Annotated in this window: 42 protein-coding genes and 1 tRNA gene (1 of these 43 running past the window's edge); 23 read left to right on the top strand and 20 right to left on the bottom strand. The window is 52.3% G+C overall.

The annotated features are described in order from the left end of the window. The first annotated feature begins 52 nt into the window (after positions 1-52). The 3 genes from CEE36_05970 (at position 53) to CEE36_05960 (ending at position 2566) form a co-directional block, all read left to right on the top strand. Positions 53-124, top strand: a tRNA-Gly gene (locus CEE36_05970). A 455-nt stretch (positions 125-579) separates the two neighbouring features. Beyond that, entirely contained in the window at positions 580-1056 is a 477-nt protein-coding gene (locus CEE36_05965) for a hypothetical protein (GenBank protein ID TKJ43029.1), read from the top strand. Next, on the top strand, positions 1037-2566 hold the full coding sequence (locus CEE36_05960) for a hypothetical protein (GenBank protein TKJ43028.1): 1530 nt from the start codon (positions 1037-1039) through the stop codon (positions 2564-2566). The genes CEE36_05965 and CEE36_05960 overlap by 20 nt, the downstream gene beginning before the upstream one ends. A 309-nt stretch (positions 2567-2875) precedes the next feature. On the opposite strand, the gene CEE36_05955 is transcribed toward CEE36_05960, so the two are convergent. Genes CEE36_05955 through CEE36_05945 form a run of 3 tightly spaced genes read right to left on the bottom strand, consistent with a single transcriptional unit; the run spans position 2876 to position 4037 of the window. Next, positions 2876-3208: a transcriptional regulator gene (locus CEE36_05955; protein ID TKJ43027.1), complete on the bottom strand. Its 333-nt coding sequence runs from the start codon at positions 3206-3208 to the stop codon at positions 2876-2878. Between the two features lie 59 nt (positions 3209-3267). Further along, positions 3268-3684 carry a hypothetical protein gene (locus CEE36_05950; GenBank protein TKJ43026.1) on the bottom strand — a complete coding sequence of 139 codons (417 nt, stop codon included), beginning with the start codon at positions 3682-3684 and terminating at the stop codon, positions 3268-3270. Next, a complete protein-coding gene (locus CEE36_05945; GenBank protein ID TKJ43025.1) occupies positions 3684-4037 on the bottom strand; it encodes a hypothetical protein in 354 nt (117 codons plus the stop codon). The genes CEE36_05950 and CEE36_05945 overlap by 1 nt, the downstream gene beginning before the upstream one ends. 149 nt (positions 4038-4186) lie before the next feature. On the opposite strand from CEE36_05945, the gene CEE36_05940 reads away from it, so the two are divergent. Then, on the top strand, positions 4187-4573 hold the full coding sequence (locus CEE36_05940; protein TKJ43024.1) for a hypothetical protein: 387 nt from the start codon (positions 4187-4189) through the stop codon (positions 4571-4573). Between the two features lie 155 nt (positions 4574-4728). Next, positions 4729-5490, top strand: a complete 762-nt coding sequence (locus tag CEE36_05935) for a hypothetical protein (protein TKJ43023.1) — start codon at positions 4729-4731, stop codon at positions 5488-5490. A gap of 151 nt (positions 5491-5641) precedes the next feature. On the opposite strand, the gene CEE36_05930 is transcribed toward CEE36_05935, so the two are convergent. From CEE36_05930 to CEE36_05890, 9 genes are all read right to left on the bottom strand, one after another. Continuing rightward, entirely contained in the window at positions 5642-6193 is a 552-nt protein-coding gene (locus tag CEE36_05930; protein ID TKJ43022.1) for a hypothetical protein, read from the bottom strand. Beyond that, entirely contained in the window at positions 6190-7044 is an 855-nt protein-coding gene (locus tag CEE36_05925; GenBank protein ID TKJ43021.1) for a hypothetical protein, read from the bottom strand. The genes CEE36_05930 and CEE36_05925 overlap by 4 nt, the downstream gene beginning before the upstream one ends. 264 nt (positions 7045-7308) lie before the next feature. Next, entirely contained in the window at positions 7309-7902 is a 594-nt protein-coding gene (locus CEE36_05920; GenBank protein TKJ43020.1) for a hypothetical protein, read from the bottom strand. Next, entirely contained in the window at positions 7899-10514 is a 2616-nt protein-coding gene (locus CEE36_05915; GenBank protein TKJ43019.1) for a valine--tRNA ligase, read from the bottom strand. Before CEE36_05915 ends, CEE36_05920 begins: the two co-directional genes overlap by 4 nt. Before the next feature lie 199 nt (positions 10515-10713). Then, on the bottom strand, positions 10714-11430 hold the full coding sequence (locus CEE36_05910; protein ID TKJ43018.1) for a hypothetical protein: 717 nt from the start codon (positions 11428-11430) through the stop codon (positions 10714-10716). Positions 11431-11562: 132 nt separating this feature from the next. Beyond that, entirely contained in the window at positions 11563-12288 is a 726-nt protein-coding gene (locus CEE36_05905; GenBank protein TKJ43017.1) for a hypothetical protein, read from the bottom strand. A gap of 492 nt (positions 12289-12780) precedes the next feature. Then, positions 12781-13233: a hypothetical protein gene (locus CEE36_05900; GenBank protein TKJ43016.1), complete on the bottom strand. Its 453-nt coding sequence runs from the start codon at positions 13231-13233 to the stop codon at positions 12781-12783. 186 nt (positions 13234-13419) lie between these two features. Beyond that, positions 13420-14088 (bottom strand): hypothetical protein, encoded by a 669-nt coding sequence (locus tag CEE36_05895; GenBank protein ID TKJ43015.1) that lies wholly within the window; start codon positions 14086-14088, stop codon positions 13420-13422. A gap of 288 nt (positions 14089-14376) precedes the next feature. Further along, a complete protein-coding gene (locus CEE36_05890; protein TKJ43014.1) occupies positions 14377-14985 on the bottom strand; it encodes a hypothetical protein in 609 nt (202 codons plus the stop codon). 101 nt (positions 14986-15086) lie between these two features. On the opposite strand from CEE36_05890, the gene CEE36_05885 reads away from it, so the two are divergent. The 3 genes from CEE36_05885 (at position 15087) to CEE36_05875 (ending at position 17444) form a co-directional block, all read left to right on the top strand. Then, positions 15087-15962: a hypothetical protein gene (locus CEE36_05885; GenBank protein TKJ43013.1), complete on the top strand. Its 876-nt coding sequence runs from the start codon at positions 15087-15089 to the stop codon at positions 15960-15962. A 49-nt stretch (positions 15963-16011) separates the two neighbouring features. Beyond that, positions 16012-16452, top strand: coding sequence for a tRNA (N6-threonylcarbamoyladenosine(37)-N6)-methyltransferase TrmO (gene tsaA, locus CEE36_05880; protein ID TKJ43035.1), 441 nt, complete (start codon positions 16012-16014; stop codon positions 16450-16452). A gap of 209 nt (positions 16453-16661) precedes the next feature. Next, positions 16662-17444: a hypothetical protein gene (locus tag CEE36_05875; GenBank protein TKJ43012.1), complete on the top strand. Its 783-nt coding sequence runs from the start codon at positions 16662-16664 to the stop codon at positions 17442-17444. Positions 17445-17730: 286 nt separating this feature from the next. Here the strand turns inward: CEE36_05875 and CEE36_05870 are convergent, their stop codons facing one another. Beyond that, positions 17731-17961 carry a hypothetical protein gene (locus CEE36_05870; GenBank protein ID TKJ43011.1) on the bottom strand — a complete coding sequence of 77 codons (231 nt, stop codon included), beginning with the start codon at positions 17959-17961 and terminating at the stop codon, positions 17731-17733. Between the two features lie 336 nt (positions 17962-18297). On the opposite strand from CEE36_05870, the gene CEE36_05865 reads away from it, so the two are divergent. Then, positions 18298-18519 carry a hypothetical protein gene (locus CEE36_05865; protein TKJ43034.1) on the top strand — a complete coding sequence of 74 codons (222 nt, stop codon included), beginning with the start codon at positions 18298-18300 and terminating at the stop codon, positions 18517-18519. A 581-nt stretch (positions 18520-19100) separates the two neighbouring features. Here CEE36_05865 and CEE36_05860 read toward each other — a convergent pair. Both CEE36_05860 and CEE36_05855 read right to left on the bottom strand, forming a co-directional pair. Then, positions 19101-20342, bottom strand: coding sequence for a hypothetical protein (locus CEE36_05860; GenBank protein TKJ43010.1), 1242 nt, complete (start codon positions 20340-20342; stop codon positions 19101-19103). Positions 20343-20921: 579 nt separating this feature from the next. Continuing rightward, positions 20922-21590: a hypothetical protein gene (locus tag CEE36_05855; GenBank protein TKJ43009.1), complete on the bottom strand. Its 669-nt coding sequence runs from the start codon at positions 21588-21590 to the stop codon at positions 20922-20924. 336 nt (positions 21591-21926) lie between these two features. Between CEE36_05855 and CEE36_05850 the strand changes: the two genes are divergently transcribed. Further along, entirely contained in the window at positions 21927-22859 is a 933-nt protein-coding gene (locus CEE36_05850) for a hypothetical protein (GenBank protein ID TKJ43008.1), read from the top strand. A 2-nt stretch (positions 22860-22861) separates the two neighbouring features. Further along, positions 22862-23725: a hypothetical protein gene (locus tag CEE36_05845; GenBank protein ID TKJ43007.1), complete on the top strand. Its 864-nt coding sequence runs from the start codon at positions 22862-22864 to the stop codon at positions 23723-23725. A gap of 228 nt (positions 23726-23953) precedes the next feature. Here CEE36_05845 and CEE36_05840 read toward each other — a convergent pair whose 3' ends face one another. Further along, positions 23954-25432, bottom strand: a complete 1479-nt coding sequence (locus CEE36_05840) for a glycosyl transferase family 2 (GenBank protein ID TKJ43006.1) — start codon at positions 25430-25432, stop codon at positions 23954-23956. After that, positions 25150-25785, bottom strand: a complete 636-nt coding sequence (locus CEE36_05835) for a hypothetical protein (protein ID TKJ43005.1) — start codon at positions 25783-25785, stop codon at positions 25150-25152. Before CEE36_05835 ends, CEE36_05840 begins: the two co-directional genes overlap by 283 nt. A 392-nt stretch (positions 25786-26177) precedes the next feature. Between CEE36_05835 and CEE36_05830 the strand changes: the two genes are divergently transcribed. From CEE36_05830 to CEE36_05805, 6 genes are all read left to right on the top strand, one after another. Beyond that, positions 26178-27416 (top strand): hypothetical protein, encoded by a 1239-nt coding sequence (locus CEE36_05830; GenBank protein TKJ43004.1) that lies wholly within the window; start codon positions 26178-26180, stop codon positions 27414-27416. Between the two features lie 50 nt (positions 27417-27466). Further along, positions 27467-27661 carry a hypothetical protein gene (locus CEE36_05825; protein TKJ43003.1) on the top strand — a complete coding sequence of 65 codons (195 nt, stop codon included), beginning with the start codon at positions 27467-27469 and terminating at the stop codon, positions 27659-27661. 190 nt (positions 27662-27851) lie between these two features. Further along, positions 27852-28127, top strand: a complete 276-nt coding sequence (locus CEE36_05820) for a hypothetical protein (GenBank protein ID TKJ43002.1) — start codon at positions 27852-27854, stop codon at positions 28125-28127. 203 nt (positions 28128-28330) lie between these two features. Continuing rightward, a complete protein-coding gene (locus CEE36_05815; protein ID TKJ43001.1) occupies positions 28331-28627 on the top strand; it encodes a hypothetical protein in 297 nt (98 codons plus the stop codon). A gap of 141 nt (positions 28628-28768) precedes the next feature. After that, positions 28769-29908, top strand: coding sequence for a hypothetical protein (locus tag CEE36_05810; protein TKJ43000.1), 1140 nt, complete (start codon positions 28769-28771; stop codon positions 29906-29908). A gap of 11 nt (positions 29909-29919) precedes the next feature. Beyond that, positions 29920-30519, top strand: a complete 600-nt coding sequence (locus tag CEE36_05805) for a hypothetical protein (GenBank protein TKJ42999.1) — start codon at positions 29920-29922, stop codon at positions 30517-30519. A gap of 69 nt (positions 30520-30588) precedes the next feature. Here CEE36_05805 and CEE36_05800 read toward each other — a convergent pair whose 3' ends face one another. After that, entirely contained in the window at positions 30589-31452 is an 864-nt protein-coding gene (locus CEE36_05800; protein TKJ42998.1) for a hypothetical protein, read from the bottom strand. Between the two features lie 485 nt (positions 31453-31937). Continuing rightward, the gene (locus CEE36_05795) at positions 31938-33218 is read right to left on the bottom strand and encodes a hypothetical protein (GenBank protein TKJ42997.1); all 1281 of its coding nucleotides are present in this window, start codon (positions 33216-33218) and stop codon (positions 31938-31940) included. A 230-nt stretch (positions 33219-33448) separates the two neighbouring features. Between CEE36_05795 and CEE36_05790 the strand changes: the two genes are divergently transcribed. From CEE36_05790 to CEE36_05765, 6 genes are all read left to right on the top strand, one after another. Continuing rightward, a complete protein-coding gene (locus tag CEE36_05790; GenBank protein ID TKJ42996.1) occupies positions 33449-35299 on the top strand; it encodes a hypothetical protein in 1851 nt (616 codons plus the stop codon). A gap of 617 nt (positions 35300-35916) precedes the next feature. Continuing rightward, positions 35917-38748 (top strand): hypothetical protein, encoded by a 2832-nt coding sequence (locus tag CEE36_05785; GenBank protein TKJ42995.1) that lies wholly within the window; start codon positions 35917-35919, stop codon positions 38746-38748. Next, positions 38745-41738 carry a hypothetical protein gene (locus tag CEE36_05780; protein TKJ42994.1) on the top strand — a complete coding sequence of 998 codons (2994 nt, stop codon included), beginning with the start codon at positions 38745-38747 and terminating at the stop codon, positions 41736-41738. The genes CEE36_05785 and CEE36_05780 overlap by 4 nt, the downstream gene beginning before the upstream one ends. A gap of 71 nt (positions 41739-41809) precedes the next feature. Continuing rightward, entirely contained in the window at positions 41810-44830 is a 3021-nt protein-coding gene (locus tag CEE36_05775) for a hypothetical protein (protein ID TKJ42993.1), read from the top strand. Between the two features lie 339 nt (positions 44831-45169). Further along, positions 45170-46537, top strand: coding sequence for a hypothetical protein (locus tag CEE36_05770; protein ID TKJ42992.1), 1368 nt, complete (start codon positions 45170-45172; stop codon positions 46535-46537). A gap of 95 nt (positions 46538-46632) precedes the next feature. Then, positions 46633-46839, top strand: coding sequence for a hypothetical protein (locus tag CEE36_05765; protein ID TKJ42991.1), 207 nt, complete (start codon positions 46633-46635; stop codon positions 46837-46839). Between the two features lie 10 nt (positions 46840-46849). Here the strand turns inward: CEE36_05765 and CEE36_05760 are convergent, their stop codons facing one another. Further along, positions 46850-47395, bottom strand: partial view of a radical SAM protein gene (locus tag CEE36_05760; GenBank protein TKJ42990.1) — the 3' portion only. It continues 438 nt past the right edge of the window; the window shows 546 of its 984 coding nt (coding positions 439-984); the start codon falls outside the window, past its right edge; the stop codon is at positions 46850-46852.

Below are 47395 nucleotides of genomic sequence, written 5' to 3'. Positions count from 1 at the left end.
ATCGGTTGAGGCAATCTTGACATCTGTGGGGTGCTTGCTATACTTTACCCAGGCGGTGGTAACTCAATGGTAGAGTAACGGCCTTCCAAGCCGTTGGTTGCGGGTTCAAGTCCCGTCCGCCGCTTTTTTTTGCCCCGCACGAGCGCGCCTGCACCCCGGTTGGGTGAAGCAGATTCGTGGGGTAAAAAAAGCTGGTCAAAAGGTGGACAAAAGCTGGTCAGAAGGTGGTCAAAAGGTGGTCAAAATCGGGGTAATTGGGGGTATTTGTGGGGCGGGCTAAGAGCACGCGCTCCAATCCTCTTCCTTGACGGGGCGAAGTGCCCTGTGGGTAGAGGATGGAGAAGGGGGTGATCTGTTTCACCCTCCCCCTACCCCCTCCCATCAAGGGAGGGGAGATTTTCTTCTCGTCGAGTGGAGGGGCTAGGGTTTCTTCCGGGGTCCCCGCTTGTGCCCGTCCTTTGGGTGCGCGAGCGCGAAGCGATCGCGTGGGGTGAATTCACTTGACATTTACACCCCCCCAGCCTATCATCCCTCATGAGCAACGGAAGAAGAATATCTTGGTGGGGTTGGACACTAATTGTGGTGGGTGTCGCATGTGCAGTTGGTGCGTTCGTTCTCTTCAAACTTTGGATTCCTATTTGGAAGGTTTTGAACGTTGCAATCCTGTGGTTGACTACCCCAACAGAAGTGAACGACCAAAGGTATCACTACCTATTAAGCGCTGCCGCTCAAGCACTGGCAGCTCTATTCGCAATCGTCTTTGCGCTTGCCCCTTTAATTATCCAACGTCTAAGCAGGTATACCGCTGTCCCTATGAGAATAATCTTTAACAGGAGGGTCTTAGTGTATATTGTAGGTTTTGCTCTGGCCGTCGCCTTTCCTCTTTGGTTACTTCGAAGCCCTGCAAGTAATGGTGCACTCGTCGTTGCGATTATAGCCACTATCTCCGCGCTCTCTATTGCTTGGTTTTTCTGGTACATCATAAGGTGGACCAATTTACCAAGGATTATTGACAGGTTACAAAGTGAGGTTCTTGATGCAATCACAAGAAGGTAAAGTCGTTAATAGGAAAGCCGAAAAAGCAATATTAGAATTGAATAACATTGTACTGGGTTCTCTACATACCCAAGATTATGGAACGTACGATTACGCTGTTAAAGCGCTAGTCGAATTAACATTTGCTATTGAGGAAAAATGCGGTTATTTAAAACCAGGAATGGATGAAACGCGACTTCATAATATGGTCTTTCAGAAGTTACACGACGTGGCAATAGAAGCAATAAATAATGTAAGGGCAATCAGACAAATATTACATGAGCTAGAAAGAACAGGTTTCAATACTGTGAAAAAATATCAGCCTTCAACCCTTAGAAATATTACAGATTTCATAAGAACGATTGATACGTTGGAAAAACGGAATTCGGATGCTGAATTGATTATCTCGACAAGGTGCGATGAAGTATCGTTTAATTTAATCAATGCAATTTCAATGCAAGACCTCAGAAACGTCACACCTGTCGATAGGAGAAATAGATTCCAGAACAATTTCAATGCTTTAATCAAACAAACAATGGAGTTGTACGAGAACCGACTTGATAATGAATGGGAAAACTGGAAAATCCACATTAACATTAATCGGATGCGTACGGATAAATTAATGGAGAAGTTCGTTGGAGAAGATACGTACATCTATTCCTACTTTATCCTTCCTCATTACTGTAAATATATACCTATATTGATAGAGCATGAAGACCCCGTTGGGAGTCAAATCTTTAGAGCAACAATTCAGAAATTAACCCCAAGTAAGATTAAAGACGACAAAGATGGTTTAATCGTCAGTCGAACCCTAAAGGAACTTAAGCCATATTCAGAAGAGTATCTTGCTAACCAAGAATGGAATCATTTTTGGAATTGGTTTCTATCCTTAGGTGTAAAGGCAGGTTCATATGCAATAGGAAAAGGCGATCTTGAACTCTTCCATACCGCTTTAGATGGATACGAACACGCTATTTATTCAGACAATATTAATATAGACACATTTACCATTCTGGTTGGTGGTTTGATTAATCAAACAAGCTCTTTGGCCGACGAAGACGCTTGGACCCAAGAATTGGCATTAAAAGCTTCAAGAACCCTGGATGTTACGGCGAAACATACCTTGGCACTTCAGAAATACCCATCAGGGATTCTTGTATCTCTCTGGCAGAACATCAAAACCCTTGTCGAAATATTTATTAAGCTCTGTTACAAAAAAAATTGGACTGTAACAATATTGAATCAGCTTGACAACTTCTTTGCTTATATAATGACTGCCTATGCTGAAGGACGTCTAAGAGACCTCCCACCATTGGAAGATGCCTTAAAATATCGTTGGTTGACTGTCGCAATAACTAGAAGTTGGACTTATGACCCTCCAGCTCAAAATCTCTTTCAGTTCTTCTCTAATTATAATAAAAAAAATAAATTCTTAGAACAATATGAAGAAGCTTGTAATTTAGCTACTCGACTCGAGATTCCGCAAAACATTCTCGATGAACTAAAAAAACCTATTGAGTCTGATTCTTGAGAATAGGAGCACATAAGCCCTTGACATCGTAGTCATCGTCAATATTCTTTTGTCCCAAGCCAAAGGCTCGTAGGGGCCGACTTTGGCGATTAGACGCCGCTACGCGTAAGTCGGCCCGCACCCTGCGTCATCTCTTCGAGGTTCGCAATGACACCCTCACCTCTGCCCCTCTACCCTCAGGGGGCACACGTCCCAGGGGGAGAGGGAATTATGCCCCTTCCCCCGGTGTCTCTTCGAGCCACCGACCCCTCCCACCAGAGGAGGGGAATATCTTTTCCTGGGGCGTCGGTTAGGTTAGTGGGGGCGGGGCTACTTTGCGTGGCGGGCGGCCTCGTCGGCGAGGCGTCTGATGAACTCCATCTGAAGCTTGGGGTGTCCCTTGAGCAGCTCAAACAACTTTTCTGAAAGAATCCTGGGGTCGTGCATGTTTTCAGCCGATGCGCCAAAGCCTAAAAGATCGTTCGGCGTAACCTTCAGTGCCGTTGCAATCCGCGCCAGTATGATTACGCTGGGAGCGGAAAGACCGCGCTCTATCTCGCTTACGTGCTTGAGCGTGGTACCGACCTCGTCGGCCAACTTCTCCTGAGACAAGCGTAGCGCCTTTCGTCTACTCCGTATCTCTATTCCCAACTTCCTAAGCATCTCATCGTCTTTAATTTTCACAAGTAAAGCATAAGCCAGTCAGTTAAACATTTCGTATACTACTTGATCAGCCTGGCAGCCTCCTCAGCAAGACGCTTGATAAGCTCCACCTGAAGTTTCGGCTTTCCCTTCAGCAATTCAAGCAGCTTCTCAAAAAGAATTCTAGGATCGGGTGTGCGTTCACCGGGAAGTCTGAAATCCAAGAGATCGTTCGGGGAGGTCTTAAGTGCAACCGCAATCCGGTTCAGTATAGTAACGCTGGGATTAGAAAAACCAAGTTCAATCTTGCTCACGTACTTGAAACTAATCCCGGCTTTCTCGGCCAACTTCTCCTGAGACCACCCCAGTGCTCTCCGCCTGCGGCGTATTTCTTCTCCCACTTTCCTGCGCAATGCAACGTCATCTGCTTTCATGATTTTGGAGTGCGACAACCGCGTTGTCGCCGCAATGACACGGTCATTGCACTCCATATCCACTACTTGAGCAACCTGGCAGTCTCGTCGAACAAACGTTTGAGAAACTCCATCTGGAGCCTTGGCTGTCCCTTCAATGAGTCAAGCAGCTTTTCAAAAAGAATCCTGGGGTCATGGGAAGTTTCACCGGAAGGGCTGAGACCCAGCAAATCGTTCGGAGTGACCTTAAGGGCGGCTGCAATCCGGTAAAGCGTAGTAAGGCTGGGATTGGAAAGGGCGCGTTCTATCTTGCTTACGTGTTTGAAGGTAATGCCTGCCTCATCGGCCAGCTTCTCCTGAGACCAGCTCAGTGCCTTCCGCCTGCGGCGTATTTCTTGTCCCACTTTCCTGCGCAATGCAACGTCATCTACTTTCATTTTTGAAGAATAAACAAAACTGCTTCACATTCTACCTGCTGCAGACCAAAAAATGAGCCTTGACAATTCCTTCTGTAGGTTTAAAATACAAAATGCGTTATGCTGACCGTTTTTTGACAACAATTCGAGCTTGAAACAAGGGGAAAATGATGCCTATCAACCTCGGTGGCTGCCGGTTCAGCGAGCCGGTTAAGCTGGTGAAGTGGAAGCCTCCTCACTCATCAGGGATTTATGCACTTCTGATAGCTGGCGCTTCCACGCTTACCAGATTCGGCTATCAAGTGATTTATTTCGGCGAAGCGCAAGACCTTTCCGCGCTGAGGGTTGACGAGCGCCATCCCGCCTACCCGTGCTGGCTGGTGATTGCCGGTTCGGTGCAAGACCTTTACGTTTCGGCCTTCCCGACCCGGGGCCTGACGGCAGCCGGGCGCAAGGCCCTGATGAGCGAACTCGTGGCCGCGGCAAGGCCGTTCTGCAACTACGAAACCCGGCGCAGCCCTCATCAGCGACCTCCTCAGAATCCTCAGCGAGGCTAAAGCCTCGCGCTACATGGGATGTGTTATGTCCTTAGATTTCTGGAGCGTAAGCTCCAAACAGTAATGAGAATACCCTGAAGGGTACGGGATGTGTTACGGGTTGACATCCCCCTCATCGTCAATATTCTTTTGTTCCAAGCCAAAGGAGGCGGTTAGTGCGCAAGCGTTGGGGTATTGCGGCGCTGTTCATCGGGATGGCGGCGCTCGGCATCGTGTGGTGGCTCTCGTTAAACAACTGGAGCTTTAAAGGCATGGTGCTGAGCAAAGAAAGCCTTTACTTCTCACGCCGCGCAGACTCGGTGGACTTCTCCGGCGTCTACGCGATCCGCGGCCCTGGCTATACCGGCACCCTGACCGTCCGCCGCGCAGGCGACGGATACAACCTGTGCTGGCAGCTTGCAGACAGCAGTGTCTACTACGGCAACGGACTGGCGATGGGCGACGTGCTGGGAGCGGTGTGCGCGGTGCAAGGACACAAACATACCCGGGTGCTTGCCTACAAGAAAGCGGCAGACGGCCTCAGCGGACTTGCGGCCCGGATGGACGGCGACAAGCTGCGCTGCGAGAAGACCGCGAACGCCGAGCGCATCAGGGCCTCCAACCATCCCCTGACCGGAACCTACACGGTGCAAGGCTCCCACCCCAACCAGATGTCCTACAAGGGCAAGATGATGCTTGAACGCACCGGCGCTACCTACACCGTAAGGTGCCGGGCATCTGACAGCTCGCAGTACTGCGGCACGGGTTTTGCAGTGGACGAGGTGTTCGTAACCGGCTACTCGAACGCGATGGGCGTGGGCATCGCGGTATACGAGATCAAGTCCTCAAGCCTGGAAGGGCGCTGGCTCTATACAGACTACAGTCGTCTTGCCACCACCTCGCAGATCCGCGCGGGCATGGAGCGGGCAGGCAAATAGAATTGCCCCGGAACAAAATCTTCAAAGCAATGTAGCGCAGGCTCTCCAGCCTGCGGCTTTTAGATATTTATAGCCAGGAGTGTCCGTTCTACAAGTTACCGATATTTATAGAACAGACAAGAGTGTCTTATCTTGATTTGCCGATAAAGGGTTAGAATCGGTAACGGAGAGCCAGGCCGATCCCCTGCTCTGCGGGAACGAGCGAGAGCCGCTGCTGCTCCTTGAATCTGAACATGTGGGCATCCACGTATGCGTCTGAGACCGCGAAGGCGATCACCGCGCCGGTAAAGAACGCAAAAACGTTGCGCCGGTCTTGATGAAGGTTACGAAGAGAATCTATCCTCGGGCCTTTGACGGAGCTAGGCACGTCGTCAGACCACATCTCGTCCACGCCGATCATCAACAGATGTTCGCGGACGGTGAAACAGGCGAGTGCGATCTCGGCAGCCGCGATCAGCCCGCCCTTTGCGTAGCTTTCGTTGTATAACTGCCCTGCGCCCGGGATGAAGGCCGAAAGCAGCATCGCAGTCCTTACTTGGTTTTTGCGCTCCATTTCGCCTTTCGGCGAGGTGATCGCGGTATCGGCCGGGGTCTTTAAGGAATCCTGCGCATTGGACTCTGGAGGACTTGATGTAGTCTCTTCGGCAGCCAGAGTGAGCAAGAAACCCGAAAAAAGAACAGCAAGGAGCGCAAGACCCCTCATGGCACAACGAAGGTAAGCGCCCTGGGCAAGACAGATATTTGGAGCTCTTTGAATGGCTCACTCGAGACCTCGCCGTCCACGTGATAGTAGACCTGGCCGGAGAAGGCAAGCTTCATGCGGCGGAAGCGGTGCATCGAAACCACGTCCGTGACCTCAACGTGCTTGCCCTTGAAGCTCGAGGGTATGAGGCTGATGAAACGCAGTTTGGAGATCTTGCGCACGAGACACAGGTCAAGCTCACCGTCGGCAAGATCGGCGTCGGGTGTGAGCATGAACATCCCGCCGTGATAGCGGCCGTTGCCCACCGAGATGCTCATAGTTTCAAGTTCAAGCCGCTCACGGTCGGTCTGGACGGTGACGGTTGGGGAACGAAAGGTCCCCAGGGTTCGCAGCACCGCCACCAGGTAGCCAAGATCGCCCTTAATACCGGAAAGCTGCATTCTGCGTGCGGTATCGGCATCGAAGCCTGAGCCGAAGATGTTTATGAAGAGCCGATCATTCACCTTGCCCAGATCGATGCGGCGCAGATTGCAGGGTTCAAGGTAGCGTTCAGGCTCAAAGAACTTCACGCCCGCGGTGCGAGCGAAGTCGTTGCCCGACCCTGTGGGAATCGTCCCTAGTTCGATGTCGGCTCCTGAAAGCGCGTTCAAAGCGGTATTCAGCGAGCCGTCGCCGCCGACCACGACAAGCCGTTCGACCCCTTCTTTAAACGCTTCCCTTGTGAAACGCTCGATCATCCCCGGCTCTTCGCAAACCCTGTAGTCAAGCTTTTTGCCGGCAAAAAACTCGGGCCAGCGCTTGCGTGTCTTGCCCTTGCCAGCAGACGGGTTAACGAGAAACCTAACCTTCATACCCACCCCAGTGATTTGCACCGCAAATCCCCCCGGACCCCGAAAATGATACCCGAAAGTTCCTTCATCATGTATTCACTTTCTTTAATAATGAATAATAAGCAAGAATCACCTTAATGCAAGCCCCTTTTACACCCCACACGCCCGCTGAGCGTTCGTGCACCCAAAGGGCGGGCACAAGCGGGGACCCCGGTGTTGAACCACTGAATTCCCTCATGGAAGTAACCAGAAGGCTACGAAACCATGCACCGGGCATGGAGCAACTCAGCGCAGGTAGATCTCCACCCTTCGGTTCTTAGCCCTTCCTTCAGGCGTGGAGTTGGAGGCTATGGGCCGAGCGGCGGAGATGCCGCAAGGGACCAATCTATTATAGTCTATCCCCCGCGCAAGCAGGTAACGGGCTATGACGGCCGCACGTCGCGCTGTAAGCTCCCAGTTGGTGGGATAGACATCGCGCAACGAGGAGCCAACGCGCACGTTGTCGGTATGGACCATGATGACCACGTCGCCCTGGGTGGTCTTAAGTGTGGGAAGGAGCTTATCCAGCTCGCCCTTGCCCTTGGCCGACAGTTCGCCTGGCTTGGTCGAGGAAAAGAGGTTGTCTGAAGGGATGGTTGCAAGCAGGTTGCCGTAGTCGAATTCGGCCCCGCGGGTTGAGGGGGTTTCAGAGGTTGCGGTATCGGGTGCAGGCATTGTATCGATCGGCTTCCCCTGCAGAACCGCCACCTTATCTGTCCACATCTTTATCTCCTCGGCCTGCTCGGCGTAGCCGCGCTCCAAGGGCGCGTAGAAGATGAAGTAGCCGGCCACCCCGGCGGCAGCGAAGAGCAGCGCTAAAATCCAACCTAAATATCTCACGTAAGACCCTCCTTGAGCTCGCGCAGACGCGCGATCTTTGCGGTAAACGTCTCCAGACGTTCGCGTTCCCCGGATACGATCTCATCGGGCGCGTTGGATAAAAACCCATCATCTGTCAGTCGCGAGTTGATCTTTTTGACCTCACCTTCCAGCTTGGCTAACTCCTTGGAGATTCGGGCACGTTCGGCCTCAAGATTAAGTCTGCCGGAAGAGACAAGCTCTGCAAGCGGTAGATACACGGCTCCCCACCCGAACACCGAACCGGTCGAAGGATGCGGTTTCTCCTGAACACGAGCCACAGATTCGATCCTGGCAAGACCGGCAAGAAAGATCATATTCTCCTTAAGCGAGGCAAAGAGTTCCTCGTCTTTCGTGACGACCGCAACCGGAACCGGCGTATCCTTTCCGACTCCAAGCTCAGCCCTCATGGTACGGACAGCGGTCACGAGATCAACCATCGCGTCTACGGATGCATCTGTTTCCCTGAACTCCGGGGGGACCTCGGGCCAGCGGTCAGAAAAAAGCCGATGATCTGCAAGGCTGAACCGCTCCCAGAGCTCCTCGGTGATGAACGGCATGTATGGATGAAGCATGGCCAAGGAGGAGCGGAATACGTATAACGCTGCGGAGATGGGCCGACCCTCCCGCTTTGCGATCTTTGCAAACTCAAGCCCCCAGTCGCAGAAGGAGTGCCAGTAAAAGTTGTAAAGATACTTAGCCGCATTGTAAAGATCGTGTTTTTTGATAAGTGTTGCGGCTTCATCAGCCGCCTTTGCCAGTCTTGCAAGCATCCAGCGCTCGGTGGGTGCAGGGTCGAGTGGAATCTCTGCCTCCTCTCCATTCCGCAGTGAGTCAAGCAGTCTTGCCGAGTTCCAGAGCTTGTTGGCAAAGTTGCGCCCCACCTTGATTCGCTCCTCGGAGTAGCACACATCCTGCTCGCGCGGGGTGATGAGCATGAGGCCGAAGCGCAGCGCGTCCGCGCCGTATTTATCTATAAGATCGAACGGATCGGGCGAGTTCCCAAGGCTCTTACTCATCTTTCTGCCGCGCTCGTCCCGGATCATCACGTGGAAGAATACGGCGTCGAACGGCGGCTTAGAAGTGAACTCAAGCCCTGCCATGATCATACGCGCGACCCATAAGTAGATGATGTCCCAGCCCGAGACCAGGGTGTTGGTCGGGTAGTAGCGCTTGAGGTCTTCAGTCTCTTCGGGCCAGCCCATCACCGAGAACGGCCATAACCAGGAAGAAAACCAGGTATCTAAAACGTCCGGGTCCTGGGTAAGGTCGGAAGCCGCGCACCTGGGGCAGACCGAAGGCTCATCCACGGACGCAAAGACGTGTCCGCATTTTGGGCAGGTGTAGACCGGTATGCGGTGGCCCCACCACAGCTGCCGCGAGATGCACCAGTCCTGGATCGAACGCATCCAGTGGAAATATAAATTCTTCCATCGTTCCGGATAGAATCTTATGACCCCGTCCTGGACCGCCTTGATTGCAGGCTCGGCCAAGGGCTTCATCTGCAAGAACCACTGCTCTGACAGGATGGGTTCGATAACCGTATCACAACGAGAGCAGGTAGCGATCGAGAGCCGGTAGGGTTCGGTCTTTTCCAGGAGTCCCTGAGATGCCAGGTCTCGAACGATCTCTTTTCGTGCCGCGTAGCGGTCTTTCCCGGCGTAGGCGCCCGCCTCTTCGGTCATCACGCCTGCCTCATTGATCACCCGCACCTTTGCGAGATCATGGCGCTTGCCTATCTCGTAGTCCGCGGCGTCGTGAGCAGGGGTAACCTTTACCGCACCGGTGCCGAAATCGGGTTGGACCGACCCCTCGGCGATCACGGGTATGCGCCGGCCCATGAGAGGCAGGATGACGTTCTTACCGATGAGTTTCTTGTAGCGCTCGTCTCGAGGATGAACGGCAACGGCCGTATCCCCGAGCATGGTCTCAGGCCGGGTGGTTGCAACGGTGACGTGGCCGGAACCGTCTTCAAGCGGATAGCGGATGTACCACAGCGAACCCTGGCGCTCTTCGTAGGAGGTCTCCTCGTTCGAGATAGCCGTATGGCAGCGCGGGCACCAGTTCACTATGCGCAAGCCGCGGTATATGAGCCCCTTATCGTAAAGATGCACGAATGCCTTGCGCACCGCGCGGGAAAGCCCCTCATCCAGGGTAAAACGCTCGCGCGAGAAGTCCAAAGCGCAGCCCATTCGTTCAAGCTGACGCCGGATGATATCCCGGTGCTCCTCGGCCCAGCGCCACACCTCCTTAATAAACCCCTCGCGCCCCAAATCTTCCTTAGATTTTCCTTCCTCGGCAAGCTTGCGCTCCACCACCACCTGGGTGGCGATGCCCGCGTGATCTTCTCCAGGAACCCACAGCGCCTCGTTGCCCGCAAGCGAGGCAAACCGCACCAGGATGTCCTGAAGCTCGTTATCCAGAACGTGACCTAAGGTCAGCTTACCGGTAACGTTGGGCGGGGGTATAACTATGACGAACTTTTCCTTTTCCTCATCAGGCTTGGGCGTGAACAAACCCTCCTGCGCCCAGGCCTTATACAGCCGCTCCTCTATACCTTTTGGGTCGTATGTCTTCGGGAACCCCGCTTGCATCAGGTATTATAGAAGATGACTAGGGAAAAGTCAAGTGTAGGAATGCTCCTTTTTGCCTGCGGACACCTGTGCGCCGGAGGGGTAAAAAGATCGCAGTTATATGCAGTCTACTTTAGCCTCGCTTGTTCCTTAATCAGCAAGCGAACCTGACACCCGAAGGGGGTGCGCTGAGGTTCGCGCTACTACTATGATCTTCTCCCTACCTCAACACGATTAGCTTCAGACTGCGCGACTCGCCTGCTGCCTTTAGCCTTACGAAGTATATCCCTCGAGGAACGGGCTGACCTGATTCCTCGCGTGTATCCCAGATAACAAGGTGCTCGCCTTCCTCCTGGCTGCCAATGTTCAATTCGCGCACCCGGGTGCCGATTACATCATATATTTCTAGTGTAACGTCAGCTTGGGCAGGCAGATGGTAGCGAATCCCTACCGATTTATGGGCCGGGCTTGAGGAAACATTCTCAAGCTCCAATCCTCTGGCAGGTGAGGATTCCTCGGTAACCCCCGGCTCCATGTGACAATCGCTCATCTGAGTCGAGACATCTGTTGGACCGATCAGGGCGAGAATCGTAAAGGTGGTTCTGCCGGCCAGGAAGTAATCCCCACCAGGGGAAGTAGACTCCCACACACGGGCAACGTAGGTTCCGGGCGCAAGCCCCTTAAAGGTGTGGGCGAAGTTGAAATAGCACATGCAATCGCATTGTGGAAAAGTATCCTGCTCGAAGATGTCTATGGTGTAGCCACCCTTTCGGATCTCAAAGACCATCTCCGGGCAGCAGTTGAACCATGCGTCGTCGTGGTGGACATAGGCGACGTTATCGGCAACCTCTGACCACACCTTGCCTGACAGGGCGTATGCCGGAACCGCGGCGGCCACCAGCATCAAAGCCACCACTACCAGGTAGTTTCTTTTCACAAACCACCTCCTCGGTTGGTTATCAATATTAATGTAGGCCAAAAATGGGGCTTGTCAACCACACCCCACTCGTTCGCTGCACGACCGAGCGGGGACCCCAGAGGGCGAGGGTATTCGCGTGTGGGCGCGTTATCACCTCAACACGATCAAGGGCAGGCTGCGTGCCTGGCCTGCGGCCTGGAGCCTTACGAAGTATATCCCTCGAGGTATGGGCTGACCTGATTCCTCGCGGGTATCCCAGATAACAAGGTGCTCGCCTTGCTCCTGGCTGCCCAGATCCAACGTACGCACCCTGGTCCCGGTCACGTCATAGATCTGAATCAACACCTCGGTCTGGGTTGGAAGAAAGTAGCGAATCTGCGCAGATTGCTGGGTTGGGCTTGAGGAAGCGTTGGTAAGCTCCAGACCTGTATGGGGAGAACTGGGAGGCTCCTCGGCCCCCTCGGCGTCGTAACAATCGCTCATCAGGGTAGTAGTGCTGAACGAGCCTAGCTGGGCTTTTATTGTGAAGATCGTGGTGCCGGCCAGTGTATACTCTTCGTCGTAGGAGGCTTCCCAAACGCGGGCAAGATAGGTTCCAGGCTCAAGGCCTTCCAGGATATGGGTGAAGTCGAAGTAACACATGCAATAGCATGGGTGGGTCCCCAGATCGCGCTCGTAGATATCTATGATGCCTGCGGTATCCGGATTGGGCTTAATCTCAAATGACATATCCGCGCAGCAGTTAAACCAGGCACTGTCATGGTGGACGATGGCGGTATTGTCGGCAACCTCCGACCAAACCCTGCCTGAGGCGTAAGCGGGAATCGCCCCCACCAGGCAAACCACAACCGCAAGAAAGACCATTCCTTTTTTCACAAACCACCTCCTCGGTTGGTTAGTAATATAACCCTAGGCCAAAAATAGAGCTTGTCAACCACACCCCACTCGTCTACTGCGTAGCCGAGCGGGGACCCCGAATATCAATGAATCGGGCCGACCTGACGCGAAGCGCGCGGCAAAGCCGTGAACGTCGGCCACTACGAACCCTTTAATCAAGTTGTAGGGGCGACGCAGGGCCTGCCCCTTGAGATGTTGTACATCTCATAGGGTATGCGTCGCCCATACATATTCTTACATGAGGCAACAGGGGTGGTCAAGTTAGTGCGCCAAAAGTTAGCTACCAGGGTGGCAGGTGGAGAGTGAGGCTTTTTAAGTGGACCGGTCTCCACAGCAAGGGGTCTCAAAAAAGAGCCTGGCCAATCAGCCCTCAGCCTGATCAGCCAGGACATTTAGGTGTCTGCCCTCCTAATCCATAGACAACCTTATCAAAAGCCTCCTGCTATTGTATGCCCCAGAGGGGCTATTACCTCAAAGCCTGCACTGGTACTCGGCGATAAAGTCTCCACCGCTTGTCCCGTCGCGATCTCCATCTATCGGGTGACCGTTCTTCTCGGCTACCCACTCCTGGAACCGTGAACGACCCACAACCCTAACCTTTAGCATCCCCCCTCCTTCAGGAAGAAGTTCGCTTGCCGGCTGCAGGGACTCAAACTTCAAGGTTTGTTCATCTGGAAATGTAATCTTACCGTTCACCAACTCGACAAGATCGGTGCTAACGATAAACGTCCCGCCGTTTGTAACAGAGCTGGGGTCAACTGGTCGGGTGAACTTATAGGTGAGTACGAGTCTCTCATTCTCAATCTTGAGAACTTCTGTGGTCTCACCACCTGCTATGATCTGCAGCGGCTTCGCCGCACAGACCAACCCTCCAACCACAACCCCTAAGAAGGCTACAGCAATAATTGCTCTTTGCCAATGCATTACGCCTCCTTGCCTATACTGTTACTCCCGCATCTCTAGGTCGCGAGGCATCTCCTCGGACCTAACCGTCCTCTATAATTACTTTAGTCCAAATTTCTTACTTGTCAAGGCCTACTCTAGGAATTAACGAGTAAATTACAGGGTGATTGGGGTGCAATCTTATCTCAATACGATCAAGGGCACCGGCTACTCCTTTGGTCTGAAGGTCTGCTCCACCGCCCGCTCAAGCTCGCGGATGCGGTCGGGGCCTGTCTTTTCGTAGGTCCAATCTTCAGGTACAGCGTCCTCGTAGCCTACTCCTTCCGGCCAGTAGTGGGGATCGCGTTCATAGAATTGGGTCAAACAGGTTATCCGGAAGTCAAGCTTCTCCGTAGGTATAAGATAGGTGGTGAATGAGCCTACGGCCTGATAAATATCATCGCACTGCGTATCCCACCACCATCCGCGTAGACGTAAGGCCTTCCTGCCTCCTATAGTAATCTTCTGCATCCCCTTTTTCTCATGGGCGATATAATTGAACTGTTCCCCAAAGGGCAACATATTTACGACCACCACTTCCTCATGTGGGTACCAGCGGATGAAAACCGCGCCTTTGTCACCAACAGAGAGTGAGGTACAACTAGTATCGGCGCAGTAATTGAGCTCTCCAAAAAGGGAATCAACCTCGCCCCAGAAGTGGTTAAGTCCTATGAGTTTGGTTGTGTAAGGCGGCTGGAAGGTATCTACTACATCCTGGAGCTCGCAGTCGTATTCGTGAAAGTGTGGGGAGTTTTCCAGAGCTGAATATTCGCAATATTCATACCATTGGATGTAGTTTGAGGGAAGTTTGGTGGCTTGGGAGGAAGCACCAAGCACAAGATAATGACAGTTAAGAAATTCATAAAGGAGTATATGTTTTTAAGAATGATTTGTCAAGGGGGGAATTAACTTAGACTCCTAGTGGCTTGTGGAGGCTCGGAAGGAGGCTATCTTAGGCGGCCTTTAACAATTAAGTTCCTTGCGTCAAGTAATTCCCACGTCTCCGGGCCGCATATCCACTTATTTTCACCCCACGATTTCGCTACGCGAACTCGCGGGGACCCCCCAAATAATGCTCCTTTTTGGCTTCACCAAAAAGATCGCAGTTCCTATCTGATAGAATCATTAAAAGCTCCACCTATAACTCAGACAGAGGTGCAGCCCTTTTGTGTCAAGGCGGGGGCCCAGGCTCAGCCCGCGGTAAACCAAGGAGGCAAAAATGAAGGGAACGACACGGGCTTGCAGGGTGTCGCCGAGAAGCCTCACCCCCGAGCCGACCCCTACCTCGAACCTGGGCCCCGATCTTTTCGTGCGCACGTGAAATCCCTCACCCTTTGTGCGAATCGCAAACCGCTCGCCCACCTTGTAGCTGTAATCCTTGATGATCCCTTCCCTGGCCCCCTGGGAATCCGGGACAGGCAAAAGGCTCGTGAAGCTGAGCTTCCCCCTTGAGTAATCGAGCGAGATGATCGCCTCTGGCCAGCGACCCCAGATGGTGTCCGGCCTGATGGTGTCGGCATACACAACCACCGTCTCAGGCTCGGCCTCCTTCCACACTATCCTCTCATACCACCGTAGCACGGTATCTCGAACGATCTGGCTGATGCGCAGTGTATCGTGGACCCGTAACACCACCGTTTGCGATTCTCCGCCTCGGCAGCGCATACCCAGGATGAATGCACCAGCGATCAGAACGATCGCCGCACCGAGCGTTATCCAATCCCTCAGCTTCATGCATAATTGTCATCGGTTCCGTGAAGAACACCATAGAAACCTGAAGAATTCTCGTGTACTAACCTGCTTGACGGCTACAAAGGTGGGATTATAATATCAAAATGCGAAAGGGAAATAGTCTGGAACAAGTTCAACCTTCTGAAGAAATCAAACCGAAGAAAAGAAGAAAATTCCGTATGCATAAAAAAGTGATCTTCAGCTGGACCGCCATTCTCTCGTGGGTACTTACGGTAACTTCATTAGCAGTCGCCATATATTTCGGAATTGACAGCCAAAAAAGCCAAAAGGAGCTCAAAGTAGTCCAAGAGAACCTTATAGATGCCCAAGAGGAAGCTAAGTCAGCTTCAGATAGTTTGCGGCTAATACAAGAAGAAGGAAAAAGACAAATGCTGGAATTCTATAAAATGGTTGACCAAATCCTAGATACTACAACTTCATATAAGACAAGACGAGCACTAAATGAAATGAAAAAGAGTATACCAAAAAGCTACATTGGTTTAGTAAGTGATATAGAACTTGCTGCCGATTCGATGGCGAAACTTAAAGAACAAGAGGCACGTGCAGAGGAAAGAATGATTGAGGCTTTAACTTACACATATCCCTCATTAGATACGCCAATCAGCCTAGGTAAGACTTGTTTTAACAAAATGGATCATTGGTTACTTGAAGTTTTGGCACCTAAATCCTGTACGCTTTTTTATTCCCAACGTGAAGGAGCAGAGCTAACTGTAAAAAATCTCGCTGGTATAGATAAAACTGGGTCTATGGAAGTTTGTATCATTACTAAAGATGGTAAGTATTACTACGGGTTATACCGTTATCCTGTAAAAGACACCTACTGTAAACTGAAATTGCCCCCTCTTTCAATATCTGATACCTGCTATGTTTTGGTAGGGCTATATCTTAAGTCTGATTTAATGAAAAAAAATAATTATACTTTTTACTGTAAAGTGGTCGTAGCTATACCTCTCAAATAAAATTTTTTGCGAAGGTTCAAACTTGGCTAGTCTTTTTGAAAAAGTTTCTATTCCCATTAGCCCCATCGGAGTAATCCACTCGCCATACACCGATCCCGCAGACATCCATCCCTTGCGCTCCCGGTTTATCAAGGGAAGCATCGAGATATTCCCAGAATACGCGAAAGGTCTCAAGGACATCGATGGCTTCTCGCACATCTACGTGTTGTGGTGGTTTCACCTATCGAAAGGACGAGAGTTGCTTGTTTCGCCTCTGATGCGGCCTTGCCCCAAAAGAGGTGTATTCGCTACCCGCCACCCATGTCGGCCTAATCCTTTGGGATTAACGGTTGTTCGCTTACTCAAGCGTGATAAAAACATCCTTCACATCAAGGGCGTGGATATGACCGACGGCACGCCTGTGCTAGATATCAAGCCATACACCCGGCGCGACCGACGCTCACACATTCGCCTCGGCTGGCTCGACGAGGTGGAGCGAAGAGAGCGCTAAACTCTCCTGCGATCTTTTTGCGTCAGAAAAAAGGAGCATTAAGGGAAAGGCATGCCTTGCCCCTACATTTTTTGAAGTGTAGAACGGACTCTCCAGTCCGTTCATAATATAAAAGCATAGGCTGGAGCAGTCGACACCAGACCGCGGTGCAGGCTGGGGCACGCTGAGCCTGTGCTTGACAACCGTAATAATCGCGGTAGAGTGCGCTGATGGCAAATAGTAGAATCCTTATACCCATCTTGATTATCCCAATGGTGTGTTACGGGTGTTACGGGGGGTGGCAGCGGGAGGCCTTTGACTGGGGGCTGATCCTGGGTATGGCTACCGGAGGTTTCATTTCCAGTAAGGCTGAGCCGTTCTTTGAGAAGCCTTTGATCAACGGGCCGGGCGACAAGGAGTATCGAGAGGAACAGGTGCCTGACCCCTGGGTATGGGGGGCTAGTATCGCTACGGTGGGACTGGTCGCGCTTCTGCCCAATCAGGAGGGCTGGCTTAATGACCGCAGCTACCGCCATCTTAAAGGAGCGGAGCAGGCGGCCGCAGCAGGGTTCTTTATCAAGGAGTTTACAAAGGACCTGGTGGGACGTCCCCGGCCCGACTATTACGACCGCCTTGAGCTTGGGATCGAACTGGATGAAGCGCGCAAGAGCTGGCCCTCGGGCCACACGACCCATGCGTTCAATGTTGCCACCTATCTTAGTCTTTTCACCTGGGACGAGTGGCGCGCAGACGAGCCTCTTGCGATAGCCGCGAAATCGGGGATTACTGCTCTCCTTGCCGCTGGTGCGGGCTGGGTCTGTTGGACGCGTGTTGCCGACAACCGCCATTATCCGGGCGACGTTGCAGCCGGCGCCGTCCTCGGTGCAGGCACCGCGCTCTTCTTCTACTCCTGGCAGAACTGGTGGGGAAAGCCACAGGGGGATGAAAATCCCAGCCAATCCTCAATCATCGAGGCTACCCCCTTCTCAATCGGCGTGCGGTTTACGTTCTAGATTCTACAAAAGAAAAAGCCCGCTCTCAAACGCGAGCTTTAGAATATCAGGATTATGTAGGTTTACCTAGACCTACGTTTTTAATGTAAGCGACCCCTTCGTGGTTTTCGATAATCTTATAAGCTGGTGTTTCACTTAGAGTAAGGACACAGGCGTGGTGCACGGATTATATTGCGCCCTGAAGTTTTATGTAATTGTTTAAGATATTTCCGTCTAACAGCGTCGAAAGGACTTGTGGGCGGGGGGTAAGTCTTTATTTCCTCAAGGAGATCTTTCCAATTTGGCATTATTGTCTTTTGAAGACATCCAGGTTAGATGAATCTGACAAGCTGGTTACCCAGCATTTCTTAGAAGGCTCTTCAGGTTCGCACACATACCCCTTTGATGACATCTCCCTCCGTTTCTCCTCCGTATCAAGCTCCATCTTGCGGAATACTTCCTCAATCTCACGCATCCGCTCAGGGCTTGGGTAATGCTCAGATCCCCTCTCGGGTTTTGGTTTGCTTCGACTCTCCATGCATAGCCTCCTTTAGCTTGTTAAGTATAGTTTATTGCTAAGACTTGTCAAGGGGGTGTGGTGCGTGCGCCAAGAGATGGTTACCAGGTTGGTAAGAGGGTGGGGAGAATATTAGAAAAGGCGGGGATCTCCTTTAGACTTACAAAAAGAGAACTAAGAAAGGAGATCCACCGCTTATGCAAGTATCTTACCAGAGGTTACACAAAATGAACCCCATCCAGGCAAGACGTATGATTATAGAGACTTACCCGCGATGTGCAAGCATCTCGGCAACGGCAAGAGAGATAGGGACATCCAGACAGGTAGTACGTAAGTGCCCCGTAGGGGTATAAGTGGATTCGCAGATACGAGGAGGAGGGAGAGAAAGGACTACGGGATCGTTCCCGCCGTCCTCACATCTCGCCTCTCAAAACGTCCTATCACCCCAAGCGGTTGCGAAGCAACCGCTTGGGGACCCCGATCTTTTCTCCAAAGGAGAAAAGGAGGGGGCAAACGCTTCTACCCTGCCCACTGGGCATGGGAAGTAAAGGAGCCGTTCTTTCACCCCACACGAACTGAAGTTCGTGCGGGGACCCCGATCTTTTGTCCCGAAGGGGCAAAAGGAGGGTTAAAGACGGACTCAGGCGAGGAGCAGCGTGCCCCTTGGGGCAAGAAGTTGCCCCATAGGGTATTTGGTGGAAAGAGCCCAAGGACGCTGGAGAGACTCCAAGAGACTCTCTACAGTCCCTGGAACGCTGTGCTGGCAAGAATACCTTTGGGACGTAAGGGGTATAACGGTCGTGTAGAAAGAAGTCATCTTACCGATGATCAGGAGTTCTATCTGCCCTGTATACTCAGCTGGAAGGATACTGACGATCTGTTACGATCAGCTCAGGCATGGCAGTATGTCTATAACATCAAAAGGCCACACTTCGGTAAAGGTATGGGTGGGCTGTCGCCCCTTGTACCCTTGAGGGGCATAAACCAAACTTCAATCTCTTGGTTACAATCACCTCGATGATAACTTCTCTCTCTTCCCAGTGGCCCTCCTCGATGACCTCAACCCCCTCCTACCTGGTAACGATGTATTGACCATGGACAAGGTATTTCTAAACCCAAGCTTCCAGCCAGAATTTTCTGTCGGATTATCTTTAATCAGATCAGGGGTTATCCGGGACTGCGATCACAAAGTACATGGGGCCCATCTGCTTGATCTCAACCTTTTTGAACCCTGCCTTCGAAAGTAGCTCGTGGATTCTGCGCCTTGTGTAGAAGTAAACAGGGCATCGATTTAATCCCAGCCTGATCTTGCGGGGTAACGTCCTCCAACTCCAAAGTACAGGGAAGCTAAGAAAGGCTTTCTCCCTGGTCAACTCACTTATTTTAATCAGCGTCGGCAAGGGATCCTTAATATAATCCAGTAGACCCATCCCGATACAGATGTCAAAGGCCTCGTCCGGACCGTATTCCATTATGTCTGTCTGGATAAACCGGGCTTTCTCTTCCAGAGCCTCTTTTTGAGCGCGCTTTTTTGAAACCTCGATCATCCTCCCTGAAACATCTATACCTACTACACTTATAGCTCCTCTTCGGGCGAGCTCCAACGAGTAGCGACCTGCCCCGCAGCCGACATCAAGAAAGGTTCGCTTTTGGATCGGTTCTGAAAGCTTTAGGGTTAGCCTGAGCGTATTGATTGGCCCCAGCTTGACCCTTGGTTGGGCTGGGTCAAGCTCCCACGGGTGCAGGTAGAAGACAGCAGGACGCCCCTGGCGGTTGCATCGCTTAAGAATCGCCTTTGTCAGGCCGTAGGGATAGAGCCTGAAATAACCCCCTCCGCAAGGTATCCTTTTGCCCAGGATCTCCACGCAGCTTAAGGGGACCTCTATTAATGAGTTATCCAGCTTGTGGATTGCCAGCGGCGCATTGCCGATGCCGTAATCAGGATGAAGGCTTAAGGGGAAGATGGAGGAGTCGTATCGGATGCCGTTGTCTTTAAGTATCTGTAACGCCCACAAGGTCGCGCTCGTGATGGTAAAAGAGGGCGCACGAAACCCCAATATCTCCTGTTTTACGCATCTTCTTGTGACGTCAATGGCCTTCTTTAGATCCTGCTCGAAGGATCGAGGTGTCATCTCGGTAAGCGAGGTATGTGAATATCCGTGGGTGGCTATCTCATGACCGTGATCGGCTATCTCCTTGATCAGCTCGGGCGAGCGCTCTGCGATCCAGCCCAACACAAAGAAGGTCGCTTCCGTATCATGTCTGGAAAAAAGCTTCAGCATACGCCTCGTATCTTCAACGACCCGGAGTTCCTGGTTGTTCCACTCGTTCTTCTTAACGGCTTTGTTCAGGATGTGTCCACAGAACCATTCCTCCAGGTCAACTGAGAAGGCGTTTATCATACTCGGAATATAACCGAAATCCTGATCCGGTCAAGTGAATTGGCCGTGCGGCTTGAGGTTTTTTTCACCCCGAAGAATTTTATCCCCCCGTTGAAAGGCGGGGTTTTTGGTATCAGATTATGGCAACGTTCGTCAGATTTGAATGCAATTCGGGATGTTTTTTGGGGTATTTTTGTGCTTTTTTGGGGTAGAAATTTGCCCATCCCTGGGAGTGCGATTCAGCAACTTTTTTTACCCGAAATTTCAAAGATTGCCAATGAAACAATCTAGTCACCTTAGAAAACGTAGCCAGATACATAAAGAATTGACAAAATATCGAGATTTAATCTCTATATCGAAACTAGCATTTTCCCTTCCTATTGCCTTACATAAAAATCTACTCGACCGAAGGGCGACGTCAAAGAAGGAAATTGGCTGAATGTCTGATCAAATCTCGGCCTGGGGTTCTTTCCAGGAGATCGTTTGCCCATCCGCGAGCGAAGCGTTGTGGCTGCGTTGGATCTACTCCGGCGCAATTTGCAAAAGGGGCACGGCATGCCTTGCCCCTACCAAATCGGTGAAATTTGTGTAATCTGTGGTTTATTCGACCTTTACGATTTTTACTATCGTGTGCTCGCCGTCCCGTGCAAAGTAGGTGCCGGTGGGTAGGTTGGAGATGAAGACCTTGTTATCTAAGATCGCTCCCTCAATCACTCGTCCCGTTGCGTCCACAAGCTCGCTTGCCCCGGCCACGTTCACGTATGGTCTTGAACTTATCAGGCTTGGGGTATTGCCCGTCGGCTCGGCATCGCTGGTGGGCTGCTCCGCAATAGCAGTTGCGGTATCCGGCAGGAAGATAAGGGCTTGAAGGTAGGCATCTCTGCAAGTAGCAGTATAATCGCGGGCGATATAGTGATGAGCAAGTCGCAGAGAGACGGCGTGCTCCCCAGAATCAAGCAGATAGGTGTAGATAAGAGTAAACGATACTGTTCCACCTCTGCCGTCCGTGATCACGAGCGCCACAGGCGGCAAGCTGTTCCCATCCAACTCCAGCCCTAGCTTTGCATTCTTTGCCTGTCCTCCTGCGGCGAACTGAGCGTAACAAGCAGAGTCAACGGAAAACGATACCTCAACTACACTTAGAGTATCTTCTTTATCCATGGGTATAGAAACCGTACCTTCTTGGTAGGCTTCAAACAGAACAGGCGCAGCAACCACCACGCTCACCCCGAGAAGCAATCCTAACGTCATTAACACCGATCTTTTCATCTGCAACCTCCTTGATGTTATTTAGTGATTTAGTATAGAGGGATGTTTGGGAGATGTCAACGGTTTCGCATACGGCTCACCGCTCACAGCCGACAGCGGTCAGCTGACAGCGATCAGCCGTGAGCCGTCAGCTTAGTCCACTTTGGCCGTGCGACTTGGGGTTCTTTTCACCCCATGTCGTTGCTGCCGTTTCTGCGAAGCGTACACAACGCCGCAGGGACCCCGAGGAGCTTGGTGCCTTCGCTTACGCGGGGGTGTTTCTTTATTGTAGAGATATTTCATGGGGTGAGGGTTTTGGGTTGACACGCGCAGTCTCGTGGTTAGAATTCAGACACCATGTCTCAAACCAAGGATAAGATTCAGGGAATCTTTATCTCTGAGATAGAGATCTCAAAGGGTCTTCTGGTAAAAATCTTTACCAAGTTCCTTGACCGTATCTCCCCCCGAAAAGAGGAAGTGAACGACATGAACTACTTCCCGGTCAGGGACTGCGATACCGGGGACAACCTGGTGGTTACCCTGAAGAGTATCCTTAGAGGGATAAAACAAACCGACCGTTGTCCCAAGCGAGAGCTGATCGAGAGCCTTCAGGAGGAGATACTGCTGGAAGCGGCCAGGGGTAACGCGGGGATGATCTTTACCGGATGGTTCGCAGGTTTCCTTAACTATCTACAGGAGGAGCTGGTCCTTAACTCAATGAGCCTGGCCCACGCCATGGAAAGGGGAAGGGATTGTGGGTATCGAGTATTTGCCGAGCCGCGAGAGGGAACCATCCTGGATCCTATCCAGGTTTCTGCTCAGACCGCCCTGGGTGTTTATGAACAAGAAAAGAACCTCGTCTCTCTGTTTGGAGAGATTATCTCTCAGGCCAGGATTGCCGTTGAGGGGACCACCGACAGGTTAGGCGATCTACTTAAGGGGAAGAATACACCCGAGGAGATCCAGGCGCTGCAAGCCAATCATGTGGTTGATGCCGGTGCGCTGGGCTTTTTGATCTTCCTGGAGGGCTTGCAGGAGGCGATAGCTGAAGCGATCCAGGAAAGGGCAGGGGTGGTGGTAGTAATAAAAGGGGAAGAGGATCTCAACGAAGATGCACTTAGAGAAGCATTCTCGCCCTTAGGGGATAGTCTGGATATCAACGTCTCACCGTCCCAAAAAAGGGTTGCTTTACACATCCATACCGATTCTCCCGAGAAGGTAGCCGAGGTTGCAGGTAGGTTCAGCGATATACATGATTTCAGGATAGAAGATTTAACCGAGGAGGGATAATTATGGACACCTCAGCCCGAAGAAAAATAGGTATAGTAACCGACGAGGCGTCCAATCTATCAGAAGATTTCGCTCTAAAGCACGATATAGAGGTAGCTAAATACCCGGTCTGGTTCCCGGATGAAGACGAGGAGATCAAAGATACAAAAGCTCTTTATCAGAGGATGAGAGAGCTCAAAAAGACAGCCAAGACCTCTGCTCCCCCGCCTTTAAGGTTTAAGAAAGCCTACAAGAGGTCTCTTGAGAAATTCGATAAGGTGCTAGTGATTCTACTATTCAAAGGATGGTCAGGTACGTTTGATTCGGCAACCCAGGCGAGAGACCAGATGGCTCCTGAGGATAAGGAGCGGATCGAACTCTTCGATACCCACCTGGCTTCGGTAGCCGAAGGGTTGGTGGTCTGGAAGGCGCAGGAGTTAGCTAATCAGGGCAAAGAGCTTCCCGAGATCCTAAAGATATTGGAAGAATTCAAAGAGGGTGTAAAACTACTTGCTTTTATGGAGGATCTTGTCTGGCTGGTACGCGGCGGCAGACTTCATGAACCGTGGGCCACGCCGGCCCTGGCTCTGCAAAAGGCAGGGGTTCGTCCGGCTATAGGGATTGTGAACGGCCAGGTAAAGATGACCGGTCTCAAATTGTTTAGTAAAGATATAATTACAGCAATAATAAATGAATTAAAGAGGGTTTCCCGGAAAGGAAAAGTCAGGCTAGCCGTTGCCCATGCCGATATCTCCGAAGAGTCTCTATCCAGGTTGAAACAAGGGATCGAGGAGCTGGGGGCGGAAACTCTGTTTGTCTCGCAGTTGACTCCTCTGATAGGCTCACACACCGGCCCGGGAACCATAATGGTTGCTTATCACTACTAGCTTCGGATTAATAGGGGTCGGGATTTATGAACAGACAGGAGTGTTCTACATCATTTCCCTCACCCTCTGTTCCTCTGCTGCTATGGAGTGCGATGACCGCGTCATTTTTACCCCACAAAGCCGCTACACATCAACATCTATCGTGTGGCACAGGCTCTCTAGCCTGTGCAAACAGACGGTTTTAGATTCTGTATCGTCAATTACTTGTATCCCAGTAAGGAATTCAGTTTAGGCGGGACGGTCCCGGACATCCTCAAGATCCTCGGATTCTTCCACAGGTTTCTCTTTGATATTGAGTGTGCGGCCCTTCCATGTGTTCTTACCGGCAATGGTCATGACCATTGAGCGGACGGCCATGAGAACCCATAAGAAAACGATAACCGGATAGAGAAGCGTTAGATATAAAGGGTAGTGGAAACGCAAGTGTGTTATTCCCCACAGGATAATTGAACATCCTACGGTGACGAGGGCAAGCACCACCGAGGTTTCAGAGACGCCAACTCCGGTTATGGCTAATCCAAGCACGAGCACCGGCAAGATGAATACCGTAGTAAGCCACAGCCAGACCGGTATGTATACGAGTAGATTGTTGCCGAAGGTGGCGAACAGGTTCTTGCTGAAGCCCTCGGAGACCTCCTGCAGATTTGTATACATCCGGCAACTGATATAGTGAGTTGCGTCCACTATTCTCCAACGTAACCCTTGTGCCTTGATCCTTCGTCCGAACCAGACATCATCCAGCACTTTTTGCTTTGCGGTTTCGTAACCCCCGATCTTTTCATAAGCCTTGCGGCGAAAGAGCATGAACTGACCAACTGCGAGGCAAAAGGCAGATAAGCGAGTTCTATGCGCAAAACCGACAGGCAAAAAGGAGTTGATGCCGAAGGACATAACGGGTATGGTCAACTTTTCGCCCAAAGATTTAGCTTCTTCCCTGGGCAGGGCGGTAAGAAAATCGGCCTCTTCCGCCTCAAAAGCTGCCGCCGCTTCTCGCAGGGTGTTTGGATGATGACGGGTATCGGCATCGGTAAACAGAAACAGTTCTCCATCTGCAACCCCTACCAGCTGATGACATGCCCAGTGCTTGCCTATCCAACCCTCAGGTAAAGGCTCGCCCTTACGGATTTTCAAGCTTTTGTTCTCTTTTGTTAATCCCTCAAGCACCTCCCAGGTCCTGTCAGTAGACTCGTCATCAAGGACGATCACCTCGAAGTCAGGGTAGTCCTGAGCCAGAAGCGAACGCACGCATGCAGCGATGTTTTTTTCTTCATTACGTGCAGGCACCAGAATCGAGACACGCAGGAAGCGAGAGGGCGCAGGATAGTCTCCTAACCTGCGGAAGCTCCTTGTGTTGCTGAGGGCAATCAGCAATAATAGCAGGAGGAAAACGATAGTAATAACCTGAATGTTTATCCAGATATTACTCAAGAGGCCCTCCTGAGGAGCCTTAGGATGTAAGGCCTGGGTTTGATAGCTTTCTTCAGATCGATCCGGTGCTTGTACAGGAATATTGCCATGTTGCCTGCCCAGATGGCGAGCAGCGGTATCTCCAATCCTCGAACAAACAGGCCGAGGAGGAGAAGGTAGCCTAGGAATGCGAGCATACCGAAGATGACCGACCAGGAGGGATGATCGATAAGGAGATAGAAGAGCCCTATGAGGAGTCCAAGGACCACCAGTCCCTCCCAGATAGTGATAGCAGTCCATACGCCGAATGTTACCGCTATCGCCTTTCCACCTTTGAACTTCAGGAACGGTGAGAACGCGTGTCCCAAGATGGGAGCCAGAGCAACCGGCACCAGCATCCATCCATTGATACCGAATACCCAATGAGCCAGCCCTACCGGGACAGCGCCTTTGCAGAGCTCAAGAATTCCTGCAGGAAGACCTATCTTCCAGCCGCCCGCCTTCCACGCATTCATGGCACCGGGGTTGGCATCGCCGTACTCCCTGACGTCTTTTTTTAGTAGCAATTTCCCCAGCCATACCGAAAACATCATTGAGCCGGCAGCAAATCCAACGCCGGTCCAGAGCAGAACGTGCAAAGGGTTGCTGTTCATCTAGCTACATCCTTTGAACAATGCCAACCATCTCTGAAAGATGCATCCGCGTATAAATAAAGCGACCACAGATCTGCGCCCCACCATGAACCTACCATATCCATAATGCAGATTTTGTCAACCTGAAGTGATGCTATTCTTTCAATCGGTGAATTTTCGGTGTCGTTTACTTTTGTTTGAGATCCCTCCTTTCCAGATGGCACGGCCTGAAATGGTGAGGCAATGCGAGGACTTGACAAGGATTCTCATTTGTTTATAATAAACGTACCATAGTTCTCTACCTTTGTAGGGAACCCATAGAGGTTTTGGCCGCTGAACCAGATATAATCAGCGGTCATTTTTACCCACGGTTAAATATCGTTTGCTTTACATCAATATAAACCGAGGAGGAGATGGAAAACAAAACAAGAATCACAGGACTGGCGGTTGGGATGGCGCTTTTGGTGTCGTCCGCGGTCCCGCTATCCGCCGGTGATGTTCAGAACTATACCGATACGACCGAGCTCACCGAGCATCTCAAAGGAAAACTTAAGTCCATTTCGGCGTTAACGAAAAGCGACAGCCTTCCCGTATTCTACCTTTTTCTGGATACGTTTTACAACCCGGCCGAGGGCGTGAAATGCGTGCTCGAAACCAGAAGGGGCAGAGAAGAAAAGTACTCCGATAAGAACGGCGAGGTGCTGTTCTGGGTGCCGCGCAGCCAGCGCTCGAAGGTCAAATTTAACGCATATTGCAGCCAACCGGTGAATCACTATTCTTCCGCAATGGGATGTGTGCCAATTGGCGATTCCACGGAAGTCGTTAACCTAGGTTTCTTTGGATCTATCAGATTAATCCTCAAGCTCATGCGGGAAACAAGACAAGCACCTTTAAAAATGAGTTACGGCATGCCTGAGATAGAGGGGGAGGGGATAAGGGTTCTTTACCCGGAAAAGTACAAAAGCGAAGCGGAAGTAATCCTCGAGCACGAAAAAAAGTGCAAGGCGGTAATTGACAGCATTCTTAGGATGCGGCTTATGCCCTTAAAGGTCGTCATTGAAGAAGAACAAGCTCCATTTGGGCTTCACTTCGACGGCGGCTGGTGGACAACCGCCAGGATGCAAAGCGGATTTGTTTTAGGAACGCTTCCACACGAATGGGTGGAGACCTCGCTCGGCGTAATCTATCTCGACGTTACCTCTGATTACAGCACCCGCTGGATTGGCGATGGGCTTGCCAACTACACCATGTTCGAGATAGAAAAGCGCTACCATCCCATAGGTCTTTCCTATCTGCATAACGAAGAGTGGTCGGGATACGATCCTGAGAAAACCTACGACCTTAAAACCTGGAAAGGGGGCGATGTTACAGATCTTGGAGGCGGCAGGTCGGTTGGCATGTTCGGTTACCTTATCGCCCCGTACTTCTGGGCAAAGGTGGTCGAAAAGTCAGGCAACCCCCAGCTTATCCCGCAGTTCCTTGAGGAGTTACGCGCATCCGAAAACAAGAGCTCGGATACAGCAATCGCAATCCTCTCGCGGCTCTCGGGTCTCGACATCGCCTCAGAACTCGTCATCACAGGCTCCGAGCTCCGCGAGAACTTTGGTCGCTACTGGCCGAGCCCGGATACGGCGACTGGCAGCGACGAATGAGCATGCCGGACTCGCCTTGACATCGTTGAAAAAGTATTTATCATCTTACGATGACTAAAAAGAACGGAGATGTAATAACTATCCCGATTTCAGTGTGGGAGAGCGCCGAGACCAAAGAAGACCTGGAGGACTGGCTCCTTGCGCATAACCCTAGGTTTGTTAAACGCATGCTCAAAGCAAGGGAAGAGGACCTTAAAGGAGAAGTTGTGTCTCTAGAAGAGGTTGAGAAAAAACTCTCCCAATAATCTTTTATTCCGGTAGGAAAAACTGAGTCGTCTTCCCCAAGAGTCTTATGGAATACAAAAAATTTTCAACATTCGATAGAATTTCAATTGTTTCATCAAAGCGATAACTATCCGAATTGTCTCAAGTTGCATGAAAAATCCACCCAGTCGTCTTGACAATTATAACAACCCAAGTAAGATTCAACCGAGAATGTTTAATCTGGTGTTTACTAAGAAGGCTCTTAAGGAGATTGAGAATTTGGACAGGAATGTTTCCTTGAGGGTGCTAGATAAGCTTAAGTGGCTTGCGGGACATGGAGATGAGGTGGTGCATCATCAACTTACTTCTTTACCGGAAAGCCTTAAGGGACTTTGTCGCTTGCGGATAGGTGAGTGGCGGGTCTTATATTGGGTATACCACGAGGAGAAACGTATTGTTGTTTACGGTGTTGCACCTCGAAGCGAGGCCTACCGAAGCCTTCCTTAATCGTTAGGATGTTTCCGGGGTCCCAACCGAATGCTCTGCGTTCGGTTGGGGTAAAGATACCTTGACATCCCGGTGAGTATGACAATAATTAAGTGTCAAATCTAATACAGAGAACCAAAAGGAGGTCGTTATTGAGAAACGTGCATGTAATCGGTCAACCTGGAACCGAAACCTCAAATAATCCCTGAACTGGAGAGGAAAAAATGTATTCAGAAGAGCTTTCAAAGGCTTTGATGGGTTTCTTTTTCGGGACTACCGTCTCCTCCGCCATAATAGAGACCCTTGCCGAGAGCCAGACACCGTTGGGGATAGCAGAGATCCTGGCAAGTGTCCGGGATATCCGGCGTATACAGCTGCCGCAGAGTGCGGTGGAGAGCTCGCTCACGTTGATCGAGGAGGCGGGTCTTGTAGCAGGATCGCGAGACACATTTAAGCTTACCGAGTTGGGCGCAGAGCTTTCAGCCAGACTTTCAGAGCTCCGCACGCCTCCCGGCAAGTAAGGCACAGCGCACCAACGCATAGGGTCCTGCCAGGGTTACTCTTTTCGGGGTGCCCGTGGCGTTGCCAAGCAACGATGTGGGGTAATAGTCCTTGACTAAGGCCCTATTTCCCGCATAATACCCCCTACCCAAGGAGGCTTGATGTCAGTTGAGATTCGTGAGGTTCGCACGAGGAGGGAGAGGAAACTTTTCATCTACTTCCCGGAGAAGCTTTACGAGGATCGCTATCCGCAGTGGGTGCATCCCATCTATCAAAACGAGAAAAGTTTCTTTGACCCTGCTAAGAACGACGCGTGGAGTTTCTCCGACGGGGAGCTTTACCTTGCATGCCGTGACGGCAAACCGGTGGGCCGCGTCATGGTGCTTATCAACCACAAGCTGAATAAGTTTCAAGACAAACGCGAGGCGCGTTTTGGGTTCTTCGATTCCGTAGACGATCAGGGAGTGGCATCTGCGCTCCTTGGTGCGGCGGAGGAGTGGGCGCGTTCAAAAGGGTGCGATCGCATCGTTGGACCGCTGGGCTTTACCGACATGGATCCGGAGGGGATGCTTGTCGAGGGATTCGAGGAACGCGCCTCTATAGCCACCTGGTGGCACCCCCCATATACCCCAGCGCTTGTTGAACGGGCAGGATACGCGAAGGAGACCGACTGGGTTACCTATCTTGTGGAGCTTAGCAACCCCTTGCCGCCGGTCTATGCCAAGATCGCAAAAAGGCTCTCTTCCCGCACGAGCTACAGGTTAAAGGAGTTTGCCAAACGCAAGGAGTTCAAGCCCTCTATCGAACCGATCTTTGCTCTGATCAACGAGGCCTACAGCCATCTCTACGGGTTCTCTCCGCTGAACGAGGAGGAGATTCAAAAGGTTGCCGCCACCTACATCCCAATTCTGGACCCTCGTTTCGTAAAGGCCGTTACCCTGGACGATCAGGTGGTTGGCTTCGCCATAGGAATCCCGGATATGACCGAGGGTATACGCGCGGCTCGCGGCAGGCTTTTCCCCTTTGGGATATTCAAGATCCTTGCGGCACGCCGCCGCTCCAAGCGGCTGGATATGCTTTTGGGAGCAATCAAAGAGGGGCATCGCGGAAAGGGACTGGATGTGCTCATGGCCAACGCCTTGTATGTCAGTGCTCGCAAGGCGAAGATGACGCACTCGGATAGTCACCACGAGCTTGAAGACAATACCAGGGTGCGTGCGGAGATGGATAAGCTGGGCGGCAAGATTTACAAGCGCCACCGAGTATTTTACAAAGAACTTTACCCAAAGGGCACGCTGTAAAGGAGCTATCTATGGGAAGCTTTGTTTCGCTAATGTTGCTTGCGAGCTTTAGTGTGTGTGCTGTCCCGCGGGTTGATACTGGAGCTCTAATTGAGCAGGCTGTGATCGGCCTTATGGGTGCGGCGGCAGCAGGATTCCTAACCGGGGAGCTGGCATGGATTGCGGCTCCAGAGATCTCGGATACAACCGAGGAGTACCCGCTTCGCACCAAGCAACGCGCGGCGGTAGCTGCAGCCTACAGCGTAGGCGTGCCATTCGGATCGGCCCTTGGTGTGCACGTCTCAGGGCTTGCCATGGGGAGAAAGACCCCATTCTGGCCCAAGTGGGTTGGGGCGGAACTGGGGGCATTGGCCGCAGGCGGGATATCGTTATTGATACTTTCCCAGACCAAGGCCGACACCGCTGAGTACAACCCCCACCTGGTGGATCGCCCTGTGGAGGTTCTAGCGGCAGCGCTTCCGGTTGCGGCCGGGGTCAGTGGAGCCTTCCTCGGCTCCTGGCTTGCGCATAAACTCGGCTGGGCCGAGGGGGGAGTCCCGCCTGTTCGCATAGGTCTGTATCCGGCAGGTGACGGGTTTGCGGTCTCCTGCAAGCTCTGCCTAAGCTTCTAGACCCTTTCGCTATCTCTTTAGATATTAGCCGGTTAGTGGGTAGTGGGGGATGTGCTGTCCGGGGAGGGATCAGGCCCGTTCCAGAGAATCGTTTAGCGCTCCAACGAGCTGGTTCAGGCGATGCTCTATTGAGGACAAAGGGAGGGCGGTTCGATCAAGAGAGACCACGAGGAGGTAGCCCCGGCCTAGCGCTGAGACAAAGCATAGGTCATCTTCTGTTTCAAAGCGCAGCCCCTTCAACTCCGATGCGTCGGCCTTTCCGATGAGCCGTGCTGAGGATCTGCACAACTCATCTACAGCATCAATGTCGAGTTCTTGCTCAGCCCCTTCGGCTGATACCTCCATGATCCTGGTACCGTCATTCCGCACTATGTGAGCCGACCGGAAGCCTGGGGTCTTCTCGCCCCAGTCCTTCATCCAGGCCTCCTCCTGGAGGCCTCGATCCGGCGGTTGAGGCGGCGACCACTCGGCAACCTCGAGTTCTTTCTTCGGGACGGGCTTGACCTCTTCTCTTGCTCTACTGGTGGTTTTCTTGCCTTCCCTGCTGGGTTCCTCGGCACCTTCTTCCGTGATTGCAAGCTCTGGCTGGATGGATTCTTGTTTTTCCGCTACACGCGCCTCGCACTCAGCGATCAAATCTCGTGCGTCGCGCTCGATGCTTACCACATCTGCGGCAAGGCCCCGGATCGTTTCGTAATCCCCGTCGCGTCTCGTCAGGATCTCAGAGAACGCCTCTTCACCGGTTTTATCTCGGAACTCGGCGTGCACCAGTTTGCCTTTCTCAAAGAAGATCGTCCCTGCCGCATCCTGTCTGGGAAACCTTACCTTCAGGGCAAACGGTTGCCTGGAGCGTCGTATGGATCTAAAAAGATCCATCATGTGCAGCACGAACGGGCCACGGAACCTCTTTAAGCCTGCACCGCGTTTAGCCATCGAGCCTCCTTCGGGGCATTTAAGCCTAAGTCTACTCCAACCCGTCCCAAAGTCAAGACCTTTTATTGCTCCTTTTGTTACTGCGGATACGTGTGCCACGAAGGGGTACTTAGGGTAAAAGATCGCAGGTAAAACCTGCCCGTCGTCGCGAGGACGACAGAATGCCGGACGAAGCGATCTCACCCCAACCCTTATCCTCCGGGACTTCGTCCCGTCAAGGGGGAGGAGTATTGCTTTCAGCGTATCACTACCACTCTCTTCGTCGCTTGGCTTCACGATTTAATTCCCCCTCCCTTGACGGGAGGGGGTAGGGGGAGGGTGGAAACAAATTACCCACATCTACCTTTTAGGGGGATGGGTATTTGAACTTAACGCACCACCACTGTTTTTTGCGTCAGATGTGAATACCCCGTCTCCAACCGCACGAAGTAGACGCCTTTCTTTTTACCCCACACGGCTGCTTCGCACCCGTGCGGGGACCCCGGCTAGCGAAGTAAGACAGCTTTTCTTGTGATCGTTAAGTCAGCACTTTCCAGCCGCACGAAGTAGACACCGGAGGGAAGAGAAGCAGAGAAGCTCTTTTCTCCGGATTCCCTCACCGTCATACGCTCAATCCGGCGGCCCGTGGCGTCGTAGAGGGTTAGGGTGCCGGATTCGCCGAAGGGCAGGGAGTAGGAGACCCGTAACACACCATCTGAGCAGAAGCCCTTGACTTCAAGGTTGAAATCATTGACAACCGGCTTCTCCGCGATAGCGGAATAAAAAAGTGTCCGTGACACCTCGTCGTCTTCATCGCACTCGTCAGGCTCCATCACGGTGCGGATGGTAAGGGTGTACTGTGGAACCAGAGGAGGCTCAAGGATAAGTTCTTTGAAACTTACTATGTCTTCGGTATCTGAGTCTAAAGACCACGGCAGTGAGTCGTAGTAGATGCGAGTTTCCTCTTCCCAAACCTCAGCAATTACGTAGAACTCCGGAGCATTCTCACGCCCAAAGTTCTTTATTCTTGCTTCAGGTATGTATATCATACTGGGCTGAATGGAGTCACCTGATAATATCTCCTTCACCCCAACGTCGTAGTCCGCGTAGCCGGTCAACCGTACGCCGTCAAAAAACGCCTTCTGGCCGCGCCAAGCGCCTGAGATAAGCCAGCTAGCCCCAAAAAGCAGGAAGGTGTCCAGCTCAATGTCCTCTGACAGCTTCTTTAGTCCAATCAGGTCGGCTTTAAGATCGCGCTTGAGGTCGTACCATGTCCCTTCATTAGCTATGGTGTCGGGGAAATGTTTATAAGAGGGGTTGTCAGGGGTAGGTGTGAGATCAGGCGCTCCCCAGTCATAAACAACCTCAATAAGGACGCCATCGGACGGCTTGGTGAAGTAAAGACTTGTACCATAATCCCAGGCAGAATACTTGGAGCCTTCATTGCGAAAGAGAGTCATATGGAAAAACCCAAGGCTGTCCAAGTCCTTCAATTTCTTAGAATAAGGGAGTACCTGATAGAACTGTCCTTCAATTCCATAATTAAAAGGGAGATTTTGAGCGGGTCTTTTCCGGCCGTCTATTGAACCGCAGTAGTTACCTATATAGACACTGTCAGGATCGTGACGGTTATAAACGGTGGAGTCAAAGCCACCAGGCCCGTGTATTTCCGAACGCTCGAGCCACACCTCGCTGTCCTTTTCGAACCCTGCGTCCTTGATGAGATTTACCGGCTCAAGGGCAAACAAAACCACCGGTAAAAATGCCAATATAAACATTGGTCTCATGAATTCCTCCTTTTTAAATATCTCGTATATTACCTCTTTTTGACCTCATGTCAAGGAAAGGGGGAGCTAACGCTCCCCTCCTTTTCACCCCACGCCGCAGATTCGCGGCGCCGCGGGGACGCCGAAAAATAATGCCTGACCGGATAATGGAGATATCAGATAGCCCGCTTCAGGTGTTGGAGAGAGGAATATACACCTTGACAAAGCCGTTCTCTGCGGCATAGTAATACATGGGTCGAAGGTTATCAGGCATGCGAGTTATGACAGTGCTGGCCGTGATTTTGTCCTCCGGCTGCGCCATGAGGCAGACCTTTGCAGATCTCAGCAGGAAGAGGGGGCCTGCCAGTCCTGAGGAGATCAAAAGGTACGAGCGGTTCATCAAACGCAGCGCGCCCGGCGAGGAGGCTTTCGTGGCGCTCGAACGTGTTGCCGAGCCTTACATCCGTGCCGGCGAGTGGGAGCAGGCGGCCGAGGTCTACGAGCGCTATCGGGGGTTGTTTGATACCATGGACGAGCGGTTTGAAAAGGTAATCGCGCTGCTTGAGGCCGAGGAAGAGGGTCTTGTGGTCGCCAACCTGGGCCAGGGCATCAACACCAGCGCTCACGAGGGGTTGCCAGTACCCACAGCCGACGGAAGGCACCTTTATTTTACCGGCAAGGACCGCTCAGACGGCTTCGGCGAGGAGGACATATACGTCTCCCGCTTGCGGAACGGTCGATGGGGCAAGGCCGAGAATCTGGGTGCAGGTGGTACGGGTGTTACGGGTGTTACGGGGGTTAACACTATGCGGAATGAGTCGCTTTGCTCGATCTCGGCGGACGGCAACCGGCTTATCCTTTTCGGCAACTATGCGGGCAGCTTTGGGGGCGGCGATATCTTTTATTCCGACAGGACCCGGCAGGGTTGGGCCAGGATGCAGCATCTCCCAAGGCCTATAAACAGCATATACTTCGAGTCCGATGGGTTCATCTCAAGCGACGGCAAGGTGATATTTTTTTCCTCGGACAGGCCTGCCAACATCGGGGAGTTTCACCCCAAGGATGAACCGTTCCACGGCAACACCTGGGGGAATACCGACATATACGTCTCGCTGCGCACCCCAGAGGGGTACAGCGAGCCTGTGAACCTTGGGCCTTGCATCAACACCCATTATGCAGAACGCACGCCATTCCTTCATCCGGACGGCAAGACCCTTTACTTCTCATCCGACGGCCACTACGGTCTGGGCAGGCTGGATGTATTCAAAACGGTTCGGTTAAGCGAGACATCCTGGACATCCTGGAGCGAACCGGTTAATCTGGGCAAGGAGATCAACACCGCGGGTGACGACTGGGGATACACGGTTGCCACATCGGGCGAGGTTGCCTACTTTGCCGCCTACGAGGTAGACGCAGGGCATGGCGGCTACGACATCTACTCCATCACCCTGCCGAGCCAGGCACGCCCCGAGGCCGTAGCGACGATCTCGGGCAATGTTATGGACGAGAAAGGTAACTCCCTGACCGCGGCGATAAAATGGGAGAATCTGGCAACCGGCGAGAACGTAGGGGAACTCAGAAGCAATCCTCAGGACGGGAGCTACTTTATCGTTCTCCCCCTGGGGGCAAACTACGGCTACTACGCGGAGAAGGAGGGCTACTATCCTGTCTCCAAGAACGTAGATTTAACCGAACAAACCGAGGCGGTGGATATAACGGAAGACATCGCCCTGGCCTCGATTTCAGAGATCAGACAAAAGGGGATCGCGGTGCGAATCAACAACATCTTCTTCGATTTTGACCGCTACAGCCTGTGGCCTGAGTCCTTTCCTGAGTTGAACCGATTGGCAAAGATCCTTAAGGAGAATCCGGAGACGCGGGTGGAGATAGCGGGCCATACCGATGATATCGGCTCGGACGAGTATAACCTGGAGCTTTCGCGCAAACGAGCGCAGTCCGTGGTAGGCTACCTTGTTTCGGTAGGTTGCGAACGTGACAACCTCATCCCCAGCGGCTACGGGGAATCAAAGCCCATTGATACCAACGATACCGAGCAGGGCCGCGCCGTGAATCGAAGAGTAGAATTTAAGTTCTTGCAATAGTCAACCCTAGAATGCCCTGGAAGCGAGGAGTTAGTTTGCCCCCTCATTTGGGCCTAGAGCGGAGAGAACGACTTAAAGACAAACAAACCCGATTTAGGCAACTTTTAACTTGACAAGCTCCGGTTTTTGAGTATAAATAAATCGTGGGTAGTATGGGTGTGGGGAGATGCTATCACTTTACTCCCCGGTATCAGTTAAGGAGGGTTTGTAGCAAGCGAGGGTGCCGCACCCTCTAGGAGCACAGCAAGGAGGGGAAAATGGGCTGGCAAAGCAAGAAGGGGGTTCTGAGAGGAGTCAGTGGATACCTTTGTTTAAATGGTTATTCCGCAGCTCCTTATCCAATTTTAAGTGAGGCTTCTCATGCCGGGCATAGTGCTTTCTTTATTATTAGAGAAATACCCCTTGACAAAAACTAACTTCTGCGTATACTTGTGTTCACGTTGCTCTCCAGGCGGAGGGTGTGATGCAAATGGCTGACCGAGCCGAAGGGTGCAAGGATTGAAACAAAACAGCCAAGGAGGAAATGATCAACAAGATTTATTCAAACAGGAGCTTCAAACAAAGTTGTGAACCTTGCAAGTCAACGTTTTTAAGAAAACAACCCTAAGGAGGTACAGGTGCGTAAGCTAATCTTAGGCCTCTCCCTTGCCCTGCTGGTGGCATTGCCGCTGTTCGGCGAATGGCAGGAAGAGACAAGGATCACCAACACGAGCGGCAACTCCTATCTCACCAGCTCCGGGGGCTGGGGCATAGCCGCCGATACCAACAATGTCCACATCTCGTGGTATGACTATTCGTATTCCAACGACCGCATCCGCTACGTGGGCTTTCCTATAGGCAGTCCTCCTGATGCAGGGGCAGGCACCGGCCTAAGCTCCCGTTCCGGCTACTACCCTGTGGTGGCTGCAAACGGCAGCGGCAATGTCCAGGTCTCCTGGCGGGACGGTTCCTCCCCTTATGGTCTGCGCTTCCGTGAATACTCCGACTCATGGGGCTCTATCATCAATTACGGCTATTCAGGCAAATACAATTACTACCCTGCGATCGTCACCGACCCCTCGGGCAACACCCACTCTGTCTACCACAGATACGATGGGTACTACCCCTACTATTATCGAATCTACTATCAGAGACGCGACGCGGGAAGTTCAAGCTTCACCTCACCCAAGCTGATCTATACCCCCCCTTACAGCTACAGAGACGCCGAGCACCCTTCAATCTGCTTGACTTCGGAGGGCTACATCCACGTTGTCTGGACCCAGGATTGGTCTCCCTACAATCTGGGCTACGCTTACAGCCCCAACAACGGTTCGACCTTCTACACCTTTAGTATACCCAACACCAGAGCCTACTACGGAGGCCCCGACGGTTCACCTTCCATGTGCGCTGACCATGATGACAACCTCTATGTGGCCTATGTGGATATATCCTCCTCACCCTACCAGATCGCCGTGGTTAAGAGAACCGGCACCACCTGGAGCAGCCGGGTGAGGATAAGCGCCAGCAGTAGTAGCTGTTACTATCCCTCGATGTGTTGCGATGCCTTCGGTAACATCTGGGTGGTGTGGCGAGACCGGCGTAGTGGGATCTACGAGGTTTATTACAACCGCCTGCCGGCAGGTGCAGAGTTTGCCACCGGCTGGGAGGGAGAGCAGCGCCTGACCTCAGAGGACGGTAATAACTCCTACATCCCTCAGATAGCCGCTGACCCGCATGGCAACGTGCACGTCTGCTGGTACGATTACCGCGACGGCAACCACGAGATATACTACAACTGGTTCTGCCCGGTCCCTCCCAATGACGTGGCTCCTGTATCCATCGACGCGCCAGCTGATACAGTCTGGTCCGAGTACACCTACACGCCTCAAGCCACGGTTGCCAGCTTCGCCGAGGACACCTCGTTCACCTTCGATGTGGTCTGCGAGTTCGACTCGGCGGGCACCGTCGTCTACTCTGACACAGCTGGTGTGATCGACCTTGCGGGTGGAGACAGTGTCGAGGTTTCCTTTGCCTCATGGACCGCAGGAGAGGCTGACGGACTCTCATACACCATGACCGTCATCACCCTGCTTGCAGAAGACACCAAGCCTGCCAACGATACCCTATCAAAGACGGTGACCGCTATCTGGCCTCCGCGTGATGTCGCTCCGGTTGCAATCATCACCCCGCCCGATCGGGTCTGGGCCGGATGCATCCATATCCCTAGGGCGGTAATCAAGAACTTCTGGGAGTCCACCGAAAGTTTTGATGTCCTCTGTGAGTTCGATTCAGCCGGAACCATCATCTACTCCGATGTAGTTACAGTAACCGATCTCGCTGGTGGGGATTCGGTGGAGGTTGAGTTCGCTACCTGGTCGGCGGGCGCAGAGGATGAGTTCGACTACCTCATGACCGTCACCACCTTACATCCCAAGGACCTCAACCCCGCCAACGACACTATCTCCAAGATTGTAGCTGCACGCAAAGCGGTGCCTGACCTGGATATCCAGGACTATGCGGGCAACCTCTCTGCAAACACCATGGAGCTTACCAGTGTCACCAACTCCATCGTGGTTGGCTCATACGTGATGGTGAACCCGGATAACGGAAAGAAGAACGTTGATCTCTACGACGGCCCTGCTAACATCGACCTTGATCTTACCTACTCGTGCACCGATCTTGCGACATACGGCGGGGGATGGACGATTGGCGCCGCAAACGTCAATCCTGACCTCAATGAGGTAAGCTGGCTTGCTCTTGGTAGTGGTGCTCAGAACATCGCGCAGGTTTATGTTCCGAATGAAACACCCTTTGAGACCTATGTGGGCGAGGTCAGGGTTATCGGGACGGCCGAGGACGGTTCCACCGACGCTGACAAGTTCACCTTGAAGGTCACTGTGGTTGTGAATAAGGGCGGCGGTCATCCTTCGAGCTTCGGGGGCGAGCCTCTGGCACAAGGCAACCGTCTCTACTGGTCGAACTTCGGTTTCGGCGAGCAGGGCTTCAACCTTTACCGGGCGGAATCCGAAGAGTTCACAAGGCTCAACGACGCTTGCATGAATTGCAATGAGTATACGGATGCGGATATTGTGGCCGAGGTGGACTATCGGTATAAGCTCGGTCTCCTCATGGCCGACGAATCCGAGGTTCTTCTTGGGCCACTCTCGCTTACCTCTTCACAGAAGGTTGGCAGCCTGGTTCTTGAGCAGAACTGGCCGAACCCATGGACTGATGCCACCGAGATCAGCTACTTCCTGCCCAAGGGGATCAGCTCTACCACGCTCAAGGTCTACGACATCTCAGGCAAGCTTGTGAAGACCCTTGCCGAGGGTTCGCACGATGCGGGTGCTCACTCGGTTATCTGGGACGGTAAAGACGAGCGAGGGATACACGTATCCTCGGGCGTCTACTTCTACATGCTCTCAACTGATGATCAGAGACAAACCAACAAGATGCTCTTACTGAGATGAAAAAGGAGGATAAAATGAAGCGATACACATCGCTTATAGCAGTAGCGTTGGTGCTCATCCTGTCAACCGGCTTAACCGCCCAGGTCACTGAAGAGTGGGTCGTACGCTACAGCACCCCGGGTGGCGATGGGGCTGATGACGTGGCTGTTGATGGGTCAGGTAACGTTTACATCACAGGCTACAGGGACTACGGTGACTTTCTGACCATCAAGTATAATTCGGCAGGCGTCCAACAGTGGGTGGCGATCTACGACGGCCCGGCACACAATGAAGATCAAGCTATCGCCATAGCAGTGGACGATTCACGCAACGTCTACGTAACGGGTAGAAGTAGGAGCTTAGGTACTGGCGGTACCGGCCGTGATTATGCGACCATCAAGTATAACATCTCAGGCGTCCAGCAATGGGTAGTCCGCTATGATGGTGGAGGTGATGACTGGCCCCGATCCATAGCGGTGGATGCATCAGGTAACGTGTACGTAACAGGCTATAGCGCAGGCACAATGGATGACTATGCGACTGTCAAGTATAACTCAGCAGGTGTGCAGCAGTGGGTGAGGCGCTACAACGGACCAGGAAACGATAACGATAGAGCTGGGGATATTGCAGTGGACGGTGCAGGCAACGTATACGTAACAGGCTATAGCAAAGGCTCAGGCACCGGCTATGACCATGCAACCATCAAATATAACTCGGCCGGCGTCCAGCAGTGGGTGGCGAGATACAATGGTCCTGGTAACAGTGATGATTTTACCCGCTCTTTAGCACTGGATGTCTCCGGTAACGTATACGTAACAGGCACTAGCGCAGGCTTAGGCACGGGGAATGACTATGCGACCATCAAGTATAACTCCTCCGGCCAACAGCAGTGGGTAACCCGCTACAACAGCCCGGGAAACGGGCATGATCGATCTTATGACATAGTAGTGGACGGTGCAGGCAACGTATACGTAACAGGCTATAGCCCGGGCACAATGGATGACTATGCGACCGTCAAGTATAATTCCTCCGGCCAACAGCAGTGGGTGGCATACTACAACGGCACAGGAAACGAACACGATCGACCCAATTCCCTAGCGGTGGATGCATCAGGTAACGTATACGTAACAGGCTATAGCGAAGGTTTCGGCACCTCGGATGACTATGCGACTGTCAAGTATAACTCAGCAGGTGTGCAGCAGTGGGTAATGCGCTACAACGGACCAGGAAACAAGCATGATTTCCCCGGAGGCATTGAAGTGGATGGCGTAGGTAACGTCTATGTCACGGGTCATAGTTATGGCTCAGGCACCTACGACTGCGCCACCATCAAGTACAGCCAACCGGTTACTAATGATGTAGCTCCAGTTTCCATAGACGCTCCTGAAGACACCGTATGGTCGGAATACACCTACACGCCCAAGGCTACTGTTGCCAACTTCTCCGAGGATACATCGTTTACCTTCGATGTTGTTTGCGAGTTCGATTCCGCAGGAGCCGTCGTCTATTCCGACACCGCTACCGTGATTGACCTCGCTGCAGGAGACTCCATCCAGGTCTCATTTGCCGACTGGACTGCAGGCGAGGCTGATGGGCTTTCCTATACAATGACCGTCACCACCTTGCTTGAAGAAGACACCAGGCCTGGTAACGATATGCTCTCGAAGACGGTTACCGCTATCTGGCCTCCGCGCGACGTTGCTCCGGTTGCGATCCTCACCCCGCCCGATCGGGTCTGGGCAGGATGTCTGCATACCCCAAGAGCCATAGTTGCCAACTTCTGGGAATCAACCGAAAGCTTCGACGTTCTATGCGAGTTCGACTCTGCCGGCACCACTATCTACTCTGAGACGGCGACGGTAAGTGATCTTGCAGGCGGCGACTCGGTTCTGGTCGAGTTCCCATCCTGGTCAGCCGGAGCAGTTGATGAGTTCACCTACACCATGACCGTTACCACCCTGCTTGCCAAGGACCTCACCCCTGAAAACGATACCATCTCCAAGCAAGTAGCCGCGCTCAGGGCTGTGCCTGATCTGGATATCCAGGATTATGCAGGTAACCTTTCTGCAAACACCATGGAGCTTACCGGCGTTGCCAACTCCATCGTGGTGGGCGCCTACGTGATGTCGAACCCGGACAACTGGGAGAAGAACGTAGACCTTTTCGACGGCCCTGCAAACATCGATCTTGATCTTGCCTACTCATGCACCGACCTTTCCACCTACGGCGGCGGATGGATGATTCCTGCGGCCAACATCGATCCTGACCTTAACGAGGTGAGCTCGCTTGGTCTGGGCAAAGCTGAACAGAACATCGTGCAGGTTTATATCCCCAGCAAGGCTCATTTTGAGACCCACGTGGGCAAGGTTGTCGCTGTGGGAACAGCCGAAGACGGTTCCACGGACGCAGACGAGTTCACCCTGAAGGTAAACGTTGTTGCCGATAAGGGCGGCGGCAAACCTACAAGCTTCGGCGGTGAGCCGCTGGCACAGGGCAACCATCTCTACTGGACCAACTTCGGCTTCGGTGAACAGGGCTTCAACCTCTACCGGTCTGAACCTGAATCCAAGGAGTTTGGCAGGCTCAACGAGGAGCTCATGGACTTCACCGAGTATACCGACTACGACGTTGAAGCCGAAGCAGACTACCTTTACAAACTCGGCCTTGACATGGGCGACGGCAGCGAAGTTCTAATCGGTCCTCTTACGCTGACCTCATCCGAAGAGATAGGAAGCATTGTTCTTGAACAGAACTGGCCGAATCCATGGACTGATGCTACCGAGATATGCTACTTCCTGCCCAAGGGAGCGGATCAGGCTTCACTTAAGGTCTATGATATCTCCGGGAAGTTGGTAAGAACCCTTGCCCAGGGTCGGCACGAGGCCGGTTCACACACTGCAATCTGGGACGGCACCGATGCTAAAGGTCTCAGTGTATCCAGCGGGGTCTACTTCTACCGGTTGAGTGCAGACGACCAGACCAAGACCGGAAAGATGGTTCTCTTGAGATAGCAGATAACCTTTTGACCAGAGGGGCGGGTTTGCTGCCCCTCTGGAGAAGTAAACAAGCAAAGGAGGTTTCAATGAAACGCTTAACGTCGCTTTTAGCGATGGTGCTGCTGCTCGTTGCGGCAGCGGGCGCAACTGCCCAGGTCGCCGAAGAGTGGGCATCTTACTACGATGCTTACGGATACGCCGATTATGGTATAGACGTAGCAGTGGACACCAATGGGAATATCTATGTAACTGGGTACAGCAAAACATCAAGTTCTTCTGGCTACCAAAATGAGGATATCGTAACCATCAAGTACAATCGCAACGGAGTCAGATTGTGGACAGCTACCTATGACGGTCCGGCAAATCTGGGTGATCGCGCCTCTGCTTTGGCTGTGGATGCGACTGGCAATGTTTACGTTACAGGCAGAAGTCATAGCGGTCAGAGCGAATATGACTGGAATTACGTAACCATCAAATACAACACCGACGGTGTCCAGCAGTGGGTTGCTACATACGATGGTCCTTACAACGTTGACTTCAGTAATGACATAGTCCTTGATGACCAAGGCAACTTATACGTTACCGGTCAAAGCTCGAATGGTCGGAGCACCGGATATGACTATGCAACTATAAAGTACGATTCGAACGGTGTTGAGCAATGGGTAGCCCGCTACGACGGTCCCCTACACGAGGATGATGTGGGTAAACTAGTAGAAGTTGACGAAATGGGAAATGTTTACGTAACCGGTCGTAGTGAGTACTCTTCCTACTTCCCCGATATTGATTACGTAACCCTCAAGTACAATTCAAACGGAGAACTGCAATGGGCCAAAAATTATGATTATTACGAACGCGATGAGCCTTATGACCTGAAGGTCGATACTTCTGGTAACGTTTATGTTACCGGATGCAGTAGAGGGCCGTCTAGTGGTTATGACTTTGCGACCGTAAAGTACGATTCTTTGGGCAATCAAAAATGGATAGAGCGCTATAATGGCCCTGCAAACGACTACGACTATGCCAGCGGGTTAGCAGTTGACAAGGCCGGAAACGTTTACGTGACAGGATACGGGAAAGGCACACAAAGTTCTTGGGACATGATAACCATCAAATATGACTTAAGCGGTACGGAGTTGTGGGTCAATCGCTACAATGGTCCACAGAACAGCCATGATGCTGCCTACGACATAGCCTTGGATAAGGATGATGATGTTTACGTAACTGGTCACAGTATATACTCATCCTCCGACCAGTATGACTGTATGACTATCAAGTACGACTCGGAAGGAACTGAACAATGGCAAATGGCACATGACAGGCCTACGAATTGCCAGGATCATGCTTACGCACTTGCCGTAGACAAAAGAAAAAATGTTTTTATCACCGGCAACAGCACAGCTTCTGGGAATGATTACAGTAGTTACGATTTCGTTACAATCAGGTACAGCCAGATTCTCACCGACATTGATATCGTTTCCATCGACTCGCCTGCAGATACCGTTTTGTCCGCTCGCACCTACACCCCCCAGGCCACAGTCACCAACCATGAAGGAGACCCGGTTGATTTCCCGGTGATCTGCGAGTTCGACTCTTCAGGAGTTCTGGTTTACTGCGATACGGTTGAGGTTGTTGGTCTGGGTGGCGGGGATACAACCCAGGTTTCGTTCACTGACTGGACATCAGGCTACGCTGACGGCATCACCTACACCATGACTGTTTTTGCCGCAGCCGAGGATGACGGCGAGCCGGATAACGATGCGATCTCAAAGACGGTGACCGCTGTCTGGCCGCCCCGCGACGTTGCACCAGTTGCAATAATAACTCCGCCTGATTTCGTGTGGGCCAGATGCCCACATATCCCACGAGCAATAGTAGCTAACCTTTGGGAAGACCCCGAAACCTTCGATGCACGCTGTGAATTCGACTCGGCAGGTACCATCATCTACTCCGACGTAGTCACTGTAACCGATCTTGGTGGTGGTGACACAGTCTTGGTAAGCTTTGCCAACTGGTCAGCCGGGGCAGTGGACGAGTTCGACTACCTCATGACCGTCACCACCCTGCATCCCAAGGACCTCACACCTGAAAACGACACTATCTCCAAGATTGTAGCTGCACGCAAGGCGGTGCCTGATCTGGACATCCAGGACTACGTGGGCAACCTCTCCGCCAACACCATGGAGCTTACCGGTGTTGCCAACTCCATCGTGGTCGGCTCCTACGTGATGGTGAATCCCGACGAACGTGAGATTAACTTTGACGTTTACGACGGCCCGGGCAACGTCGACCTTGATCTTTCCTACTCATGCACAGACCTTTCCACCTACGGCGGCGCATGGATGATTCCTGCGGCAAACATCAATCCTGACCTTGCTGGAGTAAACTGGCTTGGTCTGGGCGCTGGCGCTCAGAACATCGTGCAGGCCTATATCCCGAATAACGCCCATTTTGAGACCCACGTGGGCAAGGTTACCGCTATCGGAGCAGCTGAGGACGGCTCTACGGACGCTGACGAGTTCACCCTTAAGGTAAACGTTGTTCCTCCCAAGGGCGGCGGTAAGCCTTCCAGCTTCGGCGGTGAGCCTCTGGCCTCCGGCAATCGTCTGTACTGGCCCAACTTCGGGTTCGGCGAACAGGGCTTCAACCTCTATCGCGCGGAATCCGAGGAGTTCACCAAGCTCAACGCCGACCTCATGAACTTCACCGAGTATACGGACTACGATGTTGCGGCGGGAGCAGACTACCAGTATAAGCTCGGCTTAGCCATGGCAGATGAATCTGAGGTTCTTCTTGGGCCGCTCTCGCTTACCTCTTCCGAAGAGATAGGTAGCTTGGTGCTAGAGCAGAACTGGCCGAACCCATGGGCGGATGCCACCGAGATATGCTACTTCCTGCCCAAGGGAGTCAGTTCTGCCACGCTTAAAGTATACGACGTCTCGGGCAAGCTTGTAAAGACCCTTGCTAGTGGCCCTCAGGATGCAGGCGCTCATTCGGTGTTCTGGGACGGCAGGGACGAACAAGGCCAGAGCGTAGCAAGCGGTGTCTACTTCTACATGCTTAAGACAGGCGACCAAAAACAGACGAAGAAGATGCTCTTGCTTCGATAAACCCGGAATCTAAACAATCCAGGGGCGGCGATGCCGACCCTCTTTTATTACTAGCCCCACTTGACAAACTTAGAATTTTACGTATAAGCCCCTTCTTTTATCTCGTTTTATTCTCACGCGGGAAGTCCGGGCGGTGGCGCAGCGTGTAAACCTCCCTCAATTCCATTGAATGCATTTAAGTGAACCCTCTTGACAAATGTGAAATTTTGAGTATAAATAAACTATGTTTGGGCAGAAGGGCGCTTCAAGCGCATACACTTCCCTCTTTTTGATCTAAGTCTGGTGACGCTTAAGGGTGTCCTAGTGTCCTTACAAAACCTAAAACCATAGGAGGCAAAGATGGAGAGAAAAGTCATGTTGCCTTGGAGCAGGTTGAGTGTGATGACCGTTGTGTTTGCCGCTCTTGTTCTTACCGTAGGGAGCGCTGGTGCAACGGTGATCCGGGTCCCTGCAGACTATCCCAAGGTACAACAGGCGATAGACGCGGCAAGCTCAGGTGATACCGTTATGGTGGCCGGAGGTCGATACGCACCTTCAACCAACGGTGAGTCGTTTCCCATAAGGATGAAGAACGGTGTCCGGCTGATCGGCGCAGGAGCCGCTGTCTGCACCCTGGATGCAGAGCGAACGAACAGGGTAATATACTGCTCCGGGATAAGCGATACCTTCACCAGAGTAGAAGGGTTCACCATCACCAACGGAAACATTCGCGGCAACGGCGGCGGAATCGTTTGCGCAGGTTCCTCTGCTCTAACCATCGCCAACAACGTGGTAACCGGGAATAGCGCTTACTGGGACGGAGGCGGGATCGACTGCGACCACTCCTCTTTTCAGATCATCACCAACAACGTCGTAACCGGGAACAGTGCCATCTTCGGCGGCGGGATCGGCTGCGTATATGGTTCCTCCCCGATCATCACCAACAACACCGTAACCGGGAATAGCTCTACCTACGGCGGCGGGATCGGCTGCTGGTATAGCTCCAATGCGACCATCACCAACAACACCGTAACCGGGAATAGCGCTCGCTACTACGGCGGCGGGATCTACTGCCACACCTCCTCTCCGACCATTACCTATAATGACGTATGGGGCAACGCTCCTCAGAACTATTACCGTTGTGGCCCAGGAACCGGATGTATCTCCGCAGACCCGTTGTTTGTGGACCCGACAGCCGGAGACTATCACCTGCAGCCTGGTTCACCCTGTATAGATACGGGAGATAACAACGCCCATGGATTGCAGGGGGTTGATTTCGACGGCAATCCCAGAATTATTGCTGTCGTTGACATGGGCGCCTTTGAGTATCAGGTGCCTGTTATCGAAGCCACAATAGACTTTGATCCTGACAAGCTCAACTTTGCCAGCAAAGGGAAGTGGGTGACCTGCTACATCGAGCTTCCCCCAGACTACTCGGTTGAAGATATTAATACAAGCACCGTGGCTATCACCAGGATTGACGGCGAGAAGCTCGATCCCCTGCTGTACCGAGAAGGCCCAACCGAGATAGGTGATTATGACGAGGATGGAATTGCCGATCTCATGGTGAAGTTCGACCGCGAGAAGCTGATTGATATCCTTAAATCCATGGGCTATGGCGACGGCGACGTGGTGGAACTCACGGTAGGCGGGAAACTTCTAAACGGTAAACTCTTTGCGGGGAGCGACACCGTTGAGATTATCGACAAAGGCAAAGACGGCGGCTAAAGTGGCGATTTTGCAGCTACCTCCAACTCCTTTCTCCTTTACCAAAGCTCCCCTCACCCCTTCGGAGAGAAAACCTCCATCAAATACAACTCCCTATGGCAAGCGACGTTAGTATAGTGCCTTACGACCCGCTTGGCCGGAAGGTTCGCAGGCTCGTTGACGGTTATCAGCCCGCAGGTACCCACACCGCAACCTGGGAGGGCAGAGACAATAAGGGACAGAGCGTATCCAGCGGCGTCTACTTCATGCGGTTCACAGTGGACGGATACGAAGAAACGGTAAGGCTGGCGATGCTGAGGTAAAGGAATCTCTTTATCGTATCTCCTTCTCATCCCGGCGGAAATCCGGACGATGTCTTAACTCCACCCCCAGCCTCTCCTGCACCCAGCCGTTGGAAAAGCCTAAATCGAACATGTAGGAGGCGGCTTCCTGATACTCGGCACGGGTGATGGTACGATCGTAAGGCGTACCCTTCATCCTCCAGGTCGGGAAGTACTGACCCATGAGTGAGATAGCCACCTGAACTCCAGCGGTTTCGGCTAACACCCGTAACACACCTCTCGTGTTCTCGGTCTCGCCTGGAATCATCAAGTGTCGCACGATCAACCCCTTACGCGCGACGCCCTCCTCCCCCTCATCATCGGTCTCAAGATCGCCCACCTGCCGCCACATCTCAGCAAGGGCGGCACGGTTTACCTCGGGATAGTCCTGCGCTCCTGACAGCTTCTTTGCAAGCTCTGAATCAGCGTACTTTGCGTCTGGGAGGTAGATGTCTACGATCCCGTCCAGAAGCCTTAAAGCCTCAAGCGACTCGTATCCCCCGCAGTTGTAAACCAGGGGCAGGCGAAGGCCTTGCTC

It is taken from the genome of candidate division TA06 bacterium B3_TA06 (genome assembly GCA_005223075.1).
Taxonomy (GTDB): domain Bacteria; phylum Hydrothermota; class Tepidihabitantia; order B3-TA06; family B3-TA06; genus B3-TA06.
Note: the sequence above shows the minus strand (reverse complement) of the source record. Positions and strands in the feature narration are given on the sequence as shown.

What these genes read in the sequence shown, in the direction of transcription:
- CEE36_05960 (TKJ43028.1), top strand. Translation starts at nt 1,037, where the DNA reads ATGCAATCACAAGAAGGTAAAGTCGTTAATAGGAAAGCCGAAAAAGCA.
- CEE36_05955 (TKJ43027.1), bottom strand. Translation starts at nt 3,208, where the DNA reads ATGCTTAGGAAGTTGGGAATAGAGATACGGAGTAGACGAAAGGCGCTA.
- CEE36_05945 (TKJ43025.1), bottom strand. Translation starts at nt 4,037, where the DNA reads ATGAAAGTAGATGACGTTGCATTGCGCAGGAAAGTGGGACAAGAAATA.
- CEE36_05940 (TKJ43024.1), top strand. Translation starts at nt 4,187, where the DNA reads ATGCCTATCAACCTCGGTGGCTGCCGGTTCAGCGAGCCGGTTAAGCTG.
- CEE36_05930 (TKJ43022.1), bottom strand. Translation starts at nt 6,193, where the DNA reads ATGAGGGGTCTTGCGCTCCTTGCTGTTCTTTTTTCGGGTTTCTTGCTC.
- CEE36_05925 (TKJ43021.1), bottom strand. Translation starts at nt 7,044, where the DNA reads ATGAAGGTTAGGTTTCTCGTTAACCCGTCTGCTGGCAAGGGCAAGACA.
- CEE36_05915 (TKJ43019.1), bottom strand. Translation starts at nt 10,514, where the DNA reads ATGCAAGCGGGGTTCCCGAAGACATACGACCCAAAAGGTATAGAGGAG.
- CEE36_05900 (TKJ43016.1), bottom strand. Translation starts at nt 13,233, where the DNA reads ATGCATTGGCAAAGAGCAATTATTGCTGTAGCCTTCTTAGGGGTTGTG.
- CEE36_05890 (TKJ43014.1), bottom strand. Translation starts at nt 14,985, where the DNA reads ATGAAGCTGAGGGATTGGATAACGCTCGGTGCGGCGATCGTTCTGATC.
- CEE36_05885 (TKJ43013.1), top strand. Translation starts at nt 15,087, where the DNA reads ATGCGAAAGGGAAATAGTCTGGAACAAGTTCAACCTTCTGAAGAAATC.
- CEE36_05875 (TKJ43012.1), top strand. Translation starts at nt 16,662, where the DNA reads ATGGCAAATAGTAGAATCCTTATACCCATCTTGATTATCCCAATGGTG.
- CEE36_05870 (TKJ43011.1), bottom strand. Translation starts at nt 17,961, where the DNA reads ATGGAGAGTCGAAGCAAACCAAAACCCGAGAGGGGATCTGAGCATTAC.
- CEE36_05860 (TKJ43010.1), bottom strand. Translation starts at nt 20,342, where the DNA reads ATGATAAACGCCTTCTCAGTTGACCTGGAGGAATGGTTCTGTGGACAC.
- CEE36_05855 (TKJ43009.1), bottom strand. Translation starts at nt 21,590, where the DNA reads ATGAAAAGATCGGTGTTAATGACGTTAGGATTGCTTCTCGGGGTGAGC.
- CEE36_05850 (TKJ43008.1), top strand. Translation starts at nt 21,927, where the DNA reads ATGTCTCAAACCAAGGATAAGATTCAGGGAATCTTTATCTCTGAGATA.
- CEE36_05845 (TKJ43007.1), top strand. Translation starts at nt 22,862, where the DNA reads ATGGACACCTCAGCCCGAAGAAAAATAGGTATAGTAACCGACGAGGCG.
- CEE36_05840 (TKJ43006.1), bottom strand. Translation starts at nt 25,432, where the DNA reads ATGGACTGCTATCACTATCTGGGAGGGACTGGTGGTCCTTGGACTCCT.
- CEE36_05835 (TKJ43005.1), bottom strand. Translation starts at nt 25,785, where the DNA reads ATGAACAGCAACCCTTTGCACGTTCTGCTCTGGACCGGCGTTGGATTT.
- CEE36_05830 (TKJ43004.1), top strand. Translation starts at nt 26,178, where the DNA reads ATGGAAAACAAAACAAGAATCACAGGACTGGCGGTTGGGATGGCGCTT.
- CEE36_05825 (TKJ43003.1), top strand. Translation starts at nt 27,467, where the DNA reads ATGACTAAAAAGAACGGAGATGTAATAACTATCCCGATTTCAGTGTGG.
- CEE36_05820 (TKJ43002.1), top strand. Translation starts at nt 27,852, where the DNA reads ATGTTTAATCTGGTGTTTACTAAGAAGGCTCTTAAGGAGATTGAGAAT.
- CEE36_05815 (TKJ43001.1), top strand. Translation starts at nt 28,331, where the DNA reads ATGTATTCAGAAGAGCTTTCAAAGGCTTTGATGGGTTTCTTTTTCGGG.
- CEE36_05810 (TKJ43000.1), top strand. Translation starts at nt 28,769, where the DNA reads ATGTCAGTTGAGATTCGTGAGGTTCGCACGAGGAGGGAGAGGAAACTT.
- CEE36_05805 (TKJ42999.1), top strand. Translation starts at nt 29,920, where the DNA reads ATGGGAAGCTTTGTTTCGCTAATGTTGCTTGCGAGCTTTAGTGTGTGT.
- CEE36_05800 (TKJ42998.1), bottom strand. Translation starts at nt 31,452, where the DNA reads ATGGCTAAACGCGGTGCAGGCTTAAAGAGGTTCCGTGGCCCGTTCGTG.
- CEE36_05795 (TKJ42997.1), bottom strand. Translation starts at nt 33,218, where the DNA reads ATGAGACCAATGTTTATATTGGCATTTTTACCGGTGGTTTTGTTTGCC.
- CEE36_05790 (TKJ42996.1), top strand. Translation starts at nt 33,449, where the DNA reads ATGGGTCGAAGGTTATCAGGCATGCGAGTTATGACAGTGCTGGCCGTG.
- CEE36_05780 (TKJ42994.1), top strand. Translation starts at nt 38,745, where the DNA reads ATGAAAAAGGAGGATAAAATGAAGCGATACACATCGCTTATAGCAGTA.
- CEE36_05775 (TKJ42993.1), top strand. Translation starts at nt 41,810, where the DNA reads ATGAAACGCTTAACGTCGCTTTTAGCGATGGTGCTGCTGCTCGTTGCG.
- CEE36_05770 (TKJ42992.1), top strand. Translation starts at nt 45,170, where the DNA reads ATGGAGAGAAAAGTCATGTTGCCTTGGAGCAGGTTGAGTGTGATGACC.
- CEE36_05765 (TKJ42991.1), top strand. Translation starts at nt 46,633, where the DNA reads ATGGCAAGCGACGTTAGTATAGTGCCTTACGACCCGCTTGGCCGGAAG.